This window comes from Candidatus Methylacidiphilales bacterium (genome assembly GCA_028713655.1).
Classification (GTDB): domain Bacteria; phylum Verrucomicrobiota; class Verrucomicrobiia; order Methylacidiphilales; family JAAUTS01; genus JAQTNW01.
On record JAQTNW010000028.1, the window covers coordinates 1 to 43,888 of the forward strand.

The window sequence follows — 43,888 nt, forward strand, 5'->3', positions numbered from 1 at the left end:
GAGAATAGGCAGCCCCCCGTTCGAATAATCTGTCTTTCCAATGGCTCCAACCATCGGGATTCCAAAACTGCGCAGCCAGACTGCGGAATATTCCTCGCCGCTGTGGCAGCCCCAACTGCGGGAATAGGCATCCGGGGAAAAAATATCGCGGTGGATTTTTTTCAAATCATTCTCGTGAAGCAGGCCGTAGTCGGGCCCCGCGCCATCCAAAAGATTGCTGTAATCGAACATAAAGCAGCGCATGTTGGAGTGTCCAAAATATTCGAAGCGGGATATTTTGACCTCCCGGCGGTTCTGGCCTTCGTTGAGATAACGAATCAGGCTCTCTTTGCTGTCAAACCAAAGCAAACGGGCGTGAATGCTGTCAGCCTTGGACTGGATGGCGGCGAGGAGATCGGTTTGCTCCTCCTTGCCCCGCTGCAGATAGCTTGGGCGGTAAACCAGCCAGGTGAACTGGTCGCCGGGCTTGATTTCGGATTTGATCTGGGGATAACGGGCCACAGCGGCATCGATAAAATTCCCCCAGTATTTGTCATGGCTGGCTTTTTTGGAGTGCTCAAAATAGCGCAAAGCCGAACCACCGCTGACGATGATTTGCTCCGCCGCGCACACCCTGTGCAGAGGCAGCAAGCCCAACAGAACAACATAGAACAGCCGGAACGGTACGCGCATAAAGTTCTAACTATACGCGAACTTGGAGTTTTTTGAAGCAAAAACTATTTTTCGAGCACGCCTGAAACCGAGAGGCTCTTCAAGGGCCATGTGGAGCCATCAATATATTGGACGGTGACTTTTTCTCCGACCTTCAAGTTACCCTTGCTTTCAGGGCTTACCGCAAACATTTTAACCTGATGTGCGCTGCTTTCGACCGTGATCGAATCCCGGTCCGTTTCAATTGCAGTAATCGTGCCGGAAAAGGTTATGCCCGACACTTCACCAACATCAGCCCGAACCCATGCTGGGATCAAGGTAACCGCGAAAAGAAAGAAAAGAACGCGCTTTTTCATTGCATGCAAGTCTCACGAAAAAGGTTACAGACGTATGGCAAATCGCGGACAATCCTGTGATTTTGAAGATCAGGCCCCAACCGATACCGCAACTCCAGGCCGCGCATAACGGTCCGACTGCTTGTCGGCATGATAGGAGCTTCGCACCAGAGGCCCGCTCTCGCACACGCCAAATCCCAGCTCCAGCGCCCGTTCCTTCCAGGAAGCAAACTCCTCCGGCGGCACCCAGCGGTCCACAGGCAGATGATTTGCAGACGGCCGCAAATACTGGCCCAAGGTCAAAATGTCCACCCGGATGGCCGCCAGGTCGCGCAAGACCCGATCCAGCTCATCTTCCCGTTCGCCAATGCCGAGCATGATGCTGCACTTCGTGACAAAACCCTTCTCCTTCGCGCGGCTCAACATCTCCAATGAGCGCTCGTATTTGGCCTGCGGCCGCACAAGTTTGTGCAGGCGCGGTACGGTCTCCACGTTGTGGTTCAAGATGTCAGGCCTGGCGTTCAAGACCCGGTACAAATCCTCCCAATGCCCCTTGAAGTCCGGAATCAACACTTCAATGCCGGTATTCGGGTTCACATGCCGCACCGCGCGGATGGTGCGCGCCCAGATTTCAGAGCCGCCGTCGGGCAGTTCGTCACGCGCCACCGACGTGATGACCACATGCCGCAAATTCATGATCCGCACCGCATCCGCCACCCGGGCGGGCTCTCCCCAGTCGAGTTCCACCGGTTTGCCAGTGTCAATGGCGCAGAAACCGCACGAACGCGTACAGACGCCGCCCAAAATCATGACCGTGGCCGTGCCCCGGCTCCAACATTCGCCCAGATTCGGGCAGTGCGCGCTTTCGCAAACCGTGTGCAGCTTGTGGGTATGCACCAGTTCCTTGACCTTGGTGTATTCCTCGCCGCCCGGAATCCTGGCCTTCAGCCAGGGAGGTTTGCGTTCTGTTTGAATGACGGACATTAAAATCCTTCGTTAAATATGAATCGCCTCGCCCTTGGAAGCCAGACTCGCCTCGGCAATCATTTCAGTCAACGTGGGGTGCGCATGGATGGTCGCAAGGATCTCATCCACAGTCGCCTCCAACGTGATGGCGATTCCCAACTCGCCGATCAATTCCGTCGCTTCGCTGCCGACAATGTGCGCCCCGAGTACTTCGCCATGCGGTTGGCCGATGATAAGCTTCACAAAACCTTCCGGCTCGCCCGCCGCCACTGCGCGTCCGCTCGCGCGATACGGGAATTTTCCAACCTTGAATTTCAATCCCTTTTCCCTGGCCTTTGCCTCGGTCAGACCGATGGACGCGACCTGCGGCTGGCAATAGGTGCAGCCCGGGAACACCTCGACCTTGTGCGGCTTCTTGCCTTTCACAAAAATCCCCTCCACCGCCTCAATCGCCTCATGCGACGCCACATGCGCCAGCCAGGGCGGGCCGATGATGTCGCCCGCGGCGTAAATGCCGGGAACGTTCGTCTGATATTTTTCATCCGTCTTGACCCAGCCTTTCGGGTCCAGATCAAGCTTCAATCCCTCGCCCTGGACGCCTTCGAGATTCGGCTGAAGGCCGATGGCGACCAGCAAGGCCTCGGCTTCCACCACCTTGGAGTTTTTTCCGGCAAGCGCGACCTTGACGCCTTTTGCGCCCACTTCGACCTTATCGACTTTTGTGTCGGCCAGCACTTCAATACCGCTCTTTGTGAAACTGCGCGCCACGAGCTCAGCCACTTCATGGTCTTCGATCGGCAGAATCTGCGGCAGCATTTCGACCAGCGTGACCTTCGTGCCGAATGAATTGAAAAAGTAGGCGAATTCGACCCCGATGGCGCCCGCGCCTATGATGACAATGGATTTTGGCTGCTTTTCCAATGCCAGGGCCTCGCGGCTGGTCAATACCGTTTTGCCATCCACTTTCACGCCGGGCATATGGCGCGCGAGCGCTCCCGTGCAGAGCAGGATGTTTTTTCCGGAAAGCGTCTGGGTCTTGCCATCGGCGGACGTCACCAGCACTTTTTTGTCCTTCTGGATTTTGGCCTTGCCGGCCACGGAATCCACCTTCTTGTTCCGGAACAAAAATTCGATGCCTTTGGCCATGGTATCGGCCACGCCGCGACTGCGCTGGACGACCTTCGCAAAGTCGAAGCTGACTTCCTTGGCGCTGAGCCCGAAATCCTCGGCCCGTTTGAAGGTGTGGTACAGCTCGGCGCTTTTCAGCAGGGCTTTGGTGGGAATGCAACCCCAGTTCAAACAGGTACCGCCCGCGCGTTCCTGTTCCACGCAAACCACTTTTTTGCCCAGTTGGGCGGCGCGAATGGCCCCCACGTAACCCGCTGGGCCACCGCCTATTACAATCAAGTCATATTCCATAAATCAAATTCCTCATCTGCTGGAGTTCATCCTCGATTAGCCCGCATACAGCCCTTAAAGATGCCACAAACCATTTTAGGCACAAGCAGGGAATCCAAGTCACCCGAGCCTGGATTGCCGCGTCGTCGTGAAGTCGCAAACCTTTAAAAAAGTGTTTTGAGCTGAGATGAATGGAGTTGTTCAGAGAAGCACCAAAGGTGCTTCCCATACCAGCCTGGGGCAACGCGCCAGGAATACAAATGGTATAAAATTTCAAGCACTGAAGGCGAGCTCAAACTTATGTCGAGCTCTGGATCGCTCCTTCAGGCTCGATAAATTTTATTATGCATCCATACTCAGGGCTTCACCCTGGGCTGGTATAGATCGGGCCTTCGGCCTACACAAGACGCCCGCGCTACAAGTATTCCATGTCCCGAATGGTCCAGAAATCCGAGGCCAGAGCCTGGCGTCCGCCGCCGCCAAACGCGTATTCGTACGGCATGGTAAAATAACCGAGCAACCCCCAATCCGCCCCCCAGGAATTGCGCACGATAAACCTTTGCTCGGAGTCATTGTACCCAACCGCGAACACCGCATGGCCGCCGACCGGCCTTTCTGCGCGCGACGGATAATTTACAATTCCGGTTTTGGCCACTTCCCGGGATTCAAAAGCCGTATAGACGCTGAAGCCGAAGACAACCGGGTAGCCCTCGGCCAGGCAAGCCCGTGCATCATCCAACTCGCGGACGGAATGGTAGGATAAAATCTGGCGCTGTTCGGCTTCAACATAGCATTTGGCGGGTGGTTTGACGGTGAATTTTTTGATGTCATACGGCCAGTGCGTCTCGGTACAAATCCCCTGTTTGTTCAGGGTTTTGATGCCGTCGCGCAGATAGCCGCCACTGTCTTGTTGGGTCGTGTGGGTCAGCACACGCTCATTATAGTAAAGGAAAAGGCGGCTGAGATCGCTGAAGTATCCCCCGCGCTTGAGTTCCAGAAACTCCAGCGCTCCAACCAATGCGTTGGCGGTGCAACTGCCCAATTCCCCCTGGTTTTCCACCGTTGAACATTTTTCACGCAAATCAACAACGGGCGGCAGCGCGGGCCGTACAGGCCTGATGGCCGAATAAAGAAGATCGCGGTGATCCGGCAAATCCGCATGCCAGCCGTACCAGGCAATCGGATTTCCCGACATGCGCAACGGCGGGAAAGGTTTTGTAACAGCGGCCTTTTTTCTTTTTTGAATACTCTTCTTTGCGGCAGTTGTCCTGTGTTTTTTAGCACTCATGATTTGTTGGCAGCCTTCATTTGTAATCAACTAAAGCTTGATTCTTTGTTGATGAGGCTCAAGCCAAATGAGAAGCCTTGTGGCGGGTTATTAACAGATTTTTGCAAACAACCCAGTTGTGTACAACAATTTAAGGCAAACGATTCACTTAAGGATTATAATAAATTGTTAAATGGCATGGCAAGGGGCACATGCGAAATTGTCGTCATCTCTTTTATAGCCCTTACTTTTAGCATTCTACTAAACGCCATTGTGCTAATTCTTCATATGAAAAGGGAAGCAAGTCACAACGATGTCACGGCAAACAATAATGGTTTTAAAGAGCGGATGAGAGTGAATGACTGCGCATACGCGCGTTATTCTGAGTCAATATTTTGGATGCGCAGACATGTCACCCGTAGTTAAAAGCGGCGTCATGCCGCCGCACTCCAAATTCGCCATGTGGTGATGACGCGAGCGCGGTTCGCATTACAACCCTTGCGCCTTGGCGTTAAATCCTTACAGGAGGCCTAACATCAAACAGCCAACGGCAGCCGCACGCTGAAGATCGAGCCCTGGTTGGTGTGACTTTCCACATCCACCGTCCCGTTGTGGGCCGTGACAACAGCCTTCACCAGGCTGAGCCCGAGCCCAAGCCCGCGCTTGCTGCGGCTGCTGTCGCCCCGGTAGAGCCGGTCCCAGATCTTGGGCAAGTCATGCCCGGAAATGCCCGCACCCTGGTCCGTCACGCGTAAAAGGCCATGGCTCCCCTCCCGGGAAATCCGCATCGTAATGACGGATTCGGAAGGGCTGTATTTCAACGCATTGTCCACAAGATTGCCGATCACCTGTTCGAGTCGAACCGAGTCGGCCAAAACCGATACGGGTTCGCTTTCCTCGATCTGAAGCCGGATTTGTTTTTCCTCGGAGGTGAATTCGTAGAGTTCCATTACCCGGCGGCAGGCATCGGCGAGATTCACCGTCGTTTTGTTGAGCTTGAGGGCGCCGGCACCGGCTTCCATCACGTCCATGTTGGCTTCCAGCATTTTGAGGACGTAATCGGATTCTTCGAGGCAATCCGAAAGGCCTTCGCGCAGATCCTCGATGCTCCGGCCCCGATCCAGCGCCTGCTCGGCAGAATTGCGCAGCCGGGTCAGCGGGGTGCGCAAGTCATGCGCTGTGTTGTCCAGAGCCTCGCGCATGGCGCGGATCAATTTGGCATTTGTTTCCAGGAGCCGGTTGAACAGGGCGCTGAGATGGCCCAGCTCGGGATCGCTGGAGCGGACCGGCACCCGGGCCTCAAGATTGTTTTGCTCCAGCAATTTGTGAATCGTGCCGCTGAGGTCCCGCAGGGGGCGTGTGGTGTTATGGGTAATGAGGGCTCCACCCGCCAGCGCCAGCAGCACCAGCGGTGTGATCGTTATTAAAAAGATGGACTGCAGCTTGGCCAGGATGAGCAGCGACTCAGTCGAGTTTTTTCCAACCTGAAGGATGATCCCCTGCCCGATCTGCCGGGTCACAACGGTCCAGCGGCTGGTTTTATCCCCCGCCGTTGCGGAAAAATCCATCACTTCATGCGTGGTATCGAGACGCTGGATGACATCCGTGCCGGGCGCGGGCGAGCCGTCCGCCATGTTCCAGAATATGGTCTGGCCGGCCGGGGTGACGACGCGGATGAAGAATGCCTCCGGGGTCCGATTGCGCTGCTCATCGAAGCGGGCTTTAAGGGCCGGCAGTCCGCCCTCCGGGAGCCAGGCCCGGTATTCCTGGGTGCGTGTTTCCAGAATCGTGACCTCGTGGTCGCGGACAAACCCTGACAACAAAAAATACGTCATGGCATATATGCCCAGGATGGTGGCGATGAAAAACACCGAATACCACAAGGTCAGGCGCAGGCTCAGGCCCAATCCCAACCAGGGCTGTAAAACGGATTTAGACGGCATGCCTCAGTATCCTTGTTTCAGAGTGTAGCCCATGCCCCGCACGGTGTGGATCAATTTTAAGCCCGAATCGCGGTCGATCTTGTTTCGCAACCGGCATACCAACACGTCCACGACGTTGGTTTGCGGATCGAAATTATAATCATAGACGTGTTCCAGGATGGAGGTTTTGGTCACAATCCGGCCCACGTTGCGCATCAGATATTCAAGCAGGGCAAATTCCTTGGCCTGCAACGGAATGGGCTTGCCGCCGCGCGCGGCTTCCCGTTTCAACAAATCCAGATTCAGGTCCCCGACCGACAGCACCTGCGATTCGGACAACCCGTTCGAACGCCGGAGCAGGGCGTGAATCCGTGCCATCAGTTCGGTAAAGGAAAAGGGCTTGGTCATATAATCGTCCCCGCCGGCCTGTAGGCCGCGCACCCGGTCATCGACCGTATGCCGTGCGCTCAAGATCAACACGGGAGTGCGGGAACGGGCGGCCCGGAGCCGTTCCAGAAGGGTAATGCCATCCATGCCGGGAAGCATGAGGTCCAGAACGGCGGCGTCATGTTGTCCGGTCAGGGCAAGATGCAGCCCTTCAATTCCATCCTTGGCCAGGTCCACGGTGAACCCGTTTTCTTTCAAGCCCCGTGCAATAAAGGAACTGATTTTTTTGTCGTCTTCAACAACCAGTATTTTCATAAAGGGGTCTGTCAACTATTCTTGACAAGCTTTTGCCATTGCTGGTGCATTTTGTCTGTGGGGATTTGCCCCAGCGTCAGCCTTCTCACCTGCTGGCAGACGTTCCCCGCGCTTTTCATCCATAGCCGTTCGGCTATCCACTTCTGCGACACGGTGGTTTTTTCTTTCAATGCGGCCGCAATCACCGCTTTCTCAGGCCTGCTTCCAGACGTGGATTTGAGGTCGTTTTCTTTCAGGCCAAACGCCTTCAACCCGCTCTCGATAAGTCCTTCGGCCAAGGCGCTGCTTTGTTCCCGCGTTTGTGGACTGCTGCGGTAATTGCGATTGGACCGCTGTTTCTTCGGATCCAGGAGTTTGAGCAGCTTTTCACGAAATTGCTGCCCGCCCCAATACCAACCCCTCTGCAAGGTGCTATTTAGGGTCTGCCCATCCAATGTTTGTCCCTGCTCGGACAAGCCGATAGCTTCCAGGCGTTTCACGTAATCGTGTCTTCCGGAAGCGGAATCCTTGGTGTTGGCCAAACTAAAACCCAGTTCCGTTTCAAGCCAGTCGGGTCTGACTCCCGGCACACAGCCATAGCCTTGGGTAAGACTGCTCCAATAATATCCCAACAGGCCCTTGCCCGTTTGTGGATTCACCAATCCAGCCCTCAGGGGGTTGAGATGAACATAGTCGATGAGAAGAGCCAGATACGCAATGGCGCTTGTGCCGGCAGCGCGTTTTCTGCCTGCTTCAACCACAATGGCTTTGTAGCGTCCTCCAAACACATGGCCCCATAGGTGATGACGGCAATTCAGCCGACGGGTGTACGTGTTTTGGAACCATTTCATGCCCGCCACCAGGTTGGGTTCCGGTGTTTGCAGAACCATGTGGTAATGGTTGGACATCAAGACCCACGCATGTACGCGCCAGCCGGTCTTGTCACAGGCTTCACCCAAAGTGCGCAGGAAGAGTTCCCGGTCCTGTTTGTCTTCCACGATATCCTCACGGCGGTCTCCCCGGGCCATGACGTGGTAGAAAGCCCCGCCATATTCAATCCGCAGTTGCCGTGCCATCGGCCTATCCTGCCATCCGCTCAGCTCCTGTCAAGAATAGTTGACAGACCCCTTTTACTCAAAGCGTGCCGTCGTGGCAGTCGCTGCACTTGGAACCCGCATCCAGCTCGCCACCCGGATGCGCGAACTTTACGCCCTGCGAATCCAGCTTGTCCAATTCGGGCCCGCTGCCCTGGCCCATGATAATATGGCAGGCGGTGCAATCGCTGGCTTTGACCGTCGATTTACCGTCTGTGGCCTTGTGCTCGCCGTCGTGGCAGCGGAAGCAACCGTTCCATTCCTTGTGCCCAATGTTGTCAGGATGCACCCGCCAGTCCGCTTTCATCTCGGGGAAAAAATTCAACCGATAAATCTCCTGGGTCTGGCCAATAATGGCCCCCACGTCACTGCGATTGGGATAGGCCGAACGCAAAGCGGCGTCGATCTTTTTCAAAGCCTCCTCCTTGGTCGCATACGGCTGGACCAGGGCGGCCACCATTTTGGATTTGACCCAGGGAATCGCGGCATCCACATACCCCTCCGCCAGCGCATGGTCCACCGCATCGTTCGGGGTGCGGAATTTGTGCGAGGGCCGGTTGTGGCAATCCATGCAGTCCATCTGATGGATGGTGTACTTGGAGGGATCGTCCTTGAAATCCGGTGTGCGGTATTCGGTCACCACACCGTTGGAGTCGGTCATCCGGATCCATGGAATGATGCTGCGCAATTCGTCCTTGGCGATGTATTCAACCTTGCTGCCGGTGTTCATGTGCCAATGAATGCCGCCCGGCTGTCCTTGCAGCGGATTGCCACGGCCAACCCGCAACAGCAGTTTGACAGTGAAAGGGGTGTTCTTTTCATCCGTCAGGAAATGGCGGTTCACTTTTTCCAGATCGCCGGTGACCTTGTTGGGCCAGTGGCAGGTCTCACAGGTTTCCTGGGCAGGCCGTTGCTTGGCCGCCGTCAGCCGTATCGGACGGTCGAAGTCATTTAGAACGGTATGATACAACTGGCGCGTACCATTGACCTTGGTCCTGAAATAAGCCACGGCCCCGGGCCCCACATGGCAGGCCACGCAATCCACCCTCGCGTGCGGTGAATGCTGGGCGGTGATGAATTCCGGTTCCATGGGAACATGGCAGGCCTGGCCGCAAAATTGCACCGACTCGGTATAATGATAGGTCTGGTAGCTGCCCAGCGCTGTCATGAAAAGAAACAACACGGCAGCGGCCGCAAATGCGCCCAGGATTTTCCGGTCGCGCGGGCGGTTGAGGTCGATGGTAAGAGCCAGCGACGGCGCGGCGGCCCCGGCCAGGCGTAGCTGACGCAGTTGAAACCAATACCCGGCCGCAACCAGACCCAGGCCGAGGAAAAGAAATCCTGGGGCAACCACATAGGCCAGAATGCCCATGTAGGGGTTGCCGTGATGCGCGAGAAGATCAACGACAAAGAGCAGAATGAACGCAAAGCAACTGGCGACAGCCAGGATGGCGCCCGCAAGGCTCAGCCAGTTTTTAAACAGGCCCGGCAATGAGAACCGCCGCTGGGATGTTTCACTCATTTCGGTTCCAGTGTCGGAATAAGGAATGCAGCCCGATCTTCAGTCGGGCTGCATAAACAAAACGTCTTATTTCTTGAAGGTGCGGATATGGGCGATCACAGCCTTGATGTCGTCAGCGCTCAATTTGTCTTTGAACGCCTTCATCTTATCCTTGCCATCCTGGATCACCTTGGTGGCTGTGGCGTCGTCCAAGGCGGCCTGCACTCCGGCATCCTGGTAGTTTTTGAGCCCGAACTTTTTGCCCATGGGCGTGTTGCCGCTGCCGTCCTTGCCGTGGCAGGAGGCGCAGTTGGCGTCATACAGGGCTTTGCCGTCGGCTGCATGGACTGCGGCGGCGCTCAGGATCATGCATGCGGTAATCAACAGGATTTGGATTTTTGATTTCATAGTTTGGATGGGAGATGATGCTCGATTTTTTGAGGTTATGCAAACCCAATTGGATAAACCGGGGATGCTAAAATCTGACCTCGGTGCTGGCATAAACCATATGCCCGTTGTAATCATTCTGGCCGCCGTACGTATCGTCACTGTAGCAGTCATAGGCGTATTTCAGTGTGCAACGCACCATGTCGCTCAATTGCCGGCTGATGCTGGCGGAGAGCGTGTGTTCCTCGGAGTCAGTTCCATACGGCATGCCAACTGCGGCATTATTCTGGTAATCCTCGGCGCGGTAGTAGGTGTATTCGGCTTTGATGTCGGTTTTGTCATCCAAAGCCAGCCCGCTCGCAAAGTTCAGCGTCCAATAATTGTCCCTCGCATCCTGGATGATGTTAGGCGACACATTGTCGGTGGCGGGTGTGTGGATCTTGTTCAACACATAAGACCCGCCGCCCTGAATATACATCCGGCTGAACGGATTCCAGGTGATGGTCTCACTGAAAATGTGGTTGGTCTGCAGGGAGGCCAAACCATACTGGAAATTTGTGCCGACTCCGGAACCCCCATGCCACTGGGAATAAATGCTGGAATACTGGAAGTCATAACGGCTCACCAATGAAAGATTGCCCAGAGGGCGCCAGGTTGCCCGGACATTCAGATCATCCGTGTTGAATTTTAATTTCATCATCCGCTGGTTGTCGGCCGTCGTGTCCATGCGGTTGAAGATGTTTTTGGATTCCTCGATCTTATGATAGTACTGGGCCGCGAAATTCAGGTTCGACAACGCATACCAATTGGCCCCCACCGTGTATTTCTGCCTGAGAGCGGGTGTATTGACGTCGTAATTCAGAAAGCCGGTCGTGCTGTAGGCGGTATTGCTGTTGTCTGACCGGTTGTAATTTTCCTCCTCCCAGTCGCCTCGGGCGTAAAAAACCCAGTCATTGATGCCGCTATAACGCGCTTCCAGGCTTTCCGTCACGTTCAACAATTCCTCGCCACTGAGGAGGTGTACGCGATTGTTGGCCGGCTGCGGTGAAGCCGTGGTCCGGACATAATCCACCGAATTGTCCGTCTTGCTGTCCTCGATGCGCAGTTCGGGCGTGATGGTCAGCGAGTCCAGAGGCATCCACATGAGATTCAGGTTGGCCACATGCTGTTCCCCGGTCGCGCCGCCAGTAAGCCCGACGAAACCGTTCCCCTGCCCGATGGCGGCAGTGCCTAACGGATTAAAAATGGCATTGTAGCCCTGCCCGTAAATACGACTGCCTCCGATCGCCGTGTCCAATGTCGTATAGGAATAGCCGGTGCTGGCCCAGAATTTATCGCTGAAGCGCGTCACCGCTGATCCATGTCCGGTAAAAATGTCCGCCTTCAAATCGTCGTTCTGGGTCAGAAACGTGTTGTTGGCTTCGCCGGGATTGCGGCGCTCAAACAGGCCGTCTTTGTTGTTCGTGTGCTCGTAGCGCATGCCCAATCCCACCTCGGTATTGCCATAGGTTTTCCTGGCATCCCCGGTAAAAATATCGCGCTGCTCATCAATGTCGCGGAACGCGGGCACAATCAGGCGGGAAGTCGCCAGCCCGGTCATGGTCGTCGGGCCCCACAGTGTCGAGTCTTTCTGGCCGTCACGGTACTCGTGCTCATAGCGCAGGGTGATTTCCGGCAGGTTTTCAATCCTCAGCCCAAGTTCCACCCAGGCACTGCCGCGATCGAGCGCCAGTTGATTGTCATAAAGGTTGAAAAATCTGCCGTTGATCGGGAAAAAGCCGCCATGTCCGTCATACCATGTGCGGAACTGGGTGAAACCGGCCTGGATATAACCCCAATCCGGATCCGAATACTGCAGTTTCAGCTTATAGTCGTTGTTATCCACAATGGCCCGGCCATCCACACTGAACAGCCCCTTGGGTCCCACTGTTTGTTCAATGTGCAGGTCGTTGAGTCCGCCAAACACATCGCCGGCGCTATTGACGTTATGGTTATATTGGGCTCCATCTCCGTGGACAGCCTGCCCGCCAAACCCCACATCGATCCAATTGTTGTACGTGGGGGCCTCGGCCGGAGCTGCCTCCACGGGGGCCGCAGCCGTGCTGTCCGTCTTGGCGGCAGCCTCATCGGCGGCCTGCAATGAGTGACCAGTCCATATCAAACCGGCGCAAAGCAAAAGAGACTGGATGCTCGAACCGCATGTAAACCGAATGATGTTTTTCATAATGTGTGGCTTTCTCGTTTACTTTTTAATACCTAAAATGTGAGTTGACCTGGGAACCGTGCACCGCCTCATGGCAGCCGCTGGACCAACAAGTGCCCTGCAGCGCCCGTGCGTTATGGGTGCCACCCGTGCTGATGTTCAGCCCTCCCGGCGTGGTTTGCTGCTGGAAATGGCACTTCAGGCAAAGCGTGTGGTTCCGCGCGACCAGTTGCTTCGGATTGACCGAACCATGCGGATCGTGGCAGGTCACACAACCCTCGCGAACCGCCTCATGCTCGAATACAAACGGCCCCTTTTGCGCCGTATGGCACTGGAAACAGGTTTCGTTTTTGCCCATGGGACTCGTGCCGCCGCCCTTGATCGCCCGGCCGCTGTGCGGGTTGTGGCAGTCGGTACAACTGATCCTGCCTTCCAGAACCGGATGATGGCTCGGGAGATTGAATTTCGCCTTGGTCTCCAGATGGCACTGAAAACAGGTTTCAGGCGACTTGTGCGGATTGATGATGGTATGCGCCGCACCGCCGGAACTGACATGCTGGCTGCCGGGCCCGTGGCAGGATTCGCAACCCACGTTTTCGGCGTTTTTGCCCTTTGCCATCAAGCGGGCATGGTCGGCGGTCTTGAAATCCTTCGTGATAGGCTCGTGGCAATCCTCGCAGGCCTTGGAGCCGACGAAGGTTGCGCCCGGGATATTGGGGGGAATGACCAGTTCCTGGGAAGGCATGCCGCAGGAAGCCAGAATGACTATCAAACCAAAAGCGGCCCCCAGGATACCGATTGATTTTCCGGGGCTGTTGCGCAGTCGTTGGGCCAGGGTGCGGCATCGGGCCAGTAAAGTATGCCTGTTCATTGTTATTGCGTCCTTCCTTGTTTTCTTCCGGTGAGCATCCCGGACTTACCGGGCTGATTCCATCCTTGAGTAGCCTGACTCATACAATCCTTGGTTTTTCTAACAAACATATAAGCATGAAGTTTTGAAGTTGAGTTAGCCTTACCTTTAACTCCGCTAATGGAAGCACGGGGCAGTGCAGATAGAAATAAGAAAAATTACAATTACCATTTTATAAGGAATCTTACTAGCGCTGCATTATAAGTAATGATTGAGCTGGGTTTTAGCGCCATTTGTTGAGAATTGATCTCAACAACTAACCCGAATGTTCCAAACATTTCTGAAAACCCCCGCAAAGTGTCCAGCCGCCAAAGCAAGGCAGGAACAGGTGCCCAGCGACATCCGAGTTAAGACTGAGTCGCAGTCTTGAAACTCCGCCACTGCGTCTGCGGTATCAACGCAATCCCCATCAATGCCAACTGGCTTATGACAAAGCCAAGCAGCCACGGGAAAGCCTTCTCCATGAACCCATAAGAGTGCAAGCCCACCCCCAGCATGTTCACCCCAAACCATGAAAAACTCGTGATCACATTCCCAAAGAGCGCCATGACCACCAAGCCCCGCTGCCGGATATACCCACCCCAACGCGCATGCAAAATCAGCGCGCACCACAGCACAATCAGCAGCGCCCCGTTTTCCTTCGCGTCCCAGCCCCAGAACCGGCCCCAGGATTGGTCCGCCCAGATGCCGCCCAGAACCGTACCCACAAAGCTGAACAGCGTCGCAAAACAAATCACGCCATAAATCATCCGGGCCAGGGCTTGCGCCGACTGCTGGTTCAGCGAACGGGTGAACACACCGCGCACCACATAAAAGATAGCCAGCACCCCGGCAAAAAACATCGCGGAATAGCCCGTCGTGATCGCCACCACATGGGTCGCCAGCCAGATATTGGTATCGAGCACGGCCTGCATCATTTCAAGCGTGTCACCACTGCCGGCGAGATTGTGCGCGATGACCAGCGTGATGAAACCAATCACAGCAGCGCAGGCGGCGCCGATGCCGTCGCGGAAAATCCGCTCCAGAATAAGCCCAATAATGACAGTGCCCCAACCAATGAAAACCGCCGAGGAATACAGATTGGTGACCGGCGGACGTTCCTGCAGATACATGCGGCTGAACAAGCCGAACGTGTGCACCGCCAGCGCAAGCAGCAGCACATAAAAGGCCGAGCGGTTCAGACATTGAGTCCAGAAAATCCACGAAGCACACACCAAAAGAAACACCAGCACATACAGCCCCATGGCCTGGTAAAAAGGTTCCAGCCAGTTGAATGTAAACTCATACGCCGTGCGGCTTGTTGCCTGCGGCTCGTTCTTAGCCATCCAGCCGCCAAGATCCTGCACGTGCCGGTTGAACAACGCTGGATCGTTCTTTCGATAAGCGTCGCCAATCAGCGCATAGGCCTTCACGACGGGATTGACCCCGCCTGCGGAGGCCGCATTCAAGAGGCTCTGGCCCATCGACATCCAATCGCCGTGCAATCCCGTCCCTGCCTGTGCCGGTGGAATGGAAAGTATATACGCCATTTCAGCCAATGTCGTGTAGCGGTCGGAAAACTGCTGAAACATATCCAGCTTTCCCTTGTCAAATTTCCCGCCCTTTTCGTGCGCATGTGCGGCATCACGCCCTGCTTGAAAGATTTGCGCATAGGCATCGATTTCATTCGCAAAATCCTCCGCGTCATCCGGCTGCAGGCTGTTTTTAAGCCGCTGATAGAGCACCAGGGAATTGCGCAGGTTTAAAATGGCCGTCTGATAGGGCGAGCGCTGGACCGCCTCCATGTCCTCCGCCCGCGTTCCCTGCTCATCAATTTTCTTCAGGAACGGCGTGATCTCCACATAACTGAAATATTTCTTCTCGCCCTGCTCCCAGCCGAAGAGGCCGAATACATCCGGATTGTGGATGGCGAATACCGGATATTTGTCCGCCACCGGCGCGTTGAACAACATATCCGCCAGCCAGCGTGACGCCTCAAGCTGGCGCCCGTCTTCCAGGCGGAGGGTTTGACGGCCATGAATGATGACCAGCGAATTGCGCGCAACCGTATCGATAGGCTTGACCCGGCCGCCAACCAGCACCGGCAGCTTTCCGAACGACGCCATGTCAAAACCATCGGATCCTGTTTGGGGCGGGCGTGAATTCGAGGCCAGCCAGAGTGCGGCAAGCCCCAGGGCAATCCAGGGAATATAACGTTTCATGATGCGGGCTTTCTCCGGCGTAAAAATGACGTCAGATGGAAGGAAAACTGGACCAGCAGCCCCGCCGCCACGATAACGCAGGCGGCGTACGGCGCGATAATGCCGGGATTGTGCACCACCTCGAGAACCGTGGCCTTGTCGCTTTTGTCAAATCCCGACTGGTAATAGGTTTCGCCGCGATAACGCAACGGATGATTCATGTAAATCAGCACATTGCGGTTTTCCTTGTGATCAGGATCCGTCAGCGTGACACGACTGGCGAAATTCTTGGGAATTTCCGTTCCCGGATACCGCTCATGGGTGAATTTCTGCAGCGTCATGCTGTAATGCTTGTAGTAACGCACCGGGCGCAATTCCAGGCGCCACTGTTTGCCCGAGTAGAAAAATTCCTGCGGAGCTCCCAAACCGTCCGAAACCAGCCACGTGCCGAGCGAACCGGCTGTAATTTCATTTTCGGATGGAAGAGGTTCAATCTCAATGACGACGCTCACCGTGTCGTGCCCGTTCGGCGTGGTGTCCCGCCGAGCTTCCGTCACGACAACACGCGAGCCGACGCCTTGTGTGGCAGCCGCTTGGGCGTTGGCCCCTGCTTTGCTCAACATTCCGACTTGGGAGTTAGGATAAAACCGCCGAACCAGGATCCGAAACGGCAGGCCGCTGTGCTCAATGGTCCCGCCGCGCTGAAGCCGCGCTTGTGGTATCGCCGTGACCTGGTCCAGATCGCTGTCGCTTTCATCAATCACCGCCAGTTCCGTCAACCGCAGGTCTTCCGAGTAATTCTTTGTTTCGCCTATCTCCAACCGCATGTAACTGTCCACCGAAAATAGATCGGTAAGAAGTCCGCCCAGAAGCATGATGATCAAACCCGCGTGAATAAGCTGAATGCCGAATTTGCGCCAGGTCCATTGGAAGCGGCGGATGTGGGCGGTGATCAGGTTGGCCAGCAGCACGGCGCCAATCAGATGCCCGCCCGGGTAGATGGGGATTTTAAATCCATTCGAATTGGGCGGCCACCAGACAAACAGGCTCTGAAAGTACAGTTGCTGCACCTCGTGGATGCCCAGATGCACCTGCGCAATCGTGCCCGCAAAAACCAGCACAATCGCCGCCGCGAGGCAGGCAATGGTCAGTTTCAACGACGAAACGAAATCAAAGATAAGGCGCAACATGAAAGGCAGGGATGCGGTCAGGGACCGAATTCAACCGATTGGAGAAATTTTAAAAATCTGGCTTTTTCGCCCGCAACCAAATGATCGGGCCCGTTCAGCTTGAAAAACCAGGCGCTGCCTTCATGCCGCGTCCACGCCGCCAGAATGCGCGACTTGGCCCCCGGCATATCGACGGTCAAAATCTCGCCGCCCTTTGCCTTCACCGGGACGATCAACGATTTCAATTCCGGCTCTCCAACCGGCTCCAAACCGGCCTGCCCGCGCCAGCGGTTCACGTTTTCAAGATCGCCACCCGCTTCACCGGGAAGGGTCACAATCGAAATGTCGCCTGTTTCACCGTTCTGCCCGGCAACTGAAAAGCTCGCATAGCGCATGGAGGAAGCCGGGACCGACTTCCAGCCGTCCGGAACCTTCCACTTGATTTGCGGCTTTTGAGAATCGGCTGCGCCCGCACCGCTGGCCTGCGCCTGCGGAGGCATCGGAGCCGCAGGCGGCATTTCGGGGGACGGAGCGGTTTCGGGTGTTTGGGCAGCGGCGGCTTCTGGCGGAGCCTTGGAGACGCGATAGACTTGGATCTCTTCCTTGTGATTGCAGCCACACAGTAATGTCAAAACTGCGGCTGTGCCAAAAAATAAAAGGGCGCGGGAGGATTTCATTTCGAGACGGTCATCTATAGACCTCAGGCATGACTGAGTCAACCGGCAAGACTTGGGGGTATGCGCAGGATTAAATATACCCTTCCATAGGATTGCCTAAAAGCTTGGTAATGTTTTCTTGGTTCGGAATCTTGAGAGTGCAGAGCAATCCACAAGCCGATCTAGTGTTTTAGGCGTAAAGATTTTTCCTTTCGCGTGGAAAATCATTTGTCGCATGTCCTCACGGCGGACACCAAAACCTCGTCCAGCCAAACAAGCAATCACCTCGTAGCCACCTTTCCCAGAGCGTTCTCGCTCTGCTGACATCTGGCAGAGCCGGATAACCCGTGTTGCCTTGTCTCTTGCTGTTCCATCGTCTTCGGTTAGTTTGGCTTCGATGATAACCTGCGGTTGAAACTCGTCGGGGATAATGAAGTCGGGGGCTTGGTCAAAACCCACAAGCCGCTCAGCCCGTTTGGTCTTGCGGAACGTGATACCAGCCCGGCTCAACTGCTCCTCAATCGCCGATTCAAGTCCGTCACCAACCAGCTCACTGACAGAATCACGATGCCCTGCGAAAGACCTGCCCAAAAAACGTTCATAAAGCAGCATGGCGTAGGGCGCACCAAGATCGGCCAACTGCTTGACAGACGACAACCCCTCCAAGCTATCGGCCTTGCTAAATCGGTGCAGCTTGTCGGCAGCAACAGTTGGGCATCCCTCTTCAATCAAGTCACACGCTGTCTCTACCAGTGCCGTGATCCGTGTGAGTGTTGTTGCACCCGGTTTCAGTGAACGGTCGGGGTGTACACGAATGTCCCGGTCCAAAGTACGTGCCGCTCCCTGTGGAATTTCCACACCTTTTCGACTGGATGCCAAGTAGGCCCATTCCGGTGGCGTGAAACCAAGAATGGCCCGCAACACGATGAGAGTAACAGGCGTCTGAAGCGCCGCGCCTAGAATCGCTGGATATTCAAATCGCGTGAATCCATCTGAGATTTTCTTGAGCGCTTCATACCCAGCGGCAAAAACTGGGTAATCCAGAAAACCATCTCCTTTCGGCATGATGAGAAACTCAGAAGCAAGGTTTGAAAAAACCGCATCGACAAAAGATTCAGGTGCAGCCAGCACCTCGTCTGGACTAGCTTCAAAAGGGAATTTCATCATATATCTCCGTAGTTTCACGTACCATATCTGCCATCATCCAATCCTGACGAGCGGGAGCTGAGGCAAAGTTGCCTTCCAATACGGCTACCACCACCTCCAAACCGCCAAATTGCCGATACCAAGTCCGTACGGTCTGCATTCTCTCAGTTGTTGGAGTGTTGCGTTCCCAGTCGGCGCGCAAATTCCATACCGCCAGCCGCGTCAAATGCCCGTGCGCCATGCATCTGATGTCGCCTTGCGTTGTATTGAGACCAGCTTGTGCAAGCGCCTCGATTTCCACTTGAAGGATACTGGCAAGTTGCTCGGGCGTATTAACTATCCATTTCCTCGGTGCCCTCCCCGTCTTGCGACAGACGAAAACTGTATCAATCACTGAGGAACTGGTTCCGTTGATGTGAATAGACGCCCCCATCTCCGCAGGACACGGCAGCGAAGCCGAACAAGTTAACCCAGCATCGAGAATTGCAACCGCTAGCGGCACGTAGGCATCCAGCTTGTTGTGATGATATGTGAACACCAGCGGGCTTCCAGGCTGGAGCCGTTCCGCCGACTTTCGGAAGGTGGACGAAATTCCATCCGTAAAATGAACGAGGTCCCGGCCCATATTGATGTTGCCCGTGAGTTCGCCTGCATTCCGTGTCGTTGGACTAGCAAATTCCGGATGCGACGCTCCCGCCAGTTTGCGCAACCAGACGTAGCAAAAATCCATTAACTCCGCGTATTGCACGTTCCCGAAATAAGGAGGGTCGGTGAAAATCCCATCGAACAGCCTCCGCCCCTTTAATGTTTTGGAATCTCCGCAGATCAGATCTACCTGACGCCGTTCCGGCGGATGCGATCCATTCCGATACGTCCCGATCCATTCACCGGTGATGGGCACCTCAACCTTGTTCTTACCTTCGTGCCGAATTTCAAACGGCTTGGAGCAATAGCTTTTAGCCTTCGAGAATTTCTCCGTAATGTTCAACCACCCTCCGCTACCCACCGGTTGGCCGTGCCCGCCTTCAATTCCCATGACATTCGACTCGCACTGGATGAGTCCAACAGGAAATCCATGGACGGAAAAAATGTCGAGCGACTTTAAAGCCATGATGTCGTAGCGACAGAGCATGTTTTGATAACGGAGTAGATCGGAAAGATTCGTCGCCAACGCCTCACGAATACGCGTATCAGGGTACTTGCTGATCCACCGACAACTCAATTCCAACCCGAGCAACTGCCGGGCATTAAACAATTCCCGATAATGCCGGTAGCCCCAGCGATGAAGCCGTTCGGTTTCATCCCCCTTCGGAATTGCGTCCTCTGGAATGAACTGGGGGCGCATCTTGCGCAAACGCTCCTCAGCATCCGCAAAGTTGGAAAAATCCACCGCGTCGGGTGCTTTGAAAAGCCTCCCTTTGCGTGATCCTCCAGTGTGTGCCTCCGGTAAATGGTATTCTATGGCAAACAACCGATGCTCGGGAGGCACGCCGGTCGGATAGGCAACCTCCGCGTTGCAATGAAGACAGCGGGAACGATTGCGTCCCGCCGTGTGTTCTGCGGGCAAATGTTTCCCGCAGTTTGGGCACTCTCCAGGATATTTCCGATTCTTCGACTCGAACAAGGAACCGCAATAACCGCAGGTGAACACATTGGCCGTGTGTCGCACATCCTGGACGATCAAATGATTAGGGAAGAGATCATGCTTTTTTCCGCATGAGCTACATTTCACCGTTTTAACCCACAGGAAATACTTCGCCTCCGCAGTCTTCCCGGTCTTGGTACATCTGGTCTGAAACAAGGGGCCGATCTCCTCACGCAGATGCGTCCGAAGCGCCCTTGCCGCTTCTGAATATGCCGACAAGTCCAAGTCCTGAATCTCCTGACGTACGATCCACCACGCCATCGGATTAATGTCCGCTGCTGTTACAGCGCAACCCAGACGGTTCGCTTCCACCACCGTCGTTCCGCCTCCCATGAACGGATCAAGAATATGCTTGTCGGCAAAATTGTGAGCATGGAAATAAGTCTGATCCACCCGCGTCCCTCCGAGTTCGGATAAGATCAGCGCCCGAAATAACGTACCCGGCCGCCGCGCAAACCACTTATGTACAGCAATCAGAGGACGGTAGTTCTGCTGAATCTGCTTCTCTGCCAACGCCATCCGCGCCACAAAGGAAATCTGGAAGTTGCGTTCGATCATGAGAAAAAAATGTCGCGAGCAGGCAACTTAACATTTATATTATATTTGCAATCCATTTTTGCTTGTCTCTGGCTTTTCTCTACTTCCAACTCCAACCAATTGGCTTATCTCACTCCCGTCACTGTAACTGAATCTCCTGGGTAAATCCACTCCAGATATGTCACTTCTGATCATCTTCCCTCCCGACCAATTCCTCAAACCATGCCTGGCGTAACCTTAACCATAATGTCTCGCCTCCTGAGAGAAATTTGCACACATCAGCACTCCTAACAGAGAATATTAAGGGTTACCGTGATTTTCTCGGAGTTGCCTCGGATAAAAAGCCCACCAAGTATATTTGGATTTTGTGTAAAATTCACGCGACACTTTCAAGGCATCAACGTAAATGTTACCGGGCAAGCGCGTGGCAGGTGTCGTGGCCCGTCGAACTTCTTATGGATACAGCAAAAACTTTTGCCGTTCAACGCGCCACTGGATTTCCCGGGCCTGCCAGGTCCGCATCAAGTCCGACGCATTCCGCCCGGCGGTCCAGGCCAGGCGGTTGCCCGGGCCGCCGTTGATTTTGTCGAACAACACAATGGAATCCGGCGCAGCCGCGGCAAAATAATTTTTGTCAGGCCGCAGCTCCCGCAACAAATCCAGGATCTGGAAATTGACCGACAGCAAGTTCGTCCGGGCCTGCGGGTCAATCGCCAGGCGCAGCCCCCGGAACTGTACGGTTTTGAATTTTCCCGCAGTGGGATAAAATGAAAACGGGTCGCCGTAAACGCCGGGCAGGCCCAGGGCGTTGAACCGACGCGTGAAAGCAACCGGGTCCAGATTCTGGTCGGCAACGACTTCAAACGGGTAGCTGGAAACATTGGCGCCGTTGGTCACTCCCAGATCACCCAACAAGCCGGTAGCGACATACCCAAACGCGCAATCCGCGCGCGGAATGTTGGGCGAGGTCGGCACCCATTTCAACCCGGTCCTGTCCCATGTCATGGAACGGGTCCATCCGCTCATTTTAAAAATCTTCAAGCGGCAGGGTTTTGCCAGCCAGCGTTCATTGATCCACCATGCCAGCTCGCCTGGCGTCAACCCATAGACATAAGGGATGTCATACTGCCCGACGAAGGAATTGTGCCCCGGACTCACCCCGCCGCCCTCGATGCGGATTCCTCCCAGTGGGTTGGGCCGGTCCAGGATTACGACTTCAATGCCCTGCTCGGCCGCCGCCTGCATCACCAGACCCAGCGTGCTGATGAATGTATAGCTTCTCACCCCGATGTCCTGCAGATCATAGACCAGGACATCCAATCCCTGCAGCATCTGCGGAGTCGGCTTGCGCGTGTCGCCAAACAAAGAATACACCGGCAGCCCGGTGGCGGGGTCTCTTTGATTGGCAACGGCGTCCCCCGCTTTTACAGTTCCATAAAGTCCGTGTTCCGGACCGAACAAGGCTACCAGGCGCACCTTGCCGGAACGCTCCAATACCTGGATAGTCGAAACTCCGGCTGCATTCACTCCTGAAGGATTGGTCACCAGGCCAACACGCTTCCCCTCCAAACCCGGAAAGCCCTGCGCCTGAAAATTGTCAATCCCCAGACTGACGGATGCATCCACATTCAGGGGGGAAAACCACAGGAGTAGCGCTGCGGCAGCCAGGGAACGACAAATGATCTCCCGGAGCGCGGGCATCCTGCCCGCACCGTTGCGCATCTGGAACACTCGCGATTTATCGGAGTTGCGCGACGGATGTCTTTTACTCAATGTCCTGCCACGCAAAATCAAAGCCGGACTTTGATGTTCAACCGCATAAACGTCGGCTGGTCCAGATCCTGGCCGTTGAACATGGTCGGAGCCGCTTTTTCAAAGCGCCCCCTGAACGTCTTTTTGTCGAGCGGCAATTCGTCCTGCTGGATGAAATATTTTTGCTCGGTCTGGCGCGGACGTTTCGTCGGCTCAATTTCAGCATCCGCATCCTCCGCATGTTCTTCATTCGGAACTTCACCGGAAACAGTTGCAAGCACGGGTTGAACGGGTGCTTTCTTCCTGCTGCGCGCCGCCTGCGCAACTTCGTCAGAAACCGCTTCAATCGGCGCCGCTTTCGGCTTTTTTGTTTCGAGCGCGGCGGGTTTCGATTCAAAAACAAACTCCTGCGCGGCTTTCTTTTTCGGCTGGGCCTCCTCAGAATCGTAGGCCTGCCCGGTCACCAACAGGGTAAGATTCAGGCTGTCGCCCGCTTCGGCATCCAGCACGGTGCCTGCCAGTACCGGCAATTCCACGGGCATTTCCTGTTTCAGATATTCCACGACAGCCTGGAACTCTCCCATCGACATTCCCTCTGCGCCGCTCAGGCTTGCGACAACCGCCGACCCCTTCGACCAGACTTTGCCGTCGTGAAACAACGGACTGGAGAGAACTTCGTCCACCACCTCCCGCACGCGTTCCTGGCCGTCGGCCCTTCCGAATCCAACCCAACAGTTTTCAAGCGTGGCGCTGCCGCAATCGTGTTCTGCGGCCAGATTTTTCAGGTCGGACAGATGAATCTGCATGGGACTGCGCTGGCACAGCATCGACCTCAGGTTCATGCAGCAGCGGCCCATCATGCTGTTCATGGTGGCAAAATTCTGGCGCACGTCGGCATCCTGTCCGTGCAGGTGCAGGAGGCGGCCGTTTGAAAGGCAAAACACCAGGTCTGCTTCATTTTTCAGGGCTGAAACAGTTTCCTGGGCCTGGCCCAGCCGGCGTTTGCCTTCAAAATCAAATGGCGCCACCGCCACGACCAAAACCTGGGCGCCGAGCTGTTTCAAAATCCGGATGAATTCCAAAGCCATCCCGCTTCCGGTGCCTCCGCCAAGGCCGAGGGTCACAATCGCCGTACGCGCACCCTGCAGCATGGCGCGGATGTCGGCTGCTTCCTCCCTTGCAATTTCGGCGCCCAGTGAAGGGTCGCCGCCGGCACCAAGGCCGCGGACGCGCCGGCTGCCCAGCAACATTTTCTCGCCAACCACAGAACCCCGGATTCCCTGCTCATCGGTATCAAAGCAAAACAGGCCGGGCGTATTGCGTTGCTCCAAAATAATCTGATCCACAATGTTCACGCCTGCCGACCCCAGCCCGATGATCACATGTCCATTGAGATCCGAGGGTTCCGGTGCCTTGTATCCGCCTTCTTTCATGAATTCAATCATAGAACCTCCTGTTATCTGTTAGAACAATCGCATGGACGCCAGAACGTCCTGCACCGAGTGGCGCAGCCGCTCAAAGCCGCTGGGTTTGGAGTGTTGCAGGTCATAATGCCGGGCATACCGCAACAAACCCAGTACCGTCGAAAGATCCGGGCGCCGATTGTAGGTCTGGTCGCCTTCAAGCGAAAACTCATGGACCAGTTGCACCGGGGCGGGGAAAACCTGCTCCGCCAGCCGGGCCAGGCCTCCGACTTTCGAAGCCCCGCCTGTTATATAAACTTTTCCGGCCATCTGCGGCCACAGCCCCTTGGCTTCGATCTCCTCGGAAACCAGTTCCAGCGTTTCTTTCACCCTCGCATGCATGATTTTGGTGAGGGATTCGGCATAAACCGAGCGCTCGTCAAAATTGACATCCTTTTCAATCAGGATTTTCTCGTTCGGACGGCCGGTATCCACAAACAGGTTTCCATGCCGGACCTTCAACTGCTCGGCCCGTTGAAACGGAAGCTTCAAGCCCAGCGCAACATCCTGCGTCACATGGTCTCCTCCCACCGCGAGCACCCCGGTATGAACCACTGCGCCGTCCACATACACCAGGTAATCCGTGACGCCCGAGCCCATGTCGATCACCACGGCGCCCAGATCCTTTTGCGACTTGCTCAGTACGGCCTGAGATGTGGCATAGGAGGACAGGGCGTAGTGCACAACCTTGATGTCCAGCTCCATGACGCAGCGGAAAAGGGTTTCCAGGCGCGTGCGCAACCCGTGGACAATATGATAGCTCGCCTCCAGCGTCCGGGAACTCAGGCCCAGCGGATCGGAACAAACCAGCCCGTTGTCCAAATAATAATGCTGCACCGCGCTGTGAATGATCTCGTGCTCCGAGGGGATCGCATAATTCTCCAGTTCCTCGTCCAAACGCCCGATATGCTCCGGCGTGATCAAATGATCCTCCGAATCGATGGCGGTCTTCAGCCGGATCGTCTTGGGCTCAAAATGCATCCCCGTCAAACTGAGATAGACATATTGGATCATGCACTCGGTTTTTACCTCGGCGTCTTCCAATGCCTCCTCAATCGCCTGTTGCGCCAGTTGAAAATCAATGATTTCCCCCTTCCGGATTCCGCTGGCCGGGGCTTCCCCCACGCCAAGCAACACCAGCGAACCGTCAGGCCTTAATTCACCAACCGCGACCGCCACCTTGCTCGTGCCCACATCGACCGCGGTCAGCGCGTAACTTTCTTTTTTCTTCCAAAACATTTTCGCTCCTGTGTTTTTGATTGATTAGTTAAAAAAAGTGACCGGCACATTCCGTTCCGGCGCCAGATCCACCGTCCTCACCACTGCGCCCATCTGATGGGCCTTGTCCATGATATATTGCAAACGCACAATTTGCTGGTCCAGGTAGCCCGTCCGGAATCGGATCTGCCCCTGGCTTTGCGTGCGAAGAATCAGGTATCCCTTGCTCTGCACATAAATCTGCGTCAAATCCAGTTCGCTCCTCAGCGCGGAATAGTCCGCCAGCCTCAGCAGGTTGAGGGCGCTGATGATTTCATAACGGTCGGTTTTTTGCCCCTCCTGGATCTGGTCGGATTCCACTCCCATCAGTTCCGGCAGCGGCTTCAACTTTTCCCCCGCTTTCGGCTTCATGATGTATCCCTGGGCATCGACATAATACACCGACACCGCAAGCTGGTTTCCCTCCCTGGAATACGGGCGGATGCGGGCAACCGGCTGGCGCTCTTCTATCGTGATCTTCAGCGTCGAGGGAAGCTGCCGCTCCACGCGGACCGATTCCACATACGACATCCGGGTCAAGCGCTCGCGGATCCCATCCAGATCCAGAGTCATCAGATTCTGCCCCAGTTCGATCCCCGAAGCCTGCAGCACCTCCGCCCGCGTCACAGCGCCCTGCACCTTGATATTGATTGTGCGCAGTTGAAAATCCTGGTTTTTGAAAAAGGCCGCATCAATCACGCGCTCGGACGCAAAATACGCCCCCGTTCCCACCACAGCGAGTATGGCAAACAGCGCGGAGAACAGTATCCCGCGCAAGTACATCTTTTTCGACTGGCTGCGCTTTTGCACTTCCACATGCAGAATGTTCCGCCGCCCTCCCCGTCTCATTCCAAGGCGCCTGCTCATGGCCGTTCCTCCAGCGAAAGGTTCAGGATTTTTTCACACAACTGCGCAAACCCGATTCCAGCCGCACGCGCCGCCTCGGGCAGCAGGCTGATTTCCGTCATGCCCGGGATGGTGTTGACCTCAAGCACCACAGGGCTGCCATCCGGCTTGATGATGACATCCACCCTTGAATAAACACGGCATCCCAGGGCCGCATGGGCCGCCAAAGCCGCTTCCTGAGCGGCCAGTGTGGTATTTTCATCAAACACCGCCGGGCAAATATGTTCCGTCATCCCGGCCGTGTATTTGTTCCTGTAATCAAAAAATCCGCTGTGCGGGCGTATCTCAACCAGAGGCAACGCCCGGTCTCCCAAAATGCCGACTGTCACTTCGCGGCCCTCGACCAGCTCTTCAGCCATCATGGGCTTGTCCAGCCTGGCGGAAGCCGCAACCGCAGGCGCCAACTCGCTCTCCAGCCTCACAATCGAGACGCCGACACTCGAACCTTCGGAAACGGGTTTCAGTACGCAGGGAATCGGGCAGTGTTCCCCCGGCTTCCAGGGGCCGCCCCGGGGCGTCGGCACCCCGTGCTCATGGAACAATCTTTTCGTTTTCAGTTTATCAAACGCATTCTGGCAGGCGCGCGAACCCGATCCCGTGAAATTCAAACCTTCGCGCTCCAGGCGGGACTGGAGCTCCCCGTCCTCGCCAAAGGTGCCGTGCAGGCAGATATAGACAGCCAGCGCGCCGGCCTCGATTTTAAAGTCCCTCGCCGTGACGTCAATTTCACTGACTTTATACTGGAGCGAACTAAGGGCAGCCGCCACCGCCGCGCCGGTCCGCAGGGACACCTCCCGCTCGGCGGATATCCCGCCTTTCAAGAGTACGATCTTTTTGTTTCCAGCGTTCATTTCACTCACCTAACACAATCACTTCCAGTTCCAGATCGATTCCCCGCTCGGCCTTTGCTTTGCGCTTTACTGTCTCTATCAAACGAAGCACGTCCGAACCCGTTGCTTTACCATCATTCACAATAAAATTGGCATGTACAGCAGAAATTCGAGCCCCTCCGCAACATGTGTCCTTCAGCCCCAGTTCATCAATCAGCCTGCCCGCCGGAATCTGTCCGGGATTTTTAAAGGTGCAGCCCGCGCTCGGCGCCGCAGGCTGCGAGCTCCACCGTTTTTGGCTGAACGAATTGAGGGTCTCGGCTATCGCAGCGCCCTCTTTTGGAACCCCTTTCAACCAGGCCCCCAGGGCAATGCTGCTTTCCAAAAACGGCACGGAACGGTAACGAACGTCGATTTCCTCGCGCGGCGCCTCGCAAACCTTTCCTTCCGGGTTTAGATAACGGACCCGCTCCACCATTTCAAACAAGGAGGATTGCATGGCGCCCGCATTCATCCGCAAAGCGCCTCCAAGATTTCCCGGGATGCCTTCCATGAATTCCAAGCCGCCCAGGCAGGCCTTCCTGGCCTCGTACACAATCTGCTTCAACCTGGCCCCCGCGCCGGCATAGATGCTTTCCCCTTCAATCCGGATCCGGCTGAATTCAGGCCGCCCCAAATGGATGCACACCCCCCGGATCCCGTGGTCCAGCACCAGCAAATTACTCCCCCTTCCCACCAATGTCACCGGTACGCCTTCCCTGCGGCAAAATACGGCCACTTTTGACAACACCGTTTCGTCCGAGGGCTCAAACCAAATCTGCGCCGGCCCGCCCACACGCAGCGTTGTGTGCCTGCTCATCGGCTCGTACGCTTTCAACACCGACTGCTCACCTGCCAGGCTGCCAATCATTTTGAACAAACGCAGGTCGCGCGACAGTTCTTCAGCCACTTCATGGATATTCCCGGCTCCCATCGTCAATACGCAGTCGCCCGGTTCCAAATTCACGCTCAGCTCGGTTTTTAAATCCTTCAAGGTCTCGGAATAGGCGACACGGCCTCCCTCGCCCTGGCGTACCGCTTCCGCAAATGCCGGCCCGCTGACTCCTTCAATCGGGGCCTCGCCTGCGGAATAAATGTCGGTCAGGAAAACCCGGTCGGCGGCGGTGAATGCGCCTGCAAATTCGTTCTTCAAATGATACGAGCGCGAGTAGCGGTGGGGTTGGAATGCGGCCAAAATCCGCTTTTTCCCATAACTTCCTGCTGCTGCCAGCGTCGCGCGGATTTCCGACGGATGATGGGCGTAATCATCCACCACCATGTAGTCCTCGTCCGCATAAAGAATGTCAAAGCGCCGACCCGCTCCGCGCACCGATCCGAGCGCTTTACGGCAGGCGTCGAAATCCACGCCAGTCAGCCGGGCAAGCGCCAGCGCGCCCAGCGCATTGCTGATATTATGCCGGCCCGGCAGCGTCAAACGCAGTTCTCCAAGCTCAGTCCCGCGCTCACGCACCCTGAAAACGGAGCCTCCGGCTTCCAGCCGGATTCCATCCGCTTGATAGTCCGCCGCTTCGTTTATGGAATAGGTCACAATCCCGGGCAACTCGGAGGCCATCCGGCGGCAAACGGGATCATCCTTGCAAACGACCACCTCGTCCTTCGCTTTCCGCGCCAACTGGACAAACGCATTCCGTATGTGTTCCAAATCGCCATAGTGATCCAGATGGTCTCCCTCAATATTCAGGATCAGAACCGAGGAAGGGTCGTAGCAATCGAGGGTTCCATCGCTTTCATCCGCCTCAATGACCATCTCCCGCCCGCTTCCCCATGCCGCGCTGGACGGCAGCGAAGGCACGTCCGCGCCAATATAGTACCCGGGATCGCGCCCGTCGGATTTGAAGATTTGCGCCAGAAGCAACGCGGTGGTGGTCTTCCCATGCGTGCCGCTCACCACGTTCAATTTGCGGCCCCGGCACAATGCCGCCAGCATTTCCGCCCGCTTGAACTCCGGAATGCCGCGTTCAGCCGCGGCCTTGCGCTCGGCATTGTCAGGGCGGACGGCCGATGAATAAACCAGAGCCCTGGCCTTGCCCAGGTTCGCGTCCGCGTGTTCGTGGAAAAATTTGAGCCCGAGCTTTTCCATGTCGGGAATCTGGCTGCCTTTGCGAAGGTCGGACCCCGACACCGCACAGCCCCTGTCCAAAAGCAGCCGCGCGATACCTATCATTCCACTACCGGAAATTCCGGCCAGATGAAATGCCGCGCCCGGCTCTTCCAACAGCCGCGCCGCCTCGCTCACCTTGGAATCAGAGGACATTCTGGACCTCCTCGGCCACCCTGCGGGCCGCATGAGGCGGATTCAGAAAACCCGCCTTCCCCGCCAGTTTCTCCAGCAGATTGCGGTTATTGAATAAAAGACAGGCTTCCTCGGCAAGCCGGCGTTCCGATCCATTGCCCTCGTGCACAACCCTTGCTGCTCCGGCATCCGAGTAAATGGAGGCATTTTTCGACTGGTGATCCTCGGCCGCATGGGGGTAGGGAACCAGGATTGAAGCCAGCCCAAAAAGGCTGATTTCTGCAAGCGAGGCCGCGCCCGAGCGTCCGATCACCAGATCCGCCGCACTGTATAAATTTTCCATCACGGAGCAAAACGGCAACACCGATGCCTCCAGGCTGTTGCGCCGATAATTGGCCTGCAACAACTCACATTCCTGCGGCCCGGTCAAATGGATGAATTGCACACGGTCCCGCAAATCTTCCCAGTAGGGCATCGCAAGAATCACCAGGCGATTCAAACCCTGCGCACCCTGGCTGCCCCCGATAATCCCGATGGTGAATTTACCCGGGTCCAAATCCCAGAAGGATGCGGCAGCCTTCCGCTCCACTCGCCGCAGAGAACTGCGCACAGGCGTTCCTGTCAGGACGGTCCTGCCTTCAGGAAGCCAGTCCCCGCATTCCGCAAAGCCCAACAAAACTTTGCCCGCCTTGCTGGAAAGCCAGCGCGTCACCTTGCCCGGTATGGCATTGGATTCATGAAGCAGGGTCGGGACCTTTGAACGCGAGGCGCTGAGGATCAGCGGCGCGCTGGTGAATCCGCCCATTCCAAGCACGGCCGCCAATTTCTCATTGCGAATTTCGGATGACGACAACCGACAGGCTTCAAAAAATTTGGCGCCAAAGCGGAATATTTTCAAGCCGAGGCCCGGCCAGCCTATTGTCGGCAGCGGCACGCTTGGAAATTCCGGATTGCGCGAAAGGATCTTGCGGTCGATGTCCTTCATCGAAACATACAACCGCACCTCGTGCCCCATGCCGGCCAGGATTTCCGCGACCGCCAGGCCGGGATACAGGTGGCCTCCGGTCCCGCCGCATGCGATGCCAATTCTTGCCATATCGCTTACATCCTCGCCGTCACAACCGGAGGCAAACAACCCCGGCTTTTCTTTTTTTCAAAAATCGCCTGGCTGTGGATGTTGAACAGGATTCCCACAAGCGCCAGGCAAAGCACCAAATTGGAACCGCCATAACTGATGAACGGCAGTCCGATTCCCTTCGGAGGCATGAGGGACGTCACCACCGCCATGTTCATGGCCGCCTGCAGGCAGATGAGCGCCGTCGCGCCCACGCCCAGAAGCACCCCGGACGAATCGGGCGCATGGCAGGAAATACACCCACCCGAAAGCGCCAACAAAAGGAAACACAACACCACGCTCAAGGTCACAATCAAACCGAGCTCCTCGCCGATGTTCGGAAAAATGAAATCCGTGTGCGCCTCCGGAAGGTAGCGCATCTTTTGCACCCCCTCGCCCAGCCCGAGCCCGCTCATGCCGCCGGAGCCGAACGCCACCAGCGCATTCCATACCTGTCCGCCGCTGTCATTTTTATGCGCTTCCGGGTCCAAAAATGCCGTCAGCCGCTGGACACGTTGCGGAATCGTAAGGGCAATAAAAAGTATGACCAAAAAGCCCACCACCGGCAGAGGCGCTATATACTGCATGCGGGCGCCGGCAACAAACAACATCAGGAACACAATCACGATGAGCAATGCGCTGGTACCCAGGTCCTGCTGTAAAACGCACATGAGAACCACGGCGCACATGATTCCCAGCGGCGCCAGCATTCCCTTTACAAACTTCTGCGGATCGCCTTCTTTGACGCCGAACCACCAGGCGATCGAGGCAACCAGGGCCAGCTTCGCCAATTCCACCGGCTGAAGCCGGATTTGGGTAAATCCAAGCTGCAGCCAGCGGTAGGCGCCGTTGATTTTACCGGCCCCGATCCCCGGAAGGAAGCAGGCCCCCATGAGCAACAACGCCGCAATCAAACCGGCCCAGGCAAACCGCACCCAGTGATGATAATCCCACCGGGCCATCACTCCGCAGGCCAGGATTCCAACACCCAGAAAGGCCGCCTGGCGGATGACAAAATAATTCGGGTTGCCATGGTTGTGAGGCGCAAAAACGCTTACACTGGTCAATATGACCAGCCCAATCGAAATCAGGGCCAGGACCGACCCAAACAAAATGTAAGCGCTATTCCTCGACATGGCTCAATCTTTTTTTGCCGGAATCATTGCGACATCCGTGTTCTGGATCACCGTCCGCGCAGGCTGCTCCACAGGGCTGGCGGTTTCACGCCCCGCCGCCGCGGGAACCTTGATCCGCATTCCAACCTTGAGCTTGGAAGGATCGCTGATCCCGTTCAGCTTGGCGATTTCCGCGGGCTTTGCCTTGAAGTTCTTCGCAATTTTCCACAGGGTGTCGCCCTTCGCCACCTTGTAGCTCTTGTACCCGACGGTGCTGTTGGCCACGGCGGCGCGCGCCACATGCTCGGTCGTCCCTTTCGCCGCTGCCTCGGTTGGCGCGGACGCAGACGAGGCGCTCGCGCCCGGGATATTCAGCACCTGGCCGATCTTCAAATGGTCGGAAGACAGGTTGTTGCCGGTTTTCAAGGATGCCACGGTCACGCCATGTTTTTTGGCGATCTTGCTGAGCGAGTCGCCTTTTTGCACCGTATAACTTCCGCTTCCTTCCGTTGCCGGCGCCGGGGCTTCTGTGCGCGCCGTTTGTTCCACTGTATTGGCAGCCTGCACATGTTTCTGGGCCTTGCCCGGAGGCACGGCAGGCGGCTCCTGCGCCGCGTTATTCCAGATCGGATCGCTGGTGGAGGGCATGCTCATGCCGTTGGCCCCCGTTTCCTGCGGTGAATGCACCGGGGCGGCAGCGGCCTGCTGGTTTGCGGGCTGGTCCGTTTCAACGGTTGGCTGCTCGGCCGGGGCCGCAGGCGCGGATGGCGCGGTTGACGCCGCGTCCTGCGCATTCTCCGTCACGGCGGTTTCCGGGCTGGTTTTCTTTTCGCTATTTCCTCTTAACAAATGGTAGGCGCAGAAGCACACGATCACAACGATGTGCGCCGCCAGCACCCACAAGAATACCTTGGACAGCATCGGGCTGGCCGCGGTTTTTGGACTGCTTGGGTTGTTGTTCATTCCTTCGTTCATATTTGTGTTTTCCTTCCGGTTGTTTCAAGCGAGCTGGTTGACCAGTTCCCTGAATAGTTGGCCTCTGTGTTCGAAATCCTTGAACATGTCGTAACTGGAGCAGCCCGGTGAAAGGAGCACCGTATCGCCCGGACGGGACAAGCGCCGGCCGGCTTGTACGGCTTCCTCGAGGCTGCCCGCGCGATGGCACCGCACATGCTGGCCCCAGGCCTGCACCAGTTTGCTTTGGGTTTCCCCGATCAAAACAGCTTCCTTCACTTTTTCCGACACCAGCTTCTTGATGGCACCAAAGTCAAAGCCCTTGTCCTTTCCCCCCGCAATCAGCACAACCGGCCGGGTCTGGCCCAGGAGCGCCTTTTCCAGCGCGTCGATATTGGTGGCCTTGGAGTCGTTCAAATACAGCACCCCTTCAAATTCACGCACCAGTTCGCAGCGGTGAGGAAGCGGTTGATAGGCGCGCAAAGCGTCCACTGCGGCCTCGCGCGGCACGCCGTAAATATCGCCCACGGCCAGCGCCGCAAGCTGGTTTTCCGCATTGTGCATTCCGCCCAGGCGCGTGGCGGATTGCTCGAGGATCTTTTCCTTCCCCGCGCAAAGCCAGCCGCCGGAAAATGTGTAATCGGCATCTGCGTGATACGCATTGATCGTGATCCGTTTTGCCTTCAGCTCAGGCAGATCGCAGTCCGGATTCACCACCGCAAAATCGTCCGCCGTCTGGTTCATGAAGATGCGGACCTTGGCCTGCCGGTATTCCTCGACTGATTTGTAGCGGTCCAGATGGTCCGGTGTCAGATTCAGATAGACCGCCACCTGGGGCCGGAAATCAACAATGGCCTCCAACTGGAAAGAACTGACCTCCAGCGTGATCACGTTGTAAAATTCGCCGCTGCGCACCACATCGGAAAACGGCTTCCCGATGTTTCCGCAAGCCTCGGTCCGGTGCCCGCCGGCTGTCAATACCGCCGCCACCAGTTCGGTGGTCGTGCTCTTTCCGTTGGTGCCGGTAATGGCGGCCACGGGAGCCTCGCAAAAGCGGTACGCCAGTTCCACCTCGCCGATGACGGGCGTATTCCCCCCCTTCAATTGTTTGACCAGCGGCATACTCGGATCAATGCCGGGTGAAAGCACCCCGAGGTCAAAACGGCAGGGCGTAAAGCCCGTCTTCTGCGTTTCCACCCGCACTCCGCTGGTTGCAAATTTCCGCACCAGTTGGTCAATCCGTTCGTTCAAATAATCGTCGCGTATAATCACATTGGCTCCTTTCGATATCAAGAGTTCGGCGGCCGCACGGCCGCTTTCACCCAGACCCAAAACCACTACCTTTTTGTTCTTCAAATCCGCCTTCACAGCCCTTCATCTCAACTTCAATGTCGCGAGCCCCAACAGGGCAAACACCAGGCCCAAAATCCAAAAGCGCACCACCACGGTGGATTCATTCCATCCCTTTAGCTCAAAATGATGGTGAAGCGGCGACATGGCAAAAATCCGCTTCCCTGTCAGCTTGAAAGACCCCACCTGCAGAATCACGGAAAGCGCTTCCATGACAAAAACGCCGCCGACAATCGCGAGCAAAAACTCCTGGTTGACGCAGATCGCCACAATTGCGAGCGCTCCGCCAATGGCCAGCGATCCGGTGTCGCCCATGAAAACTTTCGCGGGATGGCAGTTGTACCAGAGAAATCCGAGGCAGGAACCGGCCATGGCGGCGCAGACAACCGCCAGCTCCGAGACGCCGGGCGCGCGGGGCAAAAGCAGGTACGGCGTAAAATCCTTGTGGTCGCTTAAATAGGCAAAAATACCGAACACCGACGCCGCCGAGATCGCGCAACCCGACGCGAGCCCGTCCAGTCCATCCGTCAAATTGACCGCGTTGGACGATCCGACAATGACAAATCCGAAAAAGACAACCGCCGCCCATCCCATGTCCACAACCGTGACTTTGATGAAGGGCAGTTGCAGGTTGCGGGAAGCCTCGCGTGTCTCCGGATAATAAATCAGAAACACACTCACGGCTGTCGCCACCAGTACCTGCCACAAGAGCTTGTGCCGGCTTTTGATCCCGCCCGATGTCTTGCGCTTGATTTTCAGGTAATCGTCCATGAATCCAAGTACGCCTAACAATAAAGTGGGTATTAAGACGATCCAGAGGAAATGATTGTTCAGTTTGACCCATAGAAGCGAGGCAATCGTCCAGGTGATCAGGATCATCAGCCCTCCCATGGTCGGCGTCCCTTTCTTGCTTCCGTGCAGCTCGGCCAGTTTGTGGACCTCCTCCTTGCCGCGGATCGGCTGGCCCAGCTTGAGCCGCGTCAGCATGCGGATGACTGCGGGCCCGATCCAAAGCGTGGCCAGAAACGTTGTCAACGCCGCGGCCATGGCCCGGAACGAGACGTATTCAAAGATTCGGAACGGCCCGAACCAGTCCTTCAAATGACTCAGGAAATACAACATGCGCCCCCCTTCTTTTCCAGTTCCAACACCACGCGCTCCATTTTTTCGCTCCGGGAACCCTTGACCAGGATCTGGTCGTCTTCCATGGAATGATTCCAATAGTAATGTGTCAGTGAATCCAAATCCTCAAAGGCTTTCGCATTGCCTGCGGGCAAGCCTCCCGCCCGGGCGCCTTCAGCCAGCTCTCCAGCCATCGGCCCGCTGGAAAACAGCAATCCCACTCCTTCTTTCGCCGCCATCCGGCCCGTCCAGCGGTGCAATTCCGCGGCCGACGCCCCCAATTCCCCCATTGAACCCAAAAGCGCAACCCGGCGTCCGTTTCCCGGCAGGCGGCACAATGTTTGAAATGCCGCCAGCATGGAGTCAGGACTTGCGTTATAGCTGTCATCCATCATCCAGCCCTTCCGGAAACGGCGGACCGAAAGGCGGTTCTTCATTCCCTGGACCGACCCCAATCCACGGGCCACTTCCCCGAGTGTCAGCCCCAATTCGATTCCAAGGGCGCCGGCCAGTGCGGCGTTCTGTACCATGTGCCAGCCGGGAACCGGCAGCCGGATTTCCACATTTCCGTCCGGAGCGAAAAATACAAACCGCGTGCTGTCGGCCATAAACTCCTTCGCCTGGATGCGGTACGCGCAGTCCAGTCCCGATCCCGCAAGAACCACCCGCCCACTGCTTTCCATGGAGAGCGCCCGGGCCAGCTCATTATCCCCATTCAGGATTGCCAGCCCTTTTGGCGGCAAATGCCGGATCACCTGCGATTTTTCGGCGGCAATTTCCTTCCGGTCGGCAAAGGCTTCAATATGGGCCCAGCCCACGGTGGTGATGATCCCGATGTCAGGCGCGGCCATGCGCACCAGGGGTTCCAGTTCGCCCGGATGATTCATTCCCATTTCCACCACGGCCCATTCATGGGAATCATCCAGCTCCAACAAGGTCATCGGCACCCCGATGTGATTGTTCAAATTGCCCCGTGTCTGGTGCGTCTTGAAACGGATCGAAAGCACCGCCGCCGCGAATTCCTTGGTGCTGGTCTTGCCATTGCTGCCGGTAATCGCAACCACTTTGACAGGGAGTGATTTACGGTAGCGATGTGCCAGTTGCTGAAAAGCCTTCAAGGTGTCCCCGACCTGGATCAGGCTGAAGCCTTGCGCGGCGGTAAATCCATCCGGAATCCTGTGTACCAGCGCGGCAACGGCCCCCGCAGCGGCGGCCTGTGACAGAAAATCATGGCCGTCAAACGCATCGCCCTTGAGAGCCACAAACAGGTCGCCCGGTTGCAGGGTGCGGGTGTCCGTCCAAACGCGGACGACATGCCTTTCCGCCTGGTTGCCGATGAGCTTGCCCCCGGCCATTTCCGCAAGTTTTCCAAGAGAAAGCGGTATCATGCGGCGCCTCCCTTTAAAATCCGCGCGGCCACTTCCGCATCCGAAAAATGATGAAGCTCGCCCGCAATCTCCTGCGTTGTTTCATGACCCTTCCCGGCCAGCAGCACCAAATCCCCCTCGCCGGCCCCCTTCAAAATGGCCGCAATGGCTTCGGCCCGGTTCGGCGCCACGCTGTAATTGGAAAATTCCGGGACTCCCGCCGTCATTTCGCTCAAAATGGCTCCGGGATCTTCGCTTCTCGGATTATCGGACGTGAAAACAACCCGGTCCGCAAGCTCACAGGCCGCACGCGCCATCAACGGGCGCTTGCTCCGGTCGCGGTCGCCGCCACAACCGATCAGGATATGCAGCTTGCCCCGGCACAGCAGCCGGACGCTTTGCAGGACATTGCGCACCGCGTCATCGGTGTGCGCGTAATCAACCAGCACGGAAAACGGCCCTTCATGCTCGACGGGTTGCAACCGTCCCGGAACCGGCGGCGCGTCTTTCATCCAGGCCGCCATCTGGGCGGGGTCGCAGCCGCGGGGCAGCATGACCGCAAGCGCGGCCAGCATGTTGGAAACATTGAAACGGCCCACCCAGCGCGTTTGAATGCGGAGGGTTCCTTCCGGGCTTTCAAAATCAAAGGTCGTTCCATCGGCGCGAAACTCCATGCGGTCGGCGCGGTACATGGCCGCCGCGTCAAATCCAAAGGTCGCCACATGGACACCCGGCGCAATGAACTCGGCCATTCTTTTGCCATAAGCGTCATCAATATTGACAACCGCGCGGGAGCCCGGCGCCAGGCCGGAAAACAGTTTTGCCTTCGCGCTGAAATAATTTTCCATTTTGATGTGAAAATCGAGGTGGTCGCGCGTGAGGTTGGTGAAGGCCGCGGTCCGGAATGGAATGCCGTACACGCGTTCCAGTTCCAGCGCATGGGAGGAAACCTCCATCACAACCGCCCGGCAGCCCGCATCCCGCATTTCTGCAAGCAGCGCCTGAAGGTCGGCGCTTTCCGGCGTGGTGCGCGAAGCGTGGAGCTTCCGGCGTCCGGCCCGGTATTCCACGGTTCCTATCAATCCACAGGAGATATTCAACTTCTCAAACAGGTAATGCAACAAATAGGCCGTCGAGGTCTTCCCGTTGGTCCCGGTGACGCCGATCATTTCCAGCCGGTCCGCCGGATTCCCGTAAAAATTGGCGGCTGTCTGCGACAAGGCCCTGCGGCCCGAATCCACAACCAGCACGGGACAATCCACCGTTTCCGCGGGCAGTTCTTCAAGGATCAAGGCCGACGCCCCGCGCCGTACCGCCTCCGGCACAAAACGGTGGCCGTCCGACTTCAACCCTTTCCAGGTGCAAAAAGCCGAGCCCGGTCGCACCTGCGCCACATCATAAGCCACGCCGCTGATCTCCGGATCCGCGTCCCCGGAGCGGGTCTCGACCTCCAAATTGGAAATGACCGAGCTCAGTTTCACGGTTTTGGACCTTTCGCCAGCATGGTGACCGGATCTTTCGGGACCATGTTCAATTGCTGGGCCACTTGTGTCGCAATATTCTTGAAAGCCGGTCCGGCCACCTTGCCGCCGTAATAAACCTTTCCCTGGGGTTCATCGACCAGGATCGAAACCAGAAACTGCGGATTCTCCGACGGCACAAATCCCAAAAACGAACTGTAATAGGCGCCGCCGGAATAACTGCCGTTGACCAGCTTCCAGGCAGTCCCTGTTTTTCCGGAAACGGTGAATTTATCCAGCCTGGCCGCGGAACCCGTCCCGCCGTCCTCGACAACGCCCTCAAGCGCCTGCCGAACCTGTGCCGCCACCTCGGGAGTCACCACCTGCCGCACCACCCTCGGAAGATATTCCTTCACAACACGCCCGCTTGGGTCCATCACGGACTTCACCAGGACCGGTTCCATCAGTTTTCCGCCGTTGGCGATTGACGCCATCGCCATGGTCATCTGCAAATTGGTCACGCCAACCTCGTAACCTATCGGCACGCGGGTGAGCGAAAGTTTGGTCCAATAATTTGTAGGGCGCAGGATTCCCTTTTGTTCCCCCGGCAACGCCAGCCTGGGATTTTGCGCGCAATCCCCGAATCCCATCAGCCGGATCTGGCGGTAGAGCCGCTCCTCTCCCAGCGCCAGCCCGAGTTTGGCAAACGCAATGTTGCTGGACACTTTCAAGGCCTCGCGGAATGGCAGGGTGCCGTGGGGCGAGGTGTCCTTCAGTTCCTGGCCCGCATAAAAAAAGCTCCCGTTTTCGCAAAAAATAGGCGTATCAAGGCCGACAATCCCCTCGCTCAGCACAGCCGCGCTCGTGACGATCTTGAATGTCGAGCCCGGCTCGTAGATGTCCGTGATTGCGCAATCGCGCAGGTTGGAGATCGGCTCCATGGTCTTGCGGTCGTTCGGATCAAACGTGGGCCGGTTGGTAATGCCCAGAATTTCACCCGTTGAAGGGCGCATCACGATGATGCTCACTGTCTTGGGGGAATATTCCCGGCACAACCGGTCAGCCTCCTCCTCGATCACATGCTGGACCACCTGGTCAAGCGTGAGCACCACATCCAACCCGTTGCGGGGTTGGCGGTCATATTGGCGATAGGCCGCGATTTCCTTGCGCGAGGCGTTGAGAACTATGCGCCGTTCCCCGGGGATTCCGGTGAGATATTTGTCAAACACCTGTTCGATCCCGAACACGCCCTGCTCGGTCTGGATCGAGGTTTGGTATTCATCCAGAGTCTTCTCAACCTGGTTGGTAAAACCCACCACATGGCTGGCTTCCGCCCCGTTCGGATAAATCCGCTTGATGCGGTCGGAAAAAATCAGGGGCTTGTACTTCAACTCCTTGAGCTGTTCCAGCGTCGCGGAATCCAATTCCTGGCGGATCAACAGATCCCGCTTCTCGGGAGCAACCAAGCCCCGCAGTTCCTCGGGCGCCATGGAAAGAATGTGAGCCACCGGCTCCAGGCCTTCGGGATTTTCCAGCGCCAGTTTCCCGTCAATCCGCAGATCGGTCACCGGGGTGCTCTGGGCCAAAACCCGGTTTTGGCAGTCCAGTATCCGGCCGCGCACGGGCGCAATGGGACGCACCGCATACTGCTTGCGGATGGCTTCGTCGCGGTATTTCTCGTGGCAGACCAGTTGCAAATACACCAACCGTCCGGAAATGACGGTGAAGGCAAGCGCAAAGAGCACGATGGCCATCATGGCCCGTACGCGCATCTTATCGCTCACGGTAGGCCTCCCGCTTGGCCAGCAGCGAACCCGGAGGCCGCATGGATTGGCTGGGAATCCGGGCCTCCACCTGGGCAAGGCTGGAAATCGGCACCATGCCCATTTTCAGATACGCCAGCTTTTGCTCGAGAAACCTGGGGCTCTTCAGCTTGTCAACCTGCAAGTACAAACCCGCGTTCTTTTTCCGGATTTCGTCCAGGGTTAACTCCAGCTTTCTGTTATCGTCCGCCAGCCGGATGATCTTGACCTGCAGGAAAACGAAAACCAGGCCGAACAGCGTCAGGACAAAGCAAAGCGTGAACAGTTTCCACAACTTGTGCGTCTGCAGGCTGTTGGCGGGCTTGAGGCGGTTCCGGTTCATGAAAGTTTCTCCGCCACCCGCAACCGGGCGCTCCGTGCCCGCGGATTTTTTAAAACTTCTGCTTCCGACGGCAGCCAGCGCCCGATTTTCCGAAAGGTATAATCCGGGTTCGGCAGGCCGAAGGCATACTCCGTGCCGCGGATTTCAGGAAGACTGCGCCGTTCAATGAAACTTTTCACCCGCCGGTCCTCCAGCGCGTGGAAACTGATCGCGGCAAAACGCCCGCCCGGTTTGAGCGCCCCGGGCACGGCGGGCAAAGCTTCTTCCAACGCTTCCAGTTCGCCATTCACCGCAATGCGCAACGCTTGAAAGGTCTTGGTTGCGGGATGAATTTTGCGGTTGCGCCTTCCTCCCAGGACTTTTTCCACCAAAGCCGCCAGCGGAGCGGTGCGGGTAAAACGCTCCTTTTCACGGGCCTGCACGATCGCGCGCGCAATGCGCCGGGCTTCGCGTTCCTCGCCCAGCCGGAAAATCAAGTCCGCCAGTTCCGCTTCACTGGAGCTGTTCACCAGGTCGGCCGCGGTCATTTCCTGGGACGGATCCATCCGCATGTCGAGAGGCCCGTGCTGTTGAAAACTGAATCCGCGCTCCGCGTCATTCAACTGCGGTGAGGAAACCCCGAGGTCCATCAAAATGCCGTCAAACGACCCGAACTCGGCATGGACCTGGGCCAGTTCCGAGAAATTACGCCGCCGGAAAACAAAGCGCGGTTGGAACTCGGCCTCAAGACCGCGGGCGCAGGCTTCCGCGTCAGGATCGCGGTCCAGCGCAACAACACGGGCGCCCCTTTCGAGCATGGCGCGGGCGTGCCCGCCGCGGCCAAAGGTCGCGTCCAGGATGTACTTCCCCGGGGTTGGTTCCAATGCTTTCATGGTTTCTTCCAGCAAAACCGGTTGGTGTTCCGCCTCCATGTTTCGGGCGGCCCTTACACCGTCCCGGAATCCGGGCCGGGCGGACGCTGCGGCGCCGCAGCCCCCCTGCGGGACCGCTGGAGAATGTCCCAGCAGTGGTTGAATTTTTCACGCAACAGGCGGCGGCTCAAATCCTCCGGCTGCATCATGAATGGCAGGCGGCGCGCATTGATCTTGTTGTTCAACTCTTGATAATCGGCAATTTTGTTCATAATCCGGCCCCTTTCAGTACGCTTTCCATTGTCAGCGGGCCCGAAGCATCCCTCTTCCACTTCTCGGGGCTCCAAATCTCAAAATGGTCGAAACGCCCCGCCAACACGGCGTTTTTTTGCAGCCCGGCGGCCTGGCGGATGCGGTCCTTGATGCTGATGCGATGCTGCGGATCCAGTTCAACGCTTTGGATGCGGGAAGCAAGTTCCTCGAAGCTTTTGCGGTTCGGGTCGGCGATGGAGGCCGACTCCAGGGTTTTCATTTTTGCCGCCAGCCAACTGCCAGGATAGACCTTCAGGCAGCCGGGTTCGGGGGGCATGACATACAGGCGGGTTTCGAAGCCGTCGCCGCGCCATTCTTTGGGCACGGTGATGCGGCCTTTTTCGTCGAAGGCGTGCTCAAACGTATCGGTATAAACGAGCTTGAACGTATCGGACATGGCCGCATTTCCCTACACATCGGGATCTTATTGATCCACAACGCCCCCTTTTAAACCATATTCTCCCACTTTCGTCAATTTTTTATCGAATCTTTTGTCAGTAAATGCCTTACAACGAATCGGGGGTCAGGTCAGGCTTCATCCGCCGCCCAAAGGCAGGCAAAACCCCAAGCTTGACGAAAAATGCCCCGGTTCAAACACTAACTCGTTTATTAAGAATGACTTAAATAAATATCGAGAAGTGGAGACTATATGAGTTGGCAGAAATATCTCATCGAACTGCCAGTATTCAGTCCAAATACTGGGACTTAACACCGATCTTCGGATTCGCTGAGCGCTGAAGGCGCGGATCTATACCAGCCTGGACACGGATAAAAGTCCTACTCTTACTCTTACTCCATCTCAAACTCCTGCAAGCTAACACAATGTCTCGCGCCAAGCACGCCACGGGCGCAAAGGAAGACGGATGAAAATGAGGAGTGTTTCATAATTCTGAATTCAAGCTTCTAAATTTTACCATGCCTCTCGGTTGCTTTAATCATTAAAAATGCATTTACAGTTCCTACTCAGTTTCATCTTGTTTTGGGGATGGGAAGCGCCATAAACTGCCTGCATGCAGCGCCAACGGCAGGTTGTTCTCAATCGAATTGCCTTTGCAGGAATACAACACGCTGCATTTTACATGCAATTGCAACCTGGGACTGAACAATACTGTTAGACGTGAAAGATTTCCTTGAATCACTATCGCTTGGTTCTGGTGCGGCTCTTGTCGCTATTTGCTCAGCGCTCATCACGGCGCTATGGCGTTGCTTATTCCGAGAATGGACCGTCTGGCTTGCTGTGGCTCTGGTTCCTTTAACTGTTTCGGTTTGCCTCTATTGGTTCCCAGTCTGGCTTGGTGCGGATCGCGGGGAATACTCTAGTTGGACCTTTTTATTTGTCGGCGTATGGTCCTTGGCGGGCGTTGTTCCGTCTGCTATTATCGCTTTCATTATAGGTAGGCGCCATGCAAAGCGACCACATGTATAATAAACCACTGCATGTAACTCAGGATGGCGCTTCCAATTCCTCTATCGCGGAGGACGTCATCGGTCTCACGCGCCTGAGCTCTGGACATTCGACAAAAATATGAAAACTATTCTTTGGCTAAGCACCGTAACCGCTGTTCTCGTTTTTATATATCTCCTCCTTTCTGTCAGTTTTCTTCCCATCATGGGCGTAGATGCAATTCTCACACCAGACCTGATAAGGCAGTCAACATACGAAGACAGGAAAGAAATGGTTGAAAATATACGGCGACTCATGAGCCCATCTGTTTTTCATTTAAGCGCAGTCGCTTTTGTCTGTATCGCAAATGGCTTATGCCTTTATCTCCTCAACCGTAAACAGAAAAAGGAAAGCCGAACAAGGTGATGGGCCGCAATTTATAACGCTTATGACATCAACCCGATTTTTTTGCATTTTTTGTTTAGCATGCACCATAGTTCTAAATGCGGTAGCTGGAGACAAGCCGCCGGAGTTGAAATCGTACAAGGGCGATATTGTAGTCTTCTTTCAAGCCGAACAAGTTGCTCTCAATCCCATTTATCTTTATCCGGCAGCGAAATTTGAAGAGACTACACGTCAGCTTTCCAAACGAATTCACCTCGGAGACACAAAACGCGATGTTACAAGGATTCTTGGCACGCCCGATCGCATTGAATCCAACGGCAAGTCAACCGCATGGCTTTACAACGCAAATGAGGTCAACGCTTGACATTATTGATCCGAAGAAATGAAACTATGTATCGTCATGTTGGCACTATTTTTAGTTGCTGGATGCACCAGTTTCCCAACCACCGGAAAGGACGGACAGTCCCTTGGTCTTACCAAGACGAATATAGAAAACTGCGAACACGCGGAAGGTGATCTGGATAAAACTAAAAAATGAAAAAGGGACTCAAAACGCTAATCGCCGGTATTTTGCTTTTTGTCATTGGCGCATTCGTAGTGCCAATCGCCATGATTCTACCTCTTATCCTGGATGGCTCAAAAGAAACGCAATTTATGATTCCCGGTTCGGCTGAAGTGGATATTGAGAAGCCCGGCCGCTATTACCTCTGGAACGATTATCAGACTGTCTTTGAGGGGAAGAGCTACAACCGGTCAGAAGGCATACCGGACGGACTGGAAATCTCCATCAAAAGCGCCAATGGCGAAAAGTTGAAGTTTGTCAGTGACACATCCATTTCATCCAGCAGTGGGAGTAGTTCCAAGCACAGCATCGGTTATATCCAAGCGGGCAATCCCGGCAAATTGACAGTTGCAGTATCAGGAACGGCTGAACCCCGAGTTTTTTCTTTTTCTGAGTCGGGCATCATGAAGATGCTTGGTTTAATATTCGCCGGTTCAGCGATATCGATATTGGTCGCCTTGACGGGAATTTTGACCCCCGATTTGGGACAGATCAAAAATATAGTTTGATCCCTTGGTTGATGTTGTTGTTCATGCTGTCAGACGCAGCGGAGGGCGTAGCCCGAAGCGGAGTCTGACAGCGGGCCGCATACTCCTGC

Annotated in this window: 37 protein-coding genes; 2 read left to right on the forward strand and 35 right to left on the reverse strand. The window is 56.0% G+C overall.

The window, feature by feature from the left end:
• From PHD76_10020 to PHD76_10190, 35 genes are all read right to left on the reverse strand, one after another.
• Nucleotides 1-672: hypothetical protein (locus PHD76_10020; GenBank protein MDD5262169.1), on the reverse strand; the 672-nt coding region annotated here is incomplete at its 3' end.
• A gap of 44 nt (nucleotides 673-716) precedes the next feature.
• Nucleotides 717-1,007 carry a hypothetical protein gene (locus PHD76_10025; protein ID MDD5262170.1) on the reverse strand — a complete coding sequence of 97 codons (291 nt, stop codon included), beginning with the start codon at nucleotides 1,005-1,007 and terminating at the stop codon, nucleotides 717-719.
• 69 nt (nucleotides 1,008-1,076) lie between these two features.
• Complete coding sequence (lipA, locus tag PHD76_10030; protein MDD5262171.1) at nucleotides 1,077-1,970, reverse strand: lipoyl synthase; 894 nt, start codon at nucleotides 1,968-1,970, stop codon at nucleotides 1,077-1,079.
• Between the two features lie 12 nt (nucleotides 1,971-1,982).
• Nucleotides 1,983-3,371, reverse strand: a complete 1,389-nt coding sequence (gene lpdA / locus PHD76_10035) for a dihydrolipoyl dehydrogenase (GenBank protein MDD5262172.1) — start codon at nucleotides 3,369-3,371, stop codon at nucleotides 1,983-1,985.
• Between the two features lie 394 nt (nucleotides 3,372-3,765).
• Nucleotides 3,766-4,638 (reverse strand): C1 family peptidase, encoded by an 873-nt coding sequence (locus PHD76_10040; protein ID MDD5262173.1) that lies wholly within the window; start codon nucleotides 4,636-4,638, stop codon nucleotides 3,766-3,768.
• A 515-nt stretch (nucleotides 4,639-5,153) separates the two neighbouring features.
• Nucleotides 5,154-6,560 carry a HAMP domain-containing sensor histidine kinase gene (locus PHD76_10045; protein ID MDD5262174.1) on the reverse strand — a complete coding sequence of 469 codons (1,407 nt, stop codon included), beginning with the start codon at nucleotides 6,558-6,560 and terminating at the stop codon, nucleotides 5,154-5,156.
• Between the two features lie 3 nt (nucleotides 6,561-6,563).
• The gene (locus PHD76_10050; protein MDD5262175.1) at nucleotides 6,564-7,241 is read right to left on the reverse strand and encodes a response regulator transcription factor; all 678 of its coding nucleotides are present in this window, start codon (nucleotides 7,239-7,241) and stop codon (nucleotides 6,564-6,566) included.
• Nucleotides 7,242-7,252: 11 nt separating this feature from the next.
• Nucleotides 7,253-8,296: a transposase gene (locus PHD76_10055; GenBank protein MDD5262176.1), complete on the reverse strand. Its 1,044-nt coding sequence runs from the start codon at nucleotides 8,294-8,296 to the stop codon at nucleotides 7,253-7,255.
• A gap of 58 nt (nucleotides 8,297-8,354) precedes the next feature.
• Entirely contained in the window at nucleotides 8,355-9,836 is a 1,482-nt protein-coding gene (locus tag PHD76_10060; protein ID MDD5262177.1) for a NapC/NirT family cytochrome c, read from the reverse strand.
• 66 nt (nucleotides 9,837-9,902) lie between these two features.
• A complete protein-coding gene (locus tag PHD76_10065; GenBank protein ID MDD5262178.1) occupies nucleotides 9,903-10,223 on the reverse strand; it encodes a cytochrome c in 321 nt (106 codons plus the stop codon).
• A gap of 67 nt (nucleotides 10,224-10,290) precedes the next feature.
• Nucleotides 10,291-12,426 (reverse strand): hypothetical protein, encoded by a 2,136-nt coding sequence (locus PHD76_10070; GenBank protein ID MDD5262179.1) that lies wholly within the window; start codon nucleotides 12,424-12,426, stop codon nucleotides 10,291-10,293.
• Nucleotides 12,427-12,451: 25 nt separating this feature from the next.
• The gene (locus PHD76_10075) at nucleotides 12,452-13,276 is read right to left on the reverse strand and encodes a cytochrome c3 family protein (protein MDD5262180.1); all 825 of its coding nucleotides are present in this window, start codon (nucleotides 13,274-13,276) and stop codon (nucleotides 12,452-12,454) included.
• A 386-nt stretch (nucleotides 13,277-13,662) separates the two neighbouring features.
• A complete protein-coding gene (gene ccsA / locus PHD76_10080; protein ID MDD5262181.1) occupies nucleotides 13,663-15,516 on the reverse strand; it encodes a cytochrome c biogenesis protein CcsA in 1,854 nt (617 codons plus the stop codon).
• Nucleotides 15,513-16,652 (reverse strand): cytochrome c biogenesis protein ResB, encoded by a 1,140-nt coding sequence (locus PHD76_10085; protein MDD5262182.1) that lies wholly within the window; start codon nucleotides 16,650-16,652, stop codon nucleotides 15,513-15,515. The genes ccsA and PHD76_10085 overlap by 4 nt, the downstream gene beginning before the upstream one ends.
• Before the next feature lie 50 nt (nucleotides 16,653-16,702).
• Entirely contained in the window at nucleotides 16,703-17,341 is a 639-nt protein-coding gene (locus PHD76_10090) for a hypothetical protein (protein ID MDD5262183.1), read from the reverse strand.
• Between the two features lie 96 nt (nucleotides 17,342-17,437).
• Entirely contained in the window at nucleotides 17,438-18,487 is a 1,050-nt protein-coding gene (locus PHD76_10095) for a hypothetical protein (GenBank protein ID MDD5262184.1), read from the reverse strand.
• Nucleotides 18,468-20,639, reverse strand: coding sequence for a hypothetical protein (locus tag PHD76_10100; GenBank protein ID MDD5262185.1), 2,172 nt, complete (start codon nucleotides 20,637-20,639; stop codon nucleotides 18,468-18,470). Before PHD76_10100 ends, PHD76_10095 begins: the two co-directional genes overlap by 20 nt.
• A 462-nt stretch (nucleotides 20,640-21,101) precedes the next feature.
• Nucleotides 21,102-22,370, reverse strand: a complete 1,269-nt coding sequence (locus PHD76_10105; GenBank protein ID MDD5262186.1) for a DUF1343 domain-containing protein — start codon at nucleotides 22,368-22,370, stop codon at nucleotides 21,102-21,104.
• Between the two features lie 68 nt (nucleotides 22,371-22,438).
• Nucleotides 22,439-23,833 carry a hypothetical protein gene (locus PHD76_10110; protein ID MDD5262187.1) on the reverse strand — a complete coding sequence of 465 codons (1,395 nt, stop codon included), beginning with the start codon at nucleotides 23,831-23,833 and terminating at the stop codon, nucleotides 22,439-22,441.
• A gap of 30 nt (nucleotides 23,834-23,863) precedes the next feature.
• The gene (gene ftsA / locus PHD76_10115; protein MDD5262188.1) at nucleotides 23,864-25,102 is read right to left on the reverse strand and encodes a cell division protein FtsA; all 1,239 of its coding nucleotides are present in this window, start codon (nucleotides 25,100-25,102) and stop codon (nucleotides 23,864-23,866) included.
• A 24-nt stretch (nucleotides 25,103-25,126) separates the two neighbouring features.
• A complete protein-coding gene (locus PHD76_10120) occupies nucleotides 25,127-25,987 on the reverse strand; it encodes an FtsQ-type POTRA domain-containing protein (protein ID MDD5262189.1) in 861 nt (286 codons plus the stop codon).
• Complete coding sequence (locus tag PHD76_10125) at nucleotides 25,984-26,877, reverse strand: D-alanine--D-alanine ligase (protein ID MDD5262190.1); 894 nt, start codon at nucleotides 26,875-26,877, stop codon at nucleotides 25,984-25,986. Before PHD76_10125 ends, PHD76_10120 begins: the two co-directional genes overlap by 4 nt.
• A gap of 1 nt (nucleotide 26,878) precedes the next feature.
• A complete protein-coding gene (murC, locus tag PHD76_10130; protein MDD5262191.1) occupies nucleotides 26,879-29,170 on the reverse strand; it encodes a UDP-N-acetylmuramate--L-alanine ligase in 2,292 nt (763 codons plus the stop codon).
• Nucleotides 29,160-30,245 (reverse strand): UDP-N-acetylglucosamine--N-acetylmuramyl-(pentapeptide) pyrophosphoryl-undecaprenol N-acetylglucosamine transferase, encoded by a 1,086-nt coding sequence (locus tag PHD76_10135; protein ID MDD5262192.1) that lies wholly within the window; start codon nucleotides 30,243-30,245, stop codon nucleotides 29,160-29,162. The genes murC and PHD76_10135 overlap by 11 nt, the downstream gene beginning before the upstream one ends.
• Nucleotides 30,246-30,250: 5 nt before the next feature.
• Nucleotides 30,251-31,399 (reverse strand): putative peptidoglycan glycosyltransferase FtsW, encoded by a 1,149-nt coding sequence (locus tag PHD76_10140; GenBank protein ID MDD5262193.1) that lies wholly within the window; start codon nucleotides 31,397-31,399, stop codon nucleotides 30,251-30,253.
• Between the two features lie 3 nt (nucleotides 31,400-31,402).
• Entirely contained in the window at nucleotides 31,403-32,353 is a 951-nt protein-coding gene (locus PHD76_10145; GenBank protein ID MDD5262194.1) for a LysM peptidoglycan-binding domain-containing protein, read from the reverse strand.
• A 24-nt stretch (nucleotides 32,354-32,377) separates the two neighbouring features.
• The gene (gene murD / locus PHD76_10150) at nucleotides 32,378-33,688 is read right to left on the reverse strand and encodes a UDP-N-acetylmuramoyl-L-alanine--D-glutamate ligase (GenBank protein ID MDD5262195.1); all 1,311 of its coding nucleotides are present in this window, start codon (nucleotides 33,686-33,688) and stop codon (nucleotides 32,378-32,380) included.
• Nucleotides 33,689-33,706: 18 nt separating this feature from the next.
• A complete protein-coding gene (gene mraY, locus PHD76_10155) occupies nucleotides 33,707-34,804 on the reverse strand; it encodes a phospho-N-acetylmuramoyl-pentapeptide-transferase (GenBank protein MDD5262196.1) in 1,098 nt (365 codons plus the stop codon).
• The gene (locus tag PHD76_10160; protein MDD5262197.1) at nucleotides 34,789-36,192 is read right to left on the reverse strand and encodes a UDP-N-acetylmuramoyl-tripeptide--D-alanyl-D-alanine ligase; all 1,404 of its coding nucleotides are present in this window, start codon (nucleotides 36,190-36,192) and stop codon (nucleotides 34,789-34,791) included. Before PHD76_10160 ends, mraY begins: the two co-directional genes overlap by 16 nt.
• The gene (locus PHD76_10165) at nucleotides 36,189-37,652 is read right to left on the reverse strand and encodes a UDP-N-acetylmuramoyl-L-alanyl-D-glutamate--2,6-diaminopimelate ligase (GenBank protein ID MDD5262198.1); all 1,464 of its coding nucleotides are present in this window, start codon (nucleotides 37,650-37,652) and stop codon (nucleotides 36,189-36,191) included. Before PHD76_10165 ends, PHD76_10160 begins: the two co-directional genes overlap by 4 nt.
• The gene (locus PHD76_10170) at nucleotides 37,649-39,415 is read right to left on the reverse strand and encodes a penicillin-binding transpeptidase domain-containing protein (GenBank protein ID MDD5262199.1); all 1,767 of its coding nucleotides are present in this window, start codon (nucleotides 39,413-39,415) and stop codon (nucleotides 37,649-37,651) included. The genes PHD76_10165 and PHD76_10170 overlap by 4 nt, the downstream gene beginning before the upstream one ends.
• Nucleotides 39,405-39,776, reverse strand: coding sequence for a hypothetical protein (locus PHD76_10175; protein MDD5262200.1), 372 nt, complete (start codon nucleotides 39,774-39,776; stop codon nucleotides 39,405-39,407). The genes PHD76_10170 and PHD76_10175 overlap by 11 nt, the downstream gene beginning before the upstream one ends.
• Complete coding sequence (gene rsmH, locus PHD76_10180) at nucleotides 39,773-40,687, reverse strand: 16S rRNA (cytosine(1402)-N(4))-methyltransferase RsmH (GenBank protein MDD5262201.1); 915 nt, start codon at nucleotides 40,685-40,687, stop codon at nucleotides 39,773-39,775. Before rsmH ends, PHD76_10175 begins: the two co-directional genes overlap by 4 nt.
• 14 nt (nucleotides 40,688-40,701) lie before the next feature.
• Nucleotides 40,702-40,899, reverse strand: coding sequence for a hypothetical protein (locus tag PHD76_10185; protein ID MDD5262202.1), 198 nt, complete (start codon nucleotides 40,897-40,899; stop codon nucleotides 40,702-40,704).
• Nucleotides 40,896-41,336, reverse strand: a complete 441-nt coding sequence (locus PHD76_10190) for a division/cell wall cluster transcriptional repressor MraZ (GenBank protein ID MDD5262203.1) — start codon at nucleotides 41,334-41,336, stop codon at nucleotides 40,896-40,898. Before PHD76_10190 ends, PHD76_10185 begins: the two co-directional genes overlap by 4 nt.
• Before the next feature lie 1,354 nt (nucleotides 41,337-42,690).
• On the opposite strand from PHD76_10190, the gene PHD76_10195 reads away from it, so the two are divergent.
• Complete coding sequence (locus PHD76_10195; protein MDD5262204.1) at nucleotides 42,691-43,092, forward strand: hypothetical protein; 402 nt, start codon at nucleotides 42,691-42,693, stop codon at nucleotides 43,090-43,092.
• A 170-nt stretch (nucleotides 43,093-43,262) separates the two neighbouring features.
• Nucleotides 43,263-43,799: a hypothetical protein gene (locus PHD76_10200; protein ID MDD5262205.1), complete on the forward strand. Its 537-nt coding sequence runs from the start codon at nucleotides 43,263-43,265 to the stop codon at nucleotides 43,797-43,799.
• Nucleotides 43,800-43,888: the final 89 nt, after the last annotated feature.

Bases quoted from the DNA above. Each gene is read 5' to 3' on its own strand.
- PHD76_10025 (MDD5262170.1), bottom strand. From the start codon at position 1,007: ATGAAAAAGCGCGTTCTTTTCTTTCTTTTCGCGGTTACCTTGATCCCA.
- lipA (MDD5262171.1), bottom strand. From the start codon at position 1,970: ATGTCCGTCATTCAAACAGAACGCAAACCTCCCTGGCTGAAGGCCAGG.
- lpdA (MDD5262172.1), bottom strand. From the start codon at position 3,371: ATGGAATATGACTTGATTGTAATAGGCGGTGGCCCAGCGGGTTACGTG.
- PHD76_10040 (MDD5262173.1), bottom strand. From the start codon at position 4,638: ATGAGTGCTAAAAAACACAGGACAACTGCCGCAAAGAAGAGTATTCAA.
- PHD76_10045 (MDD5262174.1), bottom strand. From the start codon at position 6,560: ATGCCGTCTAAATCCGTTTTACAGCCCTGGTTGGGATTGGGCCTGAGC.
- PHD76_10050 (MDD5262175.1), bottom strand. From the start codon at position 7,241: ATGAAAATACTGGTTGTTGAAGACGACAAAAAAATCAGTTCCTTTATT.
- PHD76_10055 (MDD5262176.1), bottom strand. From the start codon at position 8,296: ATGGCACGGCAACTGCGGATTGAATATGGCGGGGCTTTCTACCACGTC.
- PHD76_10060 (MDD5262177.1), bottom strand. From the start codon at position 9,836: ATGAGTGAAACATCCCAGCGGCGGTTCTCATTGCCGGGCCTGTTTAAA.
- PHD76_10065 (MDD5262178.1), bottom strand. From the start codon at position 10,223: ATGAAATCAAAAATCCAAATCCTGTTGATTACCGCATGCATGATCCTG.
- PHD76_10070 (MDD5262179.1), bottom strand. From the start codon at position 12,426: ATGAAAAACATCATTCGGTTTACATGCGGTTCGAGCATCCAGTCTCTT.
- PHD76_10075 (MDD5262180.1), bottom strand. From the start codon at position 13,276: ATGAACAGGCATACTTTACTGGCCCGATGCCGCACCCTGGCCCAACGA.
- ccsA (MDD5262181.1), bottom strand. From the start codon at position 15,516: ATGAAACGTTATATTCCCTGGATTGCCCTGGGGCTTGCCGCACTCTGG.
- PHD76_10090 (MDD5262183.1), bottom strand. From the start codon at position 17,341: ATGAAATCCTCCCGCGCCCTTTTATTTTTTGGCACAGCCGCAGTTTTG.
- PHD76_10095 (MDD5262184.1), bottom strand. From the start codon at position 18,487: ATGATGAAATTCCCTTTTGAAGCTAGTCCAGACGAGGTGCTGGCTGCA.
- PHD76_10105 (MDD5262186.1), bottom strand. From the start codon at position 22,370: ATGCGCAACGGTGCGGGCAGGATGCCCGCGCTCCGGGAGATCATTTGT.
- PHD76_10110 (MDD5262187.1), bottom strand. From the start codon at position 23,833: ATGAAAGAAGGCGGATACAAGGCACCGGAACCCTCGGATCTCAATGGA.
- ftsA (MDD5262188.1), bottom strand. From the start codon at position 25,102: ATGTTTTGGAAGAAAAAAGAAAGTTACGCGCTGACCGCGGTCGATGTG.
- PHD76_10120 (MDD5262189.1), bottom strand. From the start codon at position 25,987: ATGAGCAGGCGCCTTGGAATGAGACGGGGAGGGCGGCGGAACATTCTG.
- PHD76_10125 (MDD5262190.1), bottom strand. From the start codon at position 26,877: ATGAACGCTGGAAACAAAAAGATCGTACTCTTGAAAGGCGGGATATCC.
- murC (MDD5262191.1), bottom strand. From the start codon at position 29,170: ATGTCCTCTGATTCCAAGGTGAGCGAGGCGGCGCGGCTGTTGGAAGAG.
- PHD76_10135 (MDD5262192.1), bottom strand. From the start codon at position 30,245: ATGGCAAGAATTGGCATCGCATGCGGCGGGACCGGAGGCCACCTGTAT.
- PHD76_10140 (MDD5262193.1), bottom strand. From the start codon at position 31,399: ATGTCGAGGAATAGCGCTTACATTTTGTTTGGGTCGGTCCTGGCCCTG.
- PHD76_10145 (MDD5262194.1), bottom strand. From the start codon at position 32,353: ATGAACGAAGGAATGAACAACAACCCAAGCAGTCCAAAAACCGCGGCC.
- mraY (MDD5262196.1), bottom strand. From the start codon at position 34,804: ATGTTGTATTTCCTGAGTCATTTGAAGGACTGGTTCGGGCCGTTCCGA.
- PHD76_10160 (MDD5262197.1), bottom strand. From the start codon at position 36,192: ATGATACCGCTTTCTCTTGGAAAACTTGCGGAAATGGCCGGGGGCAAG.
- PHD76_10175 (MDD5262200.1), bottom strand. From the start codon at position 39,776: ATGAACCGGAACCGCCTCAAGCCCGCCAACAGCCTGCAGACGCACAAG.
- rsmH (MDD5262201.1), bottom strand. From the start codon at position 40,687: ATGGAGGCGGAACACCAACCGGTTTTGCTGGAAGAAACCATGAAAGCA.
- PHD76_10185 (MDD5262202.1), bottom strand. From the start codon at position 40,899: ATGAACAAAATTGCCGATTATCAAGAGTTGAACAACAAGATCAATGCG.
- PHD76_10190 (MDD5262203.1), bottom strand. From the start codon at position 41,336: ATGTCCGATACGTTCAAGCTCGTTTATACCGATACGTTTGAGCACGCC.
- PHD76_10195 (MDD5262204.1), top strand. From the start codon at position 42,691: ATGGCTTATGCCTTTATCTCCTCAACCGTAAACAGAAAAAGGAAAGCC.
- PHD76_10200 (MDD5262205.1), top strand. From the start codon at position 43,263: ATGAAAAAGGGACTCAAAACGCTAATCGCCGGTATTTTGCTTTTTGTC.